The organism is Enterovibrio norvegicus FF-33, from assembly GCF_000286835.2.
Lineage (GTDB): Bacteria > Pseudomonadota > Gammaproteobacteria > Enterobacterales > Vibrionaceae > Enterovibrio > Enterovibrio norvegicus_A.
On the sequence record NZ_AJYD02000003.1, the window covers coordinates 1,255 to 58,925 of the forward strand.

46 protein-coding genes, 2 tRNA genes and 3 pseudogenes (1 of these 51 running past the window's edge) are annotated in these 57,671 nt (G+C 47.7%); 28 read left to right on the forward strand and 23 right to left on the reverse strand.

Annotated features, from left to right (window positions below; all coding sequences use genetic code 11):
• Nucleotides 1-669 precede the first annotated feature (669 nt).
• A tRNA-Leu gene (locus A1OO_RS00485) sits at nt 670-754 on the reverse strand.
• 182 nt (nt 755-936) lie between these two features.
• Here A1OO_RS00485 and A1OO_RS00490 point away from each other — a divergent pair.
• Nucleotides 937-1,413 carry an RDD family protein gene (locus tag A1OO_RS00490; protein ID WP_016958935.1) on the forward strand — a complete coding sequence of 159 codons (477 nt, stop codon included), beginning with the start codon at nt 937-939 and terminating at the stop codon, nt 1,411-1,413.
• 81 nt (nt 1,414-1,494) lie between these two features.
• Here the strand turns inward: A1OO_RS00490 and lptG are convergent, their stop codons facing one another.
• On the reverse strand, nt 1,495-2,568 hold the full coding sequence (gene lptG, locus A1OO_RS00495) for an LPS export ABC transporter permease LptG (protein WP_016958936.1): 1,074 nt from the start codon (nt 2,566-2,568) through the stop codon (nt 1,495-1,497).
• The gene (gene lptF, locus A1OO_RS00500) at nt 2,568-3,668 is read right to left on the reverse strand and encodes an LPS export ABC transporter permease LptF (protein ID WP_017005125.1); all 1,101 of its coding nucleotides are present in this window, start codon (nt 3,666-3,668) and stop codon (nt 2,568-2,570) included. The genes lptG and lptF overlap by 1 nt, the downstream gene beginning before the upstream one ends.
• A gap of 193 nt (nt 3,669-3,861) precedes the next feature.
• On the opposite strand from lptF, the gene pepA reads away from it, so the two are divergent.
• The 5 genes from pepA to A1OO_RS22905 all read left to right on the forward strand — a co-directional run bounded on the left by pepA (nt 3,862) and on the right by A1OO_RS22905 (nt 10,683).
• A complete protein-coding gene (gene pepA / locus A1OO_RS00505; protein ID WP_017005126.1) occupies nt 3,862-5,370 on the forward strand; it encodes a leucyl aminopeptidase in 1,509 nt (502 codons plus the stop codon).
• Nucleotides 5,371-5,513: 143 nt separating this feature from the next.
• Nucleotides 5,514-5,963, forward strand: coding sequence for a DNA polymerase III subunit chi (locus A1OO_RS00510; protein ID WP_017005127.1), 450 nt, complete (start codon nt 5,514-5,516; stop codon nt 5,961-5,963).
• A 27-nt stretch (nt 5,964-5,990) separates the two neighbouring features.
• A complete protein-coding gene (locus tag A1OO_RS00515) occupies nt 5,991-8,876 on the forward strand; it encodes a valine--tRNA ligase (protein ID WP_017005128.1) in 2,886 nt (961 codons plus the stop codon).
• 302 nt (nt 8,877-9,178) lie between these two features.
• On the forward strand, nt 9,179-9,583 hold the full coding sequence (locus tag A1OO_RS00520) for a DUF2061 domain-containing protein (protein ID WP_016958941.1): 405 nt from the start codon (nt 9,179-9,181) through the stop codon (nt 9,581-9,583).
• Nucleotides 9,584-9,774: 191 nt separating this feature from the next.
• Complete coding sequence (locus A1OO_RS22905) at nt 9,775-10,683, forward strand: bifunctional helix-turn-helix transcriptional regulator/GNAT family N-acetyltransferase (RefSeq protein ID WP_016958942.1); 909 nt, start codon at nt 9,775-9,777, stop codon at nt 10,681-10,683.
• 89 nt (nt 10,684-10,772) lie between these two features.
• On the opposite strand, the gene rraB is transcribed toward A1OO_RS22905, so the two are convergent.
• Entirely contained in the window at nt 10,773-11,183 is a 411-nt protein-coding gene (rraB, locus tag A1OO_RS00530) for a ribonuclease E inhibitor RraB (protein WP_016958943.1), read from the reverse strand.
• A gap of 572 nt (nt 11,184-11,755) precedes the next feature.
• Between rraB and arcA the strand changes: the two genes are divergently transcribed.
• The 5 genes from arcA (at nt 11,756) to A1OO_RS00555 (ending at nt 16,599) form a co-directional block, all read left to right on the forward strand.
• A complete protein-coding gene (gene arcA / locus A1OO_RS00535) occupies nt 11,756-12,976 on the forward strand; it encodes an arginine deiminase (protein WP_016958944.1) in 1,221 nt (406 codons plus the stop codon).
• A gap of 225 nt (nt 12,977-13,201) precedes the next feature.
• Nucleotides 13,202-14,206, forward strand: a complete 1,005-nt coding sequence (gene argF / locus A1OO_RS00540; RefSeq protein ID WP_017005129.1) for an ornithine carbamoyltransferase — start codon at nt 13,202-13,204, stop codon at nt 14,204-14,206.
• A gap of 372 nt (nt 14,207-14,578) precedes the next feature.
• Entirely contained in the window at nt 14,579-15,508 is a 930-nt protein-coding gene (gene pyrB, locus A1OO_RS00545) for an aspartate carbamoyltransferase (RefSeq protein ID WP_016958946.1), read from the forward strand.
• A 16-nt stretch (nt 15,509-15,524) separates the two neighbouring features.
• Complete coding sequence (pyrI, locus tag A1OO_RS00550) at nt 15,525-15,992, forward strand: aspartate carbamoyltransferase regulatory subunit (protein ID WP_016958947.1); 468 nt, start codon at nt 15,525-15,527, stop codon at nt 15,990-15,992.
• A 217-nt stretch (nt 15,993-16,209) separates the two neighbouring features.
• Nucleotides 16,210-16,599 (forward strand): RidA family protein, encoded by a 390-nt coding sequence (locus A1OO_RS00555; protein ID WP_016958948.1) that lies wholly within the window; start codon nt 16,210-16,212, stop codon nt 16,597-16,599.
• Nucleotides 16,600-16,686: 87 nt separating this feature from the next.
• On the opposite strand, the gene idi is transcribed toward A1OO_RS00555, so the two are convergent.
• The 8 genes from idi to nudF form a co-directional block, all read right to left on the reverse strand.
• Nucleotides 16,687-17,223: an isopentenyl-diphosphate Delta-isomerase gene (gene idi / locus A1OO_RS00560; protein WP_016958949.1), complete on the reverse strand. Its 537-nt coding sequence runs from the start codon at nt 17,221-17,223 to the stop codon at nt 16,687-16,689.
• Between the two features lie 105 nt (nt 17,224-17,328).
• Entirely contained in the window at nt 17,329-18,057 is a 729-nt protein-coding gene (locus tag A1OO_RS00565; protein ID WP_016958950.1) for a 1-acylglycerol-3-phosphate O-acyltransferase, read from the reverse strand.
• Between the two features lie 219 nt (nt 18,058-18,276).
• Nucleotides 18,277-20,556 carry a DNA topoisomerase IV subunit A gene (parC, locus tag A1OO_RS00570; protein WP_017005130.1) on the reverse strand — a complete coding sequence of 760 codons (2,280 nt, stop codon included), beginning with the start codon at nt 20,554-20,556 and terminating at the stop codon, nt 18,277-18,279.
• Nucleotides 20,557-20,582: 26 nt separating this feature from the next.
• Entirely contained in the window at nt 20,583-22,475 is a 1,893-nt protein-coding gene (parE, locus tag A1OO_RS00575; RefSeq protein WP_016958952.1) for a DNA topoisomerase IV subunit B, read from the reverse strand.
• 96 nt (nt 22,476-22,571) lie between these two features.
• On the reverse strand, nt 22,572-23,150 hold the full coding sequence (yqiA, locus tag A1OO_RS00580) for an esterase YqiA (protein WP_017005131.1): 579 nt from the start codon (nt 23,148-23,150) through the stop codon (nt 22,572-22,574).
• Nucleotides 23,151-23,153: 3 nt separating this feature from the next.
• Nucleotides 23,154-23,999: a 3',5'-cyclic-AMP phosphodiesterase gene (cpdA, locus tag A1OO_RS00585; RefSeq protein WP_017005132.1), complete on the reverse strand. Its 846-nt coding sequence runs from the start codon at nt 23,997-23,999 to the stop codon at nt 23,154-23,156.
• Between the two features lie 30 nt (nt 24,000-24,029).
• Nucleotides 24,030-24,458: a DUF1249 family protein gene (locus tag A1OO_RS00590; RefSeq protein WP_026024092.1), complete on the reverse strand. Its 429-nt coding sequence runs from the start codon at nt 24,456-24,458 to the stop codon at nt 24,030-24,032.
• Nucleotides 24,459-24,493: 35 nt separating this feature from the next.
• On the reverse strand, nt 24,494-25,126 hold the full coding sequence (nudF, locus tag A1OO_RS00595) for an ADP-ribose diphosphatase (protein WP_016958956.1): 633 nt from the start codon (nt 25,124-25,126) through the stop codon (nt 24,494-24,496).
• Nucleotides 25,127-25,368: 242 nt separating this feature from the next.
• Between nudF and tolC the strand changes: the two genes are divergently transcribed.
• Nucleotides 25,369-26,694 (forward strand): outer membrane channel protein TolC, encoded by a 1,326-nt coding sequence (gene tolC / locus A1OO_RS00600; protein WP_016958957.1) that lies wholly within the window; start codon nt 25,369-25,371, stop codon nt 26,692-26,694.
• Nucleotides 26,695-26,803: 109 nt separating this feature from the next.
• Here tolC and hldE read toward each other — a convergent pair whose 3' ends face one another.
• Nucleotides 26,804-28,234 (reverse strand): bifunctional D-glycero-beta-D-manno-heptose-7-phosphate kinase/D-glycero-beta-D-manno-heptose 1-phosphate adenylyltransferase HldE, encoded by a 1,431-nt coding sequence (hldE, locus tag A1OO_RS00605; protein WP_017005134.1) that lies wholly within the window; start codon nt 28,232-28,234, stop codon nt 26,804-26,806.
• A 175-nt stretch (nt 28,235-28,409) separates the two neighbouring features.
• Here hldE and lpxL point away from each other — a divergent pair, with 175 nt between their 5' ends.
• The gene (gene lpxL / locus A1OO_RS00610; protein WP_017005135.1) at nt 28,410-29,339 is read left to right on the forward strand and encodes an LpxL/LpxP family Kdo(2)-lipid IV(A) lauroyl/palmitoleoyl acyltransferase; all 930 of its coding nucleotides are present in this window, start codon (nt 28,410-28,412) and stop codon (nt 29,337-29,339) included.
• Between the two features lie 33 nt (nt 29,340-29,372).
• Here lpxL and glnE read toward each other — a convergent pair whose 3' ends face one another.
• Together glnE and A1OO_RS00620 are read right to left on the reverse strand one after the other, a co-directional pair.
• Complete coding sequence (glnE, locus tag A1OO_RS00615) at nt 29,373-32,228, reverse strand: bifunctional [glutamate--ammonia ligase]-adenylyl-L-tyrosine phosphorylase/[glutamate--ammonia-ligase] adenylyltransferase (protein WP_017005136.1); 2,856 nt, start codon at nt 32,226-32,228, stop codon at nt 29,373-29,375.
• Between the two features lie 156 nt (nt 32,229-32,384).
• Nucleotides 32,385-33,983 carry a methyl-accepting chemotaxis protein gene (locus tag A1OO_RS00620; RefSeq protein ID WP_017005137.1) on the reverse strand — a complete coding sequence of 533 codons (1,599 nt, stop codon included), beginning with the start codon at nt 33,981-33,983 and terminating at the stop codon, nt 32,385-32,387.
• 112 nt (nt 33,984-34,095) lie between these two features.
• Between A1OO_RS00620 and A1OO_RS00625 the strand changes: the two genes are divergently transcribed.
• Complete coding sequence (locus tag A1OO_RS00625) at nt 34,096-34,905, forward strand: ion transporter (RefSeq protein WP_016958962.1); 810 nt, start codon at nt 34,096-34,098, stop codon at nt 34,903-34,905.
• 50 nt (nt 34,906-34,955) lie between these two features.
• On the opposite strand, the gene A1OO_RS00630 is transcribed toward A1OO_RS00625, so the two are convergent.
• Nucleotides 34,956-36,482 carry an inorganic triphosphatase gene (locus A1OO_RS00630; protein WP_017005138.1) on the reverse strand — a complete coding sequence of 509 codons (1,527 nt, stop codon included), beginning with the start codon at nt 36,480-36,482 and terminating at the stop codon, nt 34,956-34,958.
• A 179-nt stretch (nt 36,483-36,661) separates the two neighbouring features.
• On the opposite strand from A1OO_RS00630, the gene A1OO_RS00635 reads away from it, so the two are divergent.
• From A1OO_RS00635 to A1OO_RS00645, 3 genes are all read left to right on the forward strand, one after another.
• Nucleotides 36,662-37,342, forward strand: a complete 681-nt coding sequence (locus A1OO_RS00635) for a TIGR00153 family protein (RefSeq protein ID WP_016958964.1) — start codon at nt 36,662-36,664, stop codon at nt 37,340-37,342.
• Between the two features lie 35 nt (nt 37,343-37,377).
• Nucleotides 37,378-38,643, forward strand: a complete 1,266-nt coding sequence (locus tag A1OO_RS00640; RefSeq protein ID WP_016958965.1) for an inorganic phosphate transporter — start codon at nt 37,378-37,380, stop codon at nt 38,641-38,643.
• Nucleotides 38,644-38,873: 230 nt separating this feature from the next.
• On the forward strand, nt 38,874-39,488 hold the full coding sequence (locus A1OO_RS00645) for a TIGR04211 family SH3 domain-containing protein (protein WP_016958966.1): 615 nt from the start codon (nt 38,874-38,876) through the stop codon (nt 39,486-39,488).
• A 137-nt stretch (nt 39,489-39,625) separates the two neighbouring features.
• Here A1OO_RS00645 and A1OO_RS00650 read toward each other — a convergent pair whose 3' ends face one another.
• Nucleotides 39,626-41,929, reverse strand: coding sequence for an AAA family ATPase (locus tag A1OO_RS00650; RefSeq protein ID WP_017005139.1), 2,304 nt, complete (start codon nt 41,927-41,929; stop codon nt 39,626-39,628).
• A 216-nt stretch (nt 41,930-42,145) separates the two neighbouring features.
• On the opposite strand from A1OO_RS00650, the gene A1OO_RS00655 reads away from it, so the two are divergent.
• Entirely contained in the window at nt 42,146-43,387 is a 1,242-nt protein-coding gene (locus A1OO_RS00655; RefSeq protein ID WP_017005140.1) for a multifunctional CCA addition/repair protein, read from the forward strand.
• A gap of 139 nt (nt 43,388-43,526) precedes the next feature.
• On the opposite strand, the gene A1OO_RS00660 is transcribed toward A1OO_RS00655, so the two are convergent.
• From A1OO_RS00660 to folB, 3 genes are read right to left on the reverse strand one after another with little or no spacing between them, the layout of a single operon-like run.
• Nucleotides 43,527-44,330 (reverse strand): undecaprenyl-diphosphate phosphatase, encoded by an 804-nt coding sequence (locus A1OO_RS00660; RefSeq protein ID WP_017005141.1) that lies wholly within the window; start codon nt 44,328-44,330, stop codon nt 43,527-43,529.
• Nucleotides 44,331-44,370: 40 nt separating this feature from the next.
• Nucleotides 44,371-44,856 carry a 2-amino-4-hydroxy-6-hydroxymethyldihydropteridine diphosphokinase gene (folK, locus tag A1OO_RS00665; protein WP_017005142.1) on the reverse strand — a complete coding sequence of 162 codons (486 nt, stop codon included), beginning with the start codon at nt 44,854-44,856 and terminating at the stop codon, nt 44,371-44,373.
• Nucleotides 44,853-45,206 (reverse strand): dihydroneopterin aldolase, encoded by a 354-nt coding sequence (folB, locus tag A1OO_RS00670; RefSeq protein ID WP_017005143.1) that lies wholly within the window; start codon nt 45,204-45,206, stop codon nt 44,853-44,855. Before folB ends, folK begins: the two co-directional genes overlap by 4 nt.
• A 186-nt stretch (nt 45,207-45,392) precedes the next feature.
• Between folB and plsY the strand changes: the two genes are divergently transcribed.
• Nucleotides 45,393-46,025 carry a glycerol-3-phosphate 1-O-acyltransferase PlsY gene (gene plsY / locus A1OO_RS00675; protein WP_026024095.1) on the forward strand — a complete coding sequence of 211 codons (633 nt, stop codon included), beginning with the start codon at nt 45,393-45,395 and terminating at the stop codon, nt 46,023-46,025.
• 122 nt (nt 46,026-46,147) lie between these two features.
• Here the strand turns inward: plsY and tsaD are convergent, their stop codons facing one another.
• Complete coding sequence (gene tsaD, locus A1OO_RS00680) at nt 46,148-47,167, reverse strand: tRNA (adenosine(37)-N6)-threonylcarbamoyltransferase complex transferase subunit TsaD (protein ID WP_017005144.1); 1,020 nt, start codon at nt 47,165-47,167, stop codon at nt 46,148-46,150.
• A gap of 197 nt (nt 47,168-47,364) precedes the next feature.
• Between tsaD and rpsU the strand changes: the two genes are divergently transcribed.
• The 8 genes and pseudogenes from rpsU (at nt 47,365) to A1OO_RS00725 (ending at nt 55,797) form a co-directional block, all read left to right on the forward strand.
• Nucleotides 47,365-47,580, forward strand: a complete 216-nt coding sequence (gene rpsU, locus A1OO_RS00685) for a 30S ribosomal protein S21 (RefSeq protein WP_002537656.1) — start codon at nt 47,365-47,367, stop codon at nt 47,578-47,580.
• Nucleotides 47,581-47,604: 24 nt separating this feature from the next.
• Nucleotides 47,605-48,048 carry a GatB/YqeY domain-containing protein gene (locus A1OO_RS00690; protein ID WP_017005145.1) on the forward strand — a complete coding sequence of 148 codons (444 nt, stop codon included), beginning with the start codon at nt 47,605-47,607 and terminating at the stop codon, nt 48,046-48,048.
• A gap of 153 nt (nt 48,049-48,201) precedes the next feature.
• Nucleotides 48,202-49,956, forward strand: a complete 1,755-nt coding sequence (dnaG, locus tag A1OO_RS00695; RefSeq protein ID WP_016958975.1) for a DNA primase — start codon at nt 48,202-48,204, stop codon at nt 49,954-49,956.
• 81 nt (nt 49,957-50,037) lie between these two features.
• Nucleotides 50,038-51,879 (forward strand): annotated as a pseudogene (rpoD, locus tag A1OO_RS00700) (RNA polymerase sigma factor RpoD); the annotation flags it as partial.
• A 154-nt stretch (nt 51,880-52,033) separates the two neighbouring features.
• Nucleotides 52,034-52,109, forward strand: a tRNA-Ile gene (locus A1OO_RS00705).
• Nucleotides 52,110-52,530: 421 nt separating this feature from the next.
• Nucleotides 52,531-52,980: a helix-turn-helix domain-containing protein gene (locus tag A1OO_RS23910; protein ID WP_017005147.1), complete on the forward strand. Its 450-nt coding sequence runs from the start codon at nt 52,531-52,533 to the stop codon at nt 52,978-52,980.
• A 717-nt stretch (nt 52,981-53,697) separates the two neighbouring features.
• The gene (locus A1OO_RS00720; RefSeq protein ID WP_017005148.1) at nt 53,698-54,624 is read left to right on the forward strand and encodes a hypothetical protein; all 927 of its coding nucleotides are present in this window, start codon (nt 53,698-53,700) and stop codon (nt 54,622-54,624) included.
• A gap of 498 nt (nt 54,625-55,122) precedes the next feature.
• The gene (locus A1OO_RS00725; RefSeq protein WP_017005150.1) at nt 55,123-55,797 is read left to right on the forward strand and encodes a deoxycytidylate deaminase; all 675 of its coding nucleotides are present in this window, start codon (nt 55,123-55,125) and stop codon (nt 55,795-55,797) included.
• Between the two features lie 146 nt (nt 55,798-55,943).
• Here the strand turns inward: A1OO_RS00725 and A1OO_RS23930 are convergent.
• Together A1OO_RS23930 and A1OO_RS23935 are read right to left on the reverse strand one after the other, a co-directional pair.
• A pseudogene (locus tag A1OO_RS23930) lies at nt 55,944-56,042 on the reverse strand (helix-turn-helix domain-containing protein); the annotation flags it as partial.
• Between the two features lie 33 nt (nt 56,043-56,075).
• The gene (locus A1OO_RS23935) at nt 56,076-56,330 is read right to left on the reverse strand and encodes a recombinase family protein (protein WP_277814527.1); all 255 of its coding nucleotides are present in this window, start codon (nt 56,328-56,330) and stop codon (nt 56,076-56,078) included.
• An 896-nt stretch (nt 56,331-57,226) separates the two neighbouring features.
• Here A1OO_RS23935 and A1OO_RS00735 point away from each other — a divergent pair.
• Nucleotides 57,227-57,671 (forward strand): annotated as a pseudogene (locus A1OO_RS00735) (tyrosine-type recombinase/integrase) (it continues 153 nt past the right edge of the window).

Consider the following 57,671-nt stretch of genomic DNA (forward strand, 5'->3'; position numbering starts at 1 on the left):
CAGCGGCTTAACTCGCCGTGTTCCGTGTCGATGGGCCGCATTATAGAGACTTCGAACTGCTTGGCAATAGCTAATTTCAAAAAACTTAATAAAACAGGCCTAACCGTTTAAATTTGCATCATAACGGTCAAAACTGACTATTTATTACTCTATTTTCAGTTGTTTTTCATCAAGTTTTCTTTCTTGAAGCACAATAGAACCCCTTTGCTTCTTTGATATATCGTAATTGCCTGTCTTCAATATCACCTCGCACCCAGTTTTGAACGTTTGGTTCATGTAGATGTAGATGTAGATGTAGATGTAGATGTAGATGTAGATGTCATGTCATACAGCGTAATGAGGGAATCAAGAGTAACAATGAGAACGACCACCAAATACTGTTGTTTCTCTATATATACCCAAACAACCTCAAGATGCTTGTTCAGCGAGAGTTTGTAGGCTGTCAGGCACGGCGTTGGTTTGGAAACATAGTCGCTCTACGTTGAAAATTAGTAACAAAGCATGGCGGCCAACAAAACTCGCCCTTTGGGAGCCTCTCATCTTGAGGTTGCTTGGGTATAGAGGGATTAATAGAAAGTAGAAGATGACGGTGAAACAAAGGAGGGAGAAAATTTGGAAATGCTAGAACGAAAAAAGCCTTAGTCTTTCGACTAAGGCTTTCTCGGAATTTGGTGCCCGAGGTCGGACTTGAACCGACACTCCTTTCGGAAACGGATTTTGAATCCGTCGTGTATACCAATTTCACCACTCGGGCAAGTGCGGCCAATTATACGCATGCCGAACAACGACGCAAGTACATAAATAGAAAAAAATGTTCAACCGTTTCTTTTTTCGCCATCCTGGTAAATAAACATGCAATTTGACCCATTTTTCTCCATTCACCCTTATCGATAAGGCTGTTAAACTGCACGCATTACTCATTATTAGGACAGCAACATGTCTCAATCCTCTGTTCAGTTCAGTGTGCCTAAAGGCGCGAGCTTCTTTCGTCGTATGGGCGCATGGCTTTATGACCTTCTCGTACTCGTCGCCGTTGAAATGCTTGCTATCGGCCTGGTTGTTGGTGGTTTCGCCATTGCGATGCAATTTGGGCTTTCAATAGAAGGTTACGTGGACGTGGGAGATTACCTGACTCGCAACCCTATGATCAGTCCTTTCTTTACTCTCTATGTATTTGCAATTGCTGCGGGATTTTATGGCTACTTTTGGTCTAAAGCAGGTCAGACCGTTGGAATGAAAGCATGGAAGCTTAAACTTGTGAGTGAATTTGGTGGAAACCTCACCTTCACTCAGGCGCTAATACGAATGGCGACTGCTTGTTTGGGTGCGGGTAATCTATTCACCTTATTTGATCGAAACAATCGTGCATTTCAAGATCACTTCTCAAACAGCCAAATGCTCAAGATCGACTAAGTTTCATCATATCGTTTGATATAAGAAGAGGGAGCCCATGGGCTCCCTCTTCTTATATCAAATAAATTTATCGCCTAGCATCTATAACTTTCTATTGAGTAAGTAAAGTGTCACACCGACAAACGCTAAACTGGGGGCAACGGCACCAAAGAAGGGCGGTAAGTTATAGACTAAGGTTAACGGCCCAAACACTTCATTTGATATATAGAAGGAAAAACCAAAAATAACACCGGATAGCACGCGTGCGCCCATGGTCACCGTACGTAGTGGGCCGAAAACAAAGCTCAGCGCCAACAGCATCATTACACCGATAGACAGCGGCTGCAGTACCTTTCGCCACAGAGCAAGTTCATAGCGAGTCGCATCCTGTTTCGATGCCTTCAAGTATTCGACGTAACTGTATACACCACTGAGTGATAACTCTTCTGGTTTCACCGTTACGATGGAAAGCTTCTCAGGTGTCAGCGTCGTTTTCCAGGCTAACTGATCTTCTTTGGTTTCACTGATTTTAATCGGGCCTTCAAAGTGAGTGACGGTGACATTGTTTAGCATCCAACTATCTTTATCCAGATAAGCCCCGCTATCCGCAAACACCATGCTTTTGAGTACTTGGTTGTCGTCAAACTTCCAAATATTCACGCCAGTCAGTGACTCTTTCTGATCGGTTCGTGCAATATAAATAAAATCACTGCCGTCTTTCGCCCAAACACCACTGCGAACAGACATGACGTTACCGCCTGATTTCGCGAACGTTCTCAGTTCACGTGCCGCTTTTTGGGCATCGGGTGCGCCCCACTGCCCTAATGCCAGCACCACCAGCATCAATGGCATTGCCGTTTTTAACACAGAAAGGCCAATATCTAGTTTGGAAAAACCCGAGGCCTGCATTACCACCAGTTCCGAACTTGATGCCAATGAGCCAAGGCCAATCAATGCACCCAGTAATACCGCCATCGGGAAAAACATCTCAATATCGCGCGGCATGCTCAACATGACATATTGCACAGCCGTCATCATGGTGAAAACACCATCACCCACTGAGCGTAGCTGTTCAACAAACTTGATAATGGCCGAAAGCCCCACCAAGGTTGCCAAACACAACGACGTTGTCGCAATAATCGTGCGCCCAATGTAAAGGTCGAGGATCTTAAACATTAGCCGGTCCTCCTCAATCGATATCTCAACTTACGCATGGGTAATGTGTCCCAGCTAATCAGCCCAATAGCCACCAACAATGCCAGTAAGTTGATACTCCAAAGACCGATTTCAGGCCGCAGGTTTCCTTCTTCTATTGCCGATTTAGCCGCGCTTATTGCAAGGAAGTAAGTCAGATATATCAATACCGCAGGGAAAAGTTTTGCAAAGCGCCCCTGTCGAGGGTTCACCGCAGAGAGCGGCACAACGATCATTGTCATTAACGGGATACACAATACGAGAGCGATACGCCATTGCAACTCAGCCTTTGCTTGTGGCGACGACTCATTTAACAGAGCAGGCGTCGGCATGGCATCCCAATCACGTTGTTTCTGGCGAACTTCGCGCTGGCCAATCAACACCTGATAATTGTCATAGTCGGTAATGGTGTAATCCAGTCGAGTTGGTAAACCTTCATACCGGACACCGGTATTTAAATCCAATACCTGACGTCCATCTGGTAGCTCAGAAACAAAACCCTTTTCGGCAACAATCACGTTTGGACGCATCGTATCGCGAGGCACAGGCTGGGCAATAAAGACGTTATGCAGATTCTGTCCGCTTTCCGTGATTTCATTAACAAAGACCACTGCCTGACCATCTGGTGTGGTTTGGATTTGCCCTTGCACGAGAAGCTCAAGACCAGAATCAGATTCCAGGCTTTCCATCACCTTAATTTCTTTGTCATTCGCCCAAGGCGTCAGCCACAGTGCATTAAATGCCGCAACAGCCCCTGTCAACAACGCCAAATACAATGCCGCGTGGATCAGGAACTTGTTCCCAATCCCCGTCGCATTCATCACGGTAATCTCACTTTCAGCATAAAGACGGCCAAAAGTGATCAAAATCCCGATATAAAGGCTAAGTGGCAACATCAACATTGCCATCGATGGCATGTAAAGACCGGCCAGTGTTAACACATCACTACCCGGAATTGAGCCATCTGTAGCGTTTGCCAGCACACGTATGAACTTCTGACTAAAAAAGACCAGAAAAAGCACAAACAACACAGCGAGTTGCGTTTTCACTGTCTCTCGGATCAAATACCGAACAATAATCACGGTGTTTTACCTTTAGAAAACTTGTTTTTTTACTCGAATCGCTATAGTTTTTGGGTAAATGAGTTATTTTTTAATCTTTCGGCCAAGTGTTGACCTGCTTAATTCAATTTACCTCGAACACGAAATCGAGTGCCAATAAAGCGGGCATTATCCAACATTTAGCCTCACTTGTCTTTAGGATGTAGGAGTACGCATGGAGTTCAGTGTAAAAAGCGGGAGTCCCGAGAAGCAACGTAGCGCGTGTATCGTAGTTGGTGTGTTTGAACCACGCCGTTTGTCTCCGGTGGCAGAACAACTCGATAAAATCAGCGATGGGTACATTAGTAGCCTTTTGCGCCGCGGAGATCTCGAAGGAAAGCCTGGCCAGATGCTGCTACTGCATCACGTTCCTAATGTACTTTCTGAGCGAGTGTTGTTGGTTGGTTGCGGTAAAGAGCGTGAACTCGGTGAGCGTCAATATAAAGAAATTATCAAGAACACCATCAACACGCTTAACGAAACTGGCTCAATGGAAGCGGTCTGCTTCCTGACCGAATTGCACGTAAAAGGTCGCGACACGTACTGGAAAGTTCGTCAAGCAGTAGAAAGCACCAAAGACAGCCTCTACACCTTCAATCAATTCAAGAGTGTGAAACCGGAAACCCGTCGTCCACTTCGTAAATTGGTATTCAATGTACCTACCCGTCGCGAGCTAAACCTAGGTGAGCGCGCGATTACCCATGGTCTCGCTGTTGCGTCTGGCGTTAAAGCGTGTAAAGACCTTGGCAACATGCCACCAAACGTAGCAAACCCTGCATACCTTGCCTCTCAAGCGCGCCGTTTGGCAGATGACTTCGATAAAGTCAGCACCAAGATCATCGGCGAACAAGAGATGAAAGAGCTAGGCATGACATCTTACTTAGCCGTTGGCCAAGGCTCACGTAACGAATCGATGATGTCAATCATGGAGTACAAAGGCCATCCAGACCCTGATGCCAAACCAATTATCTTGGTTGGTAAAGGTTTGACCTTTGACGCTGGCGGTATTTCTCTGAAGCCACCAGCCAGCATGGACGAAATGAAGTACGACATGTGTGGTGCAGCATCGGTATTTGGCGCAATGAAGTCGCTAGCAAAACTTGAGCTACCAATCAATGTTATTGGTGTCTTAGCAGGTTGTGAAAACATGCCAGATGGCAATGCTTACCGCCCTGGCGACATTGTGACAACCATGTCAGGTCAAACCGTTGAAGTATTGAATACCGATGCTGAAGGCCGTTTGGTGTTATGTGATGCGCTGACATATGTAGAACGTTACGAACCAGAATGTGTGGTTGACGTCGCTACGTTGACCGGTGCTTGTATTGTTGCACTAAGTCATCACATCAGTGGCTTGTTATCCAATCACAATCCGCTGGCGCATGAAATTGTCAACGCCTCAGAGCAAGCCGGTGACCGTGCATGGCGTCTGCCAATGACCGAAGAGTATCAAGAACAGCTGAAGAGCCCATTTGCCGATATGGCCAACATTGGTTCACCGGGTGGTGGCACTATCGTTGCTGGTTGTTTCCTCTCACGCTTTGCAAAGAAATATAACTGGGCGCACCTTGATGTTGCTGGTACATCTTTTAAAGGTGGAGCCAACAAAGGGGCGACAGGTCGCCCTGTCCCATTGCTTGTTCAGTTCTTACTGAACCGCTCTGGCCTGGAGACGGTGGAGTAAAACTTCACAACATCGACAAGGAGGCTAAACAGCCTCCTTTTTTTCGTTTGTCATGTCATTAGCCAAAGAAAAAGCGATGGATTTTCAGGCAAGCTAACCGCAAACTTAACCGCATTAATTCGCCGTTTAATAGAGAAACTCACATGGCATTGGCAACCTTCTATTTATTGGATGACACCCATACAGATCCCCAGCGCTGTATGGTAGAAAAAGCCGGCCAACTTTCAGCGCTTTTTAGTCAACAAGGTATGAAGGTTTACATTTCGGCGAACGATAAATCTCAAGCGGAAAGCGTCGACGAATACCTTTGGCAACAGTCACCGGATAACTTTGTCGCACACAATCTTGTGGGGGAAGGGCCGAGAGGCGGCGCGCAAGTTGAAATAGGCTGGGCAGGAGTCCGACATACCGGGCACAGAAATGTGCTGATAAATCTGTCCGAAGAAGCAGCAATTTTTGCGCCTTCCTTTGCACAAGTGGTAGACTTCGTGCCTTGCGATGAAACTCTCAAGCAACAAGCGCGAGAGCGCTACAAAATTTACAGAATGGCTGGGCGTCAAATGCGAACCCTCGCCATTGATGACATGTCCTAAATCTCACACTGATCCGTCAAGAGCGCTATGGAAAAGACATACAACCCAACATCAATTGAAAAGGCGCTGTACCAGCGCTGGGAAGAGGCTGGTTATTTTAAGCCTCACGGTGATACATCAAAAGATGCATACAGCATCATGATCCCACCACCCAATGTCACCGGCAGCCTGCACATGGGTCACGCGTTCCAAGATACCATCATGGACACCTTGATCCGTTGCGAGCGTATGAAAGGCAAAAACACCCTTTGGCAGGTAGGTACCGATCACGCAGGTATCGCCACGCAAATGGTTGTTGAGCGCAAGATCGCGGCAGAAGAAGGCAAGACTAAGCACGATTACGGTCGTGATGCCTTCATCGATAAGATCTGGGAATGGAAGAACGAATCTGGTGGCACCATCACCAAACAGCTTCGTCGCCTTGGCGCATCTGTCGATTGGGATCGTGAACGTTTCACCATGGATGACGGTTTATCAAATGCCGTTCAAGAAGTGTTCGTCCGTCTTTTCCAAGAAGATCTGATCTATCGCGGCAAGCGACTGGTTAACTGGGATCCAAAACTGCACACCGCCATTTCAGACCTAGAAGTCGAAAACAAAGACGTCAAAGGCTACATGTGGCATTTCCGTTACCCATTAGCGGATGGCGTGAAAACGGCTGATGGCAAAGACTACATTGTTGTCGCAACCACTCGTCCAGAAACCATGCTGGGTGATACGGGTGTTGCCGTTAACCCTGAAGATCCGCGTTACAAAGATCTGATCGGCAAAGAAATCATGCTTCCGATTGTTGGCCGTCGCATCCCAATCTTAGGCGATGAGCACGCAGACATGGAGAAAGGCACAGGCTGTGTGAAAATCACCCCTGCGCATGACTTCAATGACTATGAAGTCGGCAAACGCCACCAGCTGCCAATGATAAACATTTTGACCTTCAATGCTGACATCCGTGACAGCGCTGAAGTGTTTAGCACCAACGGCGAATCAAGCGACGCTTACAGCAGTGAGCTGCCAGAAGCATACCGTGGCATGGAGCGCTTCGCCGCGCGTAAAGCCATCGTTGCTGAACTTGATAGCCTTGGCCTGCTAGAAGAAATTAAAGACCACGACCTTACCGTGCCTTACGGTGACCGTGGTGGTGTGGTTATCGAACCAATGCTGACCGACCAATGGTACGTACGCGCAGCAACACTGGCGCAGCCAGCGGTTGAAGCCGTCGAGAATGGCGACATTCAATTCGTGCCTAAGCAATACGAAAACATGTACTTCTCTTGGATGCGTGACATTCAAGATTGGTGTATCTCTCGCCAGCTTTGGTGGGGACACCGCATTCCTGCATGGTATGACAACGACGGTAACGTCTATGTTGGCCGCAACGAAGAAGAAGTGCGTGAGCAAAATAACCTTGCACCCGTGGTTGTGCTTCGCCAAGACGACGATGTGCTTGATACCTGGTTCTCATCTGCATTGTGGACATTTGGTACACAAGGTTGGCCTGAGCAAACGCCTGATCTAAAAACCTTCCACCCGTCTGACGTGTTGGTAACAGGTTTCGACATCATCTTTTTCTGGGTTGCTCGCATGATCATGATGACCATGCACTTCTGTAAAGACGAAGATGGCAAAGCGCAAGTGCCATTCAAAACCGTTTATGTCACCGGTCTTATCCGTGATGAAAACGGCGATAAGATGTCGAAATCAAAGGGTAACGTCCTTGACCCAATCGACATGATTGACGGTATCGGCCTTGAAGAGTTAGTTGAAAAGCGTTGTGGCAACATGATGCAGCCTCAACTTGCTGCCAAGATTGAAAAGAACACACGCAAAGCCTTTGAAGGTGGCATTGAACCTTACGGTACAGATGCACTGCGTTTCACCCTAGCAGCCATGGCATCAACAGGCCGTGACATCAACTGGGACATGAAGCGCCTTGAAGGTTACCGTAACTTCTGTAACAAGCTATGGAACGCAAGCCGTTACGTGCTGATGAATGCAGAAGACCAAGATTGCGGAACCTCTTTGTCTAAAGAGCAGCGCGCTGCGATGGAATTCTCACTGGCAGACAAATGGATTGAGTCTCAATTCCAACTGGCAGCGAAAGATTTCAACGCACACATCGAGAACTTCCGTCTGGATATGGCAGCCAACACGCTGTACGAATTCATCTGGAACCAATTCTGTGACTGGTACCTAGAACTGACCAAACCTGTTCTTTGGAAAGGCACAGAAGCGCAACAGCAAGCGACGCGCTTCACACTGATCACTGTGCTTGAGAAGACATTACGTCTTGCTCACCCAGTACTGCCATATATCACCGAGTCTATTTGGCAGAGCGTTAAGCCATTGGTTGAAGGTATTGATGCAGCTAACTTTGATGAAACCATTATGCTGCAAGCATTGCCGCAGTATGATGAAGCACAGTTTGATGCAGATGCCTTGGCAGACATTGAGTGGGTGAAAGCCTTCATCACCTCAATTCGTAACCTGCGTGCAGAATATGATATAGCGCCAAGCAAACCGTTGGATGTCATGCTGAAAGCCGCCGATGATAAAGACATCGCGCGCGTGGAAGCAAGCAAACAAGTACTGATGTCTCTCGCTAAGCTTGAAGACATTCGTGTACTGACATCAGGTGAAGAAACCCCAGCATGTGCGACAGCACTTGTGGGTAAATCTACCCTAATGATCCCAATGGCAGGCCTCATCGATAAAGATGAAGAGCTAGCGCGTCTAGATAAAGAAATTGCCAAGACACAAGGCGAAATCAAACGTATCTCTGGCAAGCTGAGCAATCAAGGTTTCGTGGCTAAAGCGCCAGAAGCGGTTGTTGAAGCAGAGCGTGCGAAACTAGACGGTTACCACGAAACACTGGTGAAACTGGAAGAACAGAAAGCGATCATCGCTGCACTGTAATTCAACGCTTCAAACGGTTTAACCAATAAAAGGCTGACGAGTAATCGTCAGCCTTTTTTGCATTTCAAGATTCGAGATTCGGTAAACAATTCTCACCCAATCAACGTCCATATCCCGTATAGCAGCAGATAAAGATAACCCTGCTCTAGTGGTTTGTTTCTTTGATTGATTTTCGCCTCGGTTCTTTACACATCGCCAATCAATAGGTTTAACCTATCAAAATAATTCACAGAAAAGCCATTTACAAATGAGAATTATTTGCAATAATGGATCTGTACCCATGAGGGATCTGAGGACCTATTATGAAAAAGACCATGAGCTTTGCTGTCATTCACTTTACTGTTGCGTTTACTGTCGCTTATATCCTGACAGGCGATATTCTGATTGGTAGCTTGATTGCGATGATCGAGCCCATGGTCAATACGGTTGCTTTTTACTTCCATGAAAAAGCTTGGGACAGCAAGCGCTTAAAGCGCACCATGAAAAATAACCCTGGCCGTAAAACAGCAAGCTTTGCGGTGATTCATTTCAGTGTCGCGTTTGGTGTGGTGTACGTGCTAACAGGCGATATCTTGATTGGTAGCGTGATGGCGATGATCGAGCCTTGTATCAATACCATGGCGTATTACCTTCACGAGCGTGTTTGGCAGAAAAAAGAAGCGTTTCGTATGATGCAATGTCGCCACAATCACTCTGTCACCGCATAACACCTCATCAAAAATAACAGGGCAGCTGAGGCTGCTCTCTTTGTCACTGATACCCCCTAACGTCTCTTCCCTCTTCAGTTTGTTGAATCAACGCAGTCATTTTTATTTTGGTTAAAAATACTAATGCCTTACTCTGTATGACGTAAGGCATTTGCGATTCATCGCGAGACACCGACGTTAATGGAGACACTATGCACTCAGGTCCTGTGGAAATTCGATCTTTAGTCCGACAGCTGCTCAGACATCGTGGGCTATTAGATAATATTTATGGCACCGCAGGCCTGACGACAGTGCAATGTCATGTTCTGATCGAGCTTGAGCAAGGTGCATTAAGCGCAGAAGAATTAGCAACACGACTCAACATTGACGTGATCAACGCTAACCGCACCCTCGCTATCTTGATTAATAATGACACCGTGGCCTATCAAGTCGATGCCAGAAATGCACAACCGCGTTATCTGCTAAGCGACTTTGGACACGATCGGCTCAACCAGCACCATGTCGGCATCAATCAAGAAATCGCCTTGTACCTTGAGCAGCTAGATCTCGATGAAATCGAAAATCTCTCCCGCTCATTGCATCGCTACAACCGAGCAATGGAACAGAGCGAGCATCAAAAGGGCTTCACCTTACGCCCACTAGAGCCTGCTGATAACGCAGCCATCGCCGCAGTTATTCGTAAAGTATCGACAGAATATGGGCTAACAGAAGATAAGGGTTACAGCGTGGCCGACCCAGCGCTCGATTCGCTCAGTGAATGCTACCAAGCAGATAATGCCGCATATTGGGTCGTTGAACATAAAGGGAAGATCTTGGGTGGCGGCGGCATTGCACCATTGGAGGGAGAGGCATCGCTGTGTGAACTACAGAAAATGTATTTTCGTCCCGAGCTGCGAGGCAAAGGTTTTGCCCGTCGTATTGCCGCAATGGCGATGAAATTCGCCCGTGAAAAAGGCTATACCGGTTGCTATCTCGAAACCACAGCCTGTTTAAAAGAAGCGATTCATCTTTATGAATCTCTTGGTTTTAAACACCTAGATAAACCCTTGGGGAAAACCGGGCACGGTGACTGTGAAGTTGTGATGCTGAAAACCTTTTAGGTTGGTAGTGATAATCTCCAATCACGGATCAGCGCGCACAAAAAAGCCGGACGAATCCGGCTTTTTCCGTTTTGTAAGAGAGAACGCGATTATTTCGCGTCTTCCTCTTCTTCCAAGTCACCTTCTTCTTCTTCGTCGTCTTCTTCATCAGACTCAAAGTAAGTGCCCCAGCCGTCGTAATCGATCTTATGTTTTTCAGCCAATGCCGCTAGTTTCTCAACCTGCTCATCGATGCGTTCTGCATCAAGGGCTGATTCCATCACAGCATCAAAGCAAATAACCGTCGAGCCATCATCTAGTTCAAGTTCTTCTGCATCTAGCACTTCAAAACCTAGTTTGAACGCCTCAACCGCTGCACCTTCCAGCTCAGCAAAACTGTCAGCTGACAGGTGATGCTCGATGGTATAAAGCGCATCTGGATCGCTACCATCATCTAGCAGCGCAGCAATGATTTCGCGGGTTTCCGCTTTTTGTTCTTCAATAATGTCAGCGTAAGACATTGGATAACTCCAGACTGAAATAATAACCGAAGCACTATCGCATGGATTGGCTTGCTTTGCCACGTCCAATTGATAGCGCATGAAGACGCAGTATGACTGCGTTTATCGCTAAAAATCTCGCATTGAATGCATGTTAATTAAAAGTAAAATTGACCTTAACCAACAAGGTTGTCATTATTTGAGAACAGGGAAATAACAACACAAGATGCTACACATACTTAGGTTTTGCCTCATCTTGCGCCAAGAAAACCCTAAATTATGGAATAGTGTGCATTTATATCGCATAGATAAGCACAAATGAGCGCATGCACTGGCAGGTCAAGCACGAGATACCGCTGACTCGGCAAGCCGAAGTGCTGCTGTTGAGATAAATGGATTTACGACACGTTTTCAGGCGTCTTTGCTAGCAAACGCCCCTGTTACAGAATTCTGTCGCTTAATCTCCATGTTTTCCCGCCATTCCGGACAAAATGATCGCGTTTAAATCCACTATTCTGACTCCAGATCAGTGGCTTCGATTCGCATATTTTGCCAACTGGCGGAGCTAATAATAATTCAAGAGAGAAACGATCATGAGTCAGTTATATGTGGGTTCTGAAGTCGGACAATTGAAACGTGTGCTGCTGCATAGACCAGAGCGAGCCCTCAACCACCTCACTCCTTCAAATTACAAAGATCTGCTGTTTGATGATGTTTTGGCCGTCGAACGTGCCGGGGAAGAGCATGATCAGTTTGCACAAACATTACGAGATCAAAACGTAGAAGTCTTACTGCTGCACGATCTGCTGGCAGAGACCTTAGCCATACCAGAGGCTAAAACTTGGCTTCTCGATGTGCAGGTTGGTGAATACCGCTTGGGCTACCAATTTGCAGGGGACGTACGCACGTACCTTAACGAGTTAAGCCATGAAGAGTTAGCACACATTCTTCTCGGTGGTTTGAGCTATATCGACTTCCCTCTTCAGTCGTCCTCTATGATGCAGGCAATGCATGAGCGCACTGATTTCATTATCGACCCATTGCCGAACCACCTGTTTACCCGTGACACGTCTTGCTGGATATACGGTGGTGTATCGCTCAACCCAATGGCGAAACCTGCTCGTCAGCGCGAAACCAATCATCTCCGTGCCATTTACCGTTGGCACCCGATATTTGCGGGCAGTGACTTCCTCACTTACCTAGGGGCAGAGCAGCGCGACTACGACAACGCCATGGTTGAAGGTGGTGATGTGCTTGTAATCGGTAATGGGGCAGTGTTAGTCGGCATGTCTGAGCGCACCACACCACAAGGTGTTGAGGCGTTGGCAAAAAGCCTATTTGAACAAGGTCAGGCCAAAGAAGTTATCGCCATTAACTTACCTAAACATCGTTCTTGCATGCACTTAGACACTGTCATGACCCACATGGATATTGATACCTTCTCAGTCTATCCGCAGGTCATGCGCAAAGATCTGCAATCTTGGCGATTAACCAACAAAGGCAATGGAGACGTCGACGTGAAAGAAGCCGATTACTTCCTTCATGCCATTGAGAAAGCACTTGATATCCCGCAACTCAATATCATCACCACGGGTGGTGACAGTTTTGAAGCCGAGCGTGAGCAATGGAATGACGCGAATAATGTCCTCACCGTACGCCCTGGCGTCGTTGTTGGTTACGAAGGCAACGTGTATACCAACGAAAAATACGACAAAGCAGGGATTACCGTGCTGCCTATTCCCGGCGATCAGCTTGGACGCGGACGCGGTGGCGCGCGCTGCATGAGCTGCCCTATCGAACGCGAAGGGCTATAACTCCCGGCTTATTCCACACTCCTGAATCGATCAAGGCCGCTGTAAAGTGGCCGCTTTTTTATTCCCTACGCCTCTCTATTTTAATGAATACCGATCCATTACATATAATTATTTATTCACTGGGGTTGCATTCCTACTCACGTTTAAGTGAAAATCGTGATTATTATCATAGTGGACCATGATTCTGCTATTCAGTTGTACACGGGATTTTGAAGGGAACTCATTATGGCTTTTAATCTTCGTCACCGGAATTTTCTCAAGCTGTTGGATTTCACGCCTCGCGAGATTGAACACCTGCTTTCTTTGTCTGCCGAGCTTAAAAAAGCCAAATATAATGGCTACGAACAGCCACGTTTGAAAGGCAAGAATATTGCCCTGATCTTTGAAAAGGCCTCCACCCGTACACGCTGTGCATTCGAAGTGGCCGCGTTCGATCAAGGCGCACAAGTCTCGTACCTTGGCCCATCAGGTTCGCAGATTGGCCATAAAGAATCGATGAAAGACACGGCACGCGTGCTGGGTAGAATGTACGACGGCATTCAGTACCGCGGTTTTGGACAAGAGATTGTTGAAGAACTCGGTAAATATGCAGGTGTGCCTGTTTGGAATGGCCTGACGGATGAGTTCCATCCAACACAAATCCTCGCTGATTTTCTCACCATGCAAGAGCATGGTCGTGGCAAACAATTGCATGAAATCAAATTTGCCTATCTGGGCGATGCGCGCAATAACATGGGTAACTCGCTCATGGTGGGCGCAGCAAAAATGGGCATGGATATTCGTTTGGTTGCGCCGAAACAATTTTGGCCAGAAGCCAGCCTCGTTGAACAATGCAAAGCCATTGCAAAAACAACTGGCGCGCAAATCACCTTGACCGAAAACGTTGAAGAAGGCGTGAAAGGGTGTGATTTTCTCTACACCGATGTTTGGGTGTCGATGGGCGAATCAAAAGAAACATGGGATGAACGTGTCGCGCTGATGACGCCATACCAAGTCAACATGAACGTCATCAACGCCACGGGCAATCCGCATGTGAAGTTTATGCATTGCCTGCCCGCTTTCCACAACGATGAAACCACCATCGGCGCAGAAATCGCTGAAAAATACGACATGAATGGTCTCGAAGTCACTGAAGATGTGTTTGAGTCCGACTATTCCATCGTGTTTGATGAAGCAGAAAACCGCATGCACACCATTAAAGCAGTGTTAGTGGCCACGCTGGGCAACTAACCGTTTCCCCCTGATTACCGCTGTGTGATACAGCGGTTTGTTATCTTGTCAGACACGCGCCGCTGCGCTCCCCTTTGCCCTCATGACTTTCTCAGGTTTATTCTACGAGTCTTGCGCCCTCACAAAATGGGCGTATAATTCCTCGCAATTTGTCAGAAAAATGAATCGAAATGCCACACTTAGCGACACAATCAACGGCTAAACAGTGCCCTAAAGTGGCAATGGCATCCTATTTCGTTTTTCATGTATTGATAAAAAAAGCCTCCTGATCGGGAGGCTTTTTTTTGACCAAAATGTACCACCGATAGCCATCATGAATTGGGTTTACACCAAGCTCAGACGTGATGAGCAACCACAGAGGGAAGAAAAGACATGGCGACCTCGCTGTACAACAAACACATTATCTCCATCCCGGAGTTGTCCCGCGAAGAATTGGAATTGATTGTCGATACGGCCGGCAAACTGAAAGCTGAGCCAAACCCGACCTTGCTGAAAAATAAAGTTGTCGCCAGTTGCTTCTTTGAAGCTTCCACACGCACGCGCCTATCGTTTGAAACGGCTGTTCAGCGTCTTGGCGGGACTGTAATAGGTTTTCCTGATGCAGGGAATACGTCATCAGGCAAAAAAGGGGAAACCCTGTCTGATTCCGTGCAGGTCATTTCTTCTTATGTTGATGCTTTCGTTATGCGTCACCCTAAAGAAGGCGCTGCACGTCTGGCATCAGAGTTTTCTAAAGGCGTGCCAGTGATTAATGGCGGAGATGGCGCAAACCAACACCCGACTCAGACACTGCTCGATCTGTTCAGCATTTTCGAAACCCAAGGTCGTTTGGATAACCTGAGCATTGCCATGGTTGGAGACCTGAAATACGGTCGTACCGTCCATTCTCTGACGCAGGCACTCTCTAAGTTCGACAACAATCGCTTCTACTTCATTGCACCAGATGCTCTGGCGATGCCCGATTATCTTCTAGAAGAATTAGACGAAACAGGGATCCCTTACAGCTTGCACAGCAGTATCGAAGATGTGGTGCCAGAGCTCGATATTCTTTATATGACTCGTGTTCAAAAAGAGCGTTTTGACGAATCTGAATATGCGCACATTAAAGCGGCATTTATTCTCGACACACCCGCACTTGAGCATGCTCGTGAGAACCTGAAAGTGCTTCACCCGCTTCCACGCGTGGATGAAATTACTGTCGCTGTTGATAAAACGCCTTATGCGTATTACTTCCAGCAGGCAGAAAATGGCGTCTATGCACGTCAGGCGCTATTAGCACTGGTTATGAACGAAGAGATTTAAGGCAGGAGCAAAGGTCATGGTAAAACAAAATAAACTGCAGGTTGAAGCCATCAAGAACGGAACGGTTATCGACCACATTCCTGCCAACGTCGGCTTTAAAGTGATGAAACTGTTCAAGCTGCACAAGAGCAACGAACGCGTCACTGTCGGCCTGAATCTGCCTTCATCTGCATTGGGTGCAAAAGACATTATCAAGATTGAAAATATCTTTGTCAGCGAAGAGCAAGCGCAGCAATTGGCACTGTACGCACCTAACGCTACTGTGAATCAAATTGAGAACTATGAAGTGGTGGCTAAGCTTCCACTCACGCTACCTCTGGATATTCTTGGCGTGTTCAGTTGCCCAAATACGAACTGTATTACACACGATGAAAGCGCAGTAGAAACTAGCTTTAACGTCATTAACAAAGCCGATGACATCCATCTGAAGTGCAAATATTGCGAGAAAGTATTCTCACGCGAAATCATGACCGAGAATCACTGATAACGACTCGCCATCAGCATTAAAGCACGAAATAAACTGACTCGACTGCGCCATGAGTCAGGCCGACGGAAATCGTCGGCTTTTTCTTGCGCTTGATGCGAACAAGAAACGACAACACACCTAAAATGTGATTTAGCAGGTTTACCTAATCGCTGCCAAGATGCAGACTAGGCGCCTACCCTGTTTCCGTACCCAATGTTTAATTAAGGATAGGTAAATGACTAAAGTGCTTCACACTGAACACGCGCCAGCAGCGATCGGTCCATACATTCAAGGTGTTGATCTTGGCAACATGGTACTGACCTCAGGCCAGATCCCAGTTAACCCAGTCACCGGTGAAGTATCTCCCGATATTGCTGTTCAGGCACGTCAGTCACTGGAAAATGTGAAAGCGGTTGTTGAGTCATCAGGCCTGAAAGTAGGCGATATCGTAAAAATGACTGTGTTCGTTAAAGATCTTAACGATTTCGGTACAGTGAACGATGTCTACGGTAAGTTCTTTGATGAGCACAATGTAGAACACTACCCAGCGCGTTCTTGCGTGGAAGTGGCTCGCCTGCCAAAAGATGTCGGTATCGAAATCGAAGCCATTGCGGTACGTAAGTAATTATTACGCCCGAAATTGACAGCGATAGAACGAAAAAAGCGGCGTGAATACGCCGCTTTTTATTTGTCTGTCACACCGTGTCTACGCTTACGCTGTTAGCTGCTTTTCAACATGGTCGACAACCTGAGAGAACCATGCCGTAAATCGCTCAGGCGTATCACGCATCGCACCAAGCATTTCGGCCTCTGGCCACCAATGCCAATCCATCACTTCATCAGGATTAGGCACAAGCGCCACGTCATCCGCTTTGCATACAATAATTTGGTCCAGCTCATGCTCAGTCAAATGGTTATCAAGTTCCGCGCGATAGCAAAATGTTACACCCATTTGAAACGCTAGCGGCGCAACAATCCCCAATTCTTCATTCAGGCGACGTGCAGCGGCAGCATCAAAAGATTCACCCTGCATGGGATGGGAGCAACACGTGTTAGTCCATAAACCGCCACTGTGATATTTGCTCTGAGCACGTTGCTGCAGCAAATACTCGCGCCCTTGCAACGTGTCGCGATAGATCATCACAGAAAAAGCCAAGTGCAGCAGACCCTGCTGATGCGCTGCCATTTTGTCAGCGAGCCCAATCGGCTCGCCGCTTTCCGTTACTAGAACAACCCAATCTTTCCGCATATCTGTTCTACTACTCTCAAAAACACCTGCAGTTATAAACACAAAAGGATACGCATCTGCGTATCCTTTTGTTCAACTTGTTTAGCCTTGAGCTTAAATGAAAGTTTATGACTTCTTGTTCAACTCGGCCACTTCTGCGTCAAGTTGCGCCAATTTTTCAGCCATCACATCATGGCAACGAGAAGCCAGTTCACGCACCTGCTCTTTGGTTAAGCCTTCAGTAGAGATAGGATCCATCACCTCCACAATCACGTGGCCGTTATCACCGCGCGATACGCTAAGATCACGGGTTGAGCTACACACGATAGGAACAATCGGCACACCAGCACCAATGGCTGCGTGAAACGCACCCGTTTTGAATGGCAGAAGTCCACGACCACGAGATCGTGTTCCTTCAGGGAACAACCAAACAGAAACATTATTCTCTTTGATTTTATCTACGACCTGACCAATCGTGCCCATCGCTTTACTGCGATTGTTACGATCAATCAAAATATTGCCGGTTAACCAATAAATGAGACCAAAAATAGGAATGTAGGTAAGGCTTTTCTTACCAACCGTCACCGCACCAGGGCGCACAGCGTTAGAAACCGTCACCAAATCCCAAGTATTCTGGTGATTGGCAATATACACACAAGTTCCTACGTCTTTTGAAGCCTCAGTCTGACGCAAGTCCAGTTTAATACCAAAAATGCTTGAAAGCCTGCCGAACCAGCGACCAATCGTATAAACATTCTTTGGATTTCTTGGACTTAGCAGGCAGTAACCACAACCGAAAACAAAGATGACAATCGCAAACAAGGCAATAGCCAACAGTCGTAGTATAAAGTACATTTTTCTCTCCTAATGCCTGACACCCGCAATCGGGGTAAGGAAAACGTCCCTGTGAGTAATACCCAACTCGCGTTGGCATTACAGCGTACAGGTGTGCGCTAAAACTCAATGGCGACTAGTATACGTATCCAACGACAAAATTCACCCATCGATCGGTCAATCATCGCCAAGCTGATAAAAAAACCCTCCTTCCGGAGGGTTTCGATTTTGATTTCGTGACTACGCTTCCGGTGTTTCTGATGGCTCAGCATCATTCGGTGATGCAATCTCTATCGTGGTAACGCGTTGTAATCCACGAGGCAGCATTGCTCCACGTCGTCCACGCTCTCCGCGGAAGTTATCAATGTCAGAAGGCTTGAGCGAAAGCTTACGCTTGCCGGCATGCAGAGTCACGGTAGCACCACTTGGTACCACGAATAACTGAGCAAGCAACTCTTCACGCGCTTTGGCGCGTGCAGCAGGGATATTAATGATCTTATTCCCTTTGCCTTTGCCCAACTGCGGCAACTCTTTCACCGGGAAGACCAACATACGGCCTTCGTTAGTGATAGCAATAATGTCGTCGTGATCGAGATCGCCCACTTTTTGAGGAGGCATTACTTCCGCAGCCTGGGGCAAACTGAGCAATGCTTTACCACTGCGGTTCTTCGACAGCAGATCATCATGCTTACACACAAAACCATAACCTGCGTCTGATGCCATCAGCACCACATTCTCGTTCTCGCCCATCAGTACATGACGGATTGTCGTGCCTGCAGTAACATTCAGGCGACCGGTAATAGGCTCACCTTGGCTACGTGCAGACGGCAAGCTGTGCGATTCAAGCGCATAGCTTCGACCATCCGTACCAATGAATACGACAGGTTGACTGCTCTTACCGCGTGCGGCAGCAAGGAAGCTATCACCAGATTTATAACTCAATGTGGTTGCATCTACATCATGCCCTTTGGCATGACGGATCCAACCTTTGTCTGACAGCACAACAGTGATCGGCTCGCTTGGGATCAGATCACGCTCTGTCATGGCTTTTGCTTCTTCGCGCTCAACCAATGGCGAGCGACGATCATCACCGTACTTTTCAGCATCGGCCATGATCTCTTTTTTCATCAGCGTGTTCATACGACGCTCAGAACCCAATAACTTCTCTAAGTGATCACGTTCTTTATTCAGCTCGTCTTGCTCACCGCGGATCTTAATCTCTTCCAGTTTGGCTAACTGGCGAAGTTTGATTTCAAGAATGGCTTCCGCTTGCGTCTCGCTAAGCTCAAAGCGCTGCATCAGCACATTTTTAGGCTTATCTTCGGTGCGGATGATCTCAATGACTTCATCAATGTTGAGATACGCTGCCAACAAACCATCAAGGATATGCAGGCGAGCCAATACTTTGTCTAAACGGAATTGCAGGCGACGGCGAACCGTCTCACGACGGAACACAAGCCATTCAGTCAGAATATGCAGCAGGCCTTTCACCTGTGGACGACCATCAAGGCCGATCATATTCATGTTCGCACGGTAGCTGCGCTCAAGGTCGGTAGAAGCAAACAGGTGATTCATCAGCTGATCGCAATCAACACGATTCGAACGTGGCACGATCACAATGCGAGTTGGGTTCTCGTGATCAGATTCATCACGAAGATCTTCCACCATTGGCAGTTTCTTCGCGCGCATTTGGTTGGCAATTTGCTCAAGCAACTTGGCACCAGACACCTGATGAGGCAATGCCGAAATGACGATGTCGCCATTTTCTTTATGCCAAACAGCACGCATTCTGACCGAACCTTTACCACTGCGATAAAGCTTTTTCAGCTCCACATTCGGGGTAATGATTTCAGCTTCAGTTGGATAGTCTGGCCCTTTAACATGTTCCAGAATGCCATCCAGATCGAGCTGAGGCGTATCAATCAATGCCACCAGCGCATTCGCCACTTCACGGGCATTGTGTGGGGGAATGTCTGTCGCCATACCCACCGCAATGCCCGTCACACCATTCAACAGAATGTGTGGCAAGCGCGCAGGCATGGTTTTTGGCTCTTTCATGGTGCCATCGAAGTTCGGCTGCCAATCAACAGTGCCTTGGCTGATTTCGCTCAACAACACTTCAGAGAATCGAGACAAGCGCGATTCTGTGTAACGCATTGCTGCAAAGGATTTTGGATCATCCGGCGCACCCCAGTTGCCCTGACCATCCACCAAGGGATAACGGTAGGAGAACGGTTGAGCCATCAATACCATGGCCTCATAACACGCTGAATCGCCGTGTGGGTGGTACTTACCTAACACGTCACCCACAGTACGGGCGGATTTTTTATATTTTGCTGTAGCCGACAGGCCCAGTTCCGACATTGCATAGATAATGCGGCGCTGTACTGGCTTTAGACCGTCACCGATAAACGGGAGTGCGCGGTCCATGATGACGTACATCGAGTAGTTGAGGTATGCATCCTCAGTGAACTTCCTAAGAGGAAGCTGCTCGACACCATCATAAGTGATATCAGTCATTGAAAACGTCCGATCTTAAAATCAAATTAAATGTCTGCCAACTCGGCCATATCGCCTTTTTCTTGCAGCCAATGGCGGCGATCTTCAGCGCGTTTCTTGCCTAGCAGCATATCCATCATGCGATCCGTTTCTTCTTGATCGTCTATGGTGAGCTGCACCAAACGACGAGTATTAGGATCCATGGTGGTTTCGCGAAGCTGCAATGGGTTCATCTCACCCAGACCTTTGAATCGCTGAACATCAATTTTTGCGCGCTTTTTACTTAAGCTTTCTAAAATGCCCTTTTTCTCTGCATCATCGAGGGCATAGAACACTTCTTTACCACAGTCGATACGATACAAAGGCGGCATCGCCACGTAAACGTGTCCGGCTTTTACTAGCGCATGGAAATGTTTAACAAACAACGCACACAGCAAAGTCGCAATGTGAAGACCATCCGAGTCCGCATCCGCGAGGATACACACTTTGCCGTAACGCAGGCTGGTCAGATCTTCGCTGTCAGGATCAATACCCAACGCCACTGAAATATCGTGAACTTCTTGTGATGCCAACACTTGGTCAGCAGACACTTCCCACGTATTTAGGATCTTACCGCGCAATGGCATGATCGCCTGAAATTCACGATCGCGGGCTTGTTTCGCTGAACCACCTGCCGAGTCACCCTCGACAAGGAAAAGTTCTGTACGTGCCAAATCTTGCATCGAGCAATCGGTCAGCTTACCCGGCAATGCAGGGCCAGAAGCCACCTTCTTACGCACGACTTTCTTGGCTGCGCGCATACGTTTGTGTGCGTTCGCAATACAAACTTCGGCTAACTGCTCTGCCAGTTGAGGGCGCTCATTGAGCCAAAGGCTGAATGAATCTTTCACCACACCAGAAACAAACGCGGCACATTGGCGCGACGACAAACGTTCTTTGGTTTGGCCAGCAAACTGCGGGTCCTGCATCTTCACCGAAAGCACATAGGCACAGCGCTCCCAGATATCGTCAGCCGTCAGCTTCACGCCACGAGGGAGCAAGTTACGGAATTCACAGAACTCACGCATCGCATCCAACAAACCTTGGCGCAGACCATTAACGTGCGTACCGCCTTGCGCTGTTGGGATAAGGTTTACATAGCTTTCAGTTACTAGCTCGCCGCCCTCAGGCAGCCAAATCACAGCCCAATCGGCCGCTTCATGCGGGGCACTAAAATCGCCAGTAAAGGGTTCTGCTGGTAACAGCTCATACCCTTTCACACCCTCAGTGAGATAGTCTTTTAGACCCGTTTCGTAACACCATCGAATGGTTTCATTGGTGTTTTTATCGGTAAAGACAATCTCTAGACCTGGGCACAAAACGGCCTTGGCTTTGAGGTTACTTTTAAGGCGAGAAACAGAAAATTTCGGGGAGTCAAAGTAAGAGGTATCCGGCCAGAAATGGACGCGAGTACCTTTGGCGCGACGGCCACAGGTACCGGTTACGGTGAGCTCTTGAACTTTATCGCCATTTTCAAATGCAATTTCATACACTTGACCATCACGTTTAACAGAGACTTCGACACGCTTTGACAGCGCATTCACCACGGATATACCTACGCCGTGCAAACCACCACTGAATTGGTAGTTATTATTCGAGAACTTACCACCAGCGTGCAATTTGCACATGATCAGCTCGACGCCTGACACCCCTTCTTCAGGGTGGATATCAACAGGCATACCTCGACCGTCATCCGTCACCTCAAGGGATTGATCCGCATGGAGAATGACTTCCACCTTCCGAGCATGTCCCGCCAACGCCTCATCGACGCTGTTGTCGATGACTTCTTGACCGAGATGATTGGGGCGAGTCGTGTCTGTATACATACCGGGACGACGACGTACCGGTTCAAGACCATTGAGAACTTCAATGGATCCAGCGTTATAAACTTGATCTGTCATAGATGATTGGTTTCTAAATTTTGTCACATGGTCTGTGAAGGTTCGCTAGCTTGCCAAATAATGACACAGCTGACGCGATCATTCTGTGAGTTACAGTCACAGTCCTAAGAATTGAATAATCTCAGCGGGATATCTATCAAAGCCGACGAAAGCGTGATCGCCGCCCGCTTCAACAGTTTGCTTACATCCCTGATACTTGGAGACGGCTTGCCTGTAATCAAGCACCTCATCACCTTCTTGCTGTAACAGCCACATTGAATCGGGATGTGTAATGGATTCTGTCTCAAGCGCTTTAAGCTCATCCATATGATGAGGTTGCAGCAGGTATTGCTCCCCGGTATACGGGTTTTGTTGCGGGCCAAGATAATCTGCCAGCAACGCATAAGGCTTCACGGCTGGATTCACTAAGGCGGCGCGAAAGCCATATTTGTCATTGAGCCAGGTTGATAGATAACCACCAAGAGAACTACCGACCAAACCGATACAATAGTCACCTTTATATTGCTCAACAAGCTGCTCTAGCTGAGCGGCAGCGTCGGCAGGGTAACAGGCAAGACGGGGAACTTCCAGCTTTATGTCTGGGCGGTTAGTCTCACACCACGCTTTCATTTGCTGCGCTTTTACTGACAACGGCGAGCTATTAAAGCCATGGATATAAAGCAGTAATGAAGACATGATTCAGTAACCTGACGAATTCATATCAGGCTGGAAGTCAGAGCCTTTTAAGCGACCAATCTTCGACGTAATCGTGCCATCTTGATGCAAAGAAATCTCACGCCAGCCCGGGTTGGTTGAATCGAGCGCAAAATCATCAGAATCAGGCAAAAACTGAATACACGTCGACGGTGCAGCCATGACGCGACAACCTTTGAACTGAGTGTCTAAATCCTGATGGATATGACCACACACCACGCCTTTGACGTTATTGTACTTTTCGACCAGTGCCCAAAAATCATTTTGGTTGTGAAGCTGATGCTGATCCAGCCATGCACTGCCCGCTGGTAATGGGTGATGGTGAAGTAACACCAAGGTATGACGAGACGGATTCACCGCTAGGGCTTGCTCTAGAAGTATCAATTGCTCAGTCGACAAGCGTCCATGGGGGACACCTTTAACCTGACTGTCCAACATCACGAGCTGCCAGTCTTCTCCCACTAGCACCTTATCGCAACGTACCAGAGTAGATTGTGTCAGCGCTTTTTGCATTTCCGGCTGATAATCATGGTTGCCTGGTAGCCAATAGCAAGGTTGCGACCAATCCGCGATACCTTCTACGAAACGTAGATACGATTGCTCAGTATGGTCTTGTGACAAATCGCCCGTTGCAATAATCGCATCAAATTCAATATTTTGAGATCGAATTTCCGCCACAACGGCCTTATAGCTCGCAGCGGTATTCACCCCCAGCAAACAGCCATAAGGATCTGCGAAAAGGTGGGTATCTGTAATTTGCAACAACCGGACGGTCTGGCTGTTTTGGCTAGTAAGATGGCAAATCCGCAACGTCTTGAAAATCCTGATCATAAATACGCGTTGTCATGTTAACGCGTCAAACTAATAAATAATGTTTTGTTTTGTCATTCCGTTTCGCAAGCAATGCGCCAGCCAGTCGGCAAGGAAAGCATTAATCTGGTGCTTTTCGTCCCGCTGATGCATTCGTGGATTCGGGTAATCATAACGCGGCTGAATCCGAGAAATCTGCTGACTCGTACACACTTCAGCGACACGTGCATCATGATACATACGAACCGTGAGCCGAGGTCTCAAATAATGAGGAATATCCCCGCGCTGCCAAATATCGAGCAAGGTGGTATAACGAGTTGATTCAACAATGTCTAGTTGAAATTCATTGCCTTGAATGTCATAGACACAGAACTCTCCGACATCATCCTGATGTGGCATCAGTCTGAGCAGTTTTGCGTAATTGGTTTCATACATTCGCATCAAGGCACTTAAATCGACCTGATACCCTCGTCTTAACATATCACTACCTGCTTACGGTCAGACGAGTGTGTCACTCAATCTGCTCGCCACCTCTTGAGATTTAATGCCAACCACTGCAATGCAATGATTGATGCTGCGTTTTCAATCTTACCGTCTTCCATCCACTGCATCGCCGTTGTGCGCGGTACAAGATGAACCAATATATCTTCCCCTTCTTCAGGCAAGCCATGTATGCCTTCTGCATCACTGGCGTCAACAATACCCAAGAACAGGTGAATACGTTCAGAGCAACCACCAGAACTCGATAAGTAACTGGTCATCGGCAACAACTCTTTAACTGCAAGCCCAGCTTCCTCTTCGGCTTCACGTACAGCAACCGCTTCTGGCGTTTCATCTTTGTCGATAATGCCCGCGACAATTTCTAACTGCCAAGGGGATGGACTCGCTGCCATCGCGCCGATACGAATTTGCTCAACCAATACGACCTTGTCACTCACAGGATCGTACGGGAGCATCGCTACCGCGTGTCCACGTTCAAACAGTTCACGTTCAATGGTTTCACTCCAGCCACCCGCAAACAGGCGATGACGAAAACGATATTTAACCATCTTAAAGTAACCATTATAGACAACGTCAGTGTTATCAATATGAACGTCATTAACGCCAAACTGGTTAGGTTGAATTTGCTGTGGCACGTTTTGTCCCATATAGCCTCCGAGCTAGGCGTAAATGATAAGTCTCACAAATATGTGCCCGCAATCATAAACCTTCACTTTTTTGGTATGGATTGCAGAAATATTTGAATAGCGTCAAGGTTTAGATGTTTTTACAACCAATTTTTCTTAATAAACCCTCATATTGTCAGTTCCAAGTCAGCAAGCATGGTTTACACTAGGCCGAATGCCCTTTGGCAATTTATAAAACGAACAAACGTTCAGGGATTACCTTTATGAAAAAATTGCTCCCCTATTTCATCGGGGTTGCGCTAAGTTCCACGGCCCCCTTGGTCAGCGCAGATGATTTAATTCAAGTATATGAGCAAGCGAAACAAAGCGATCCGCAACTGCTGCAATCAGCAGCGACACGCGACGCTGCCTTTGCCGCCATTGATACGACCCGCGGAACGCTATTACCACAAATTAATCTATCCGCTGGCTACAACTTGATTCGTAACAGTGAAGAGAGCAGCACTGGTCCTTTTGATACCAACACACTAACCGCCGGTGTGGATTTGAGCCAAGAACTGTTCGATCAGAACAGCTGGATCAATTTGGATATTGCGGAAATCACTGCACGCCAAGCCGATGCTGTGTATGCCGTGCAACAACAAGGTCTTATCCTTCGCGTTTCAGAAGCTTACTTTAATGTGCTGCGCGCTATCGATGATTTGATTTTTGTTCAGGCAGAAAAAGCCGCCGTCGGTCGTCAACTAGAGCAAACAAAACAACGTTTTGAAGTTGGGCTATCAGCAATCACTGACGTACATGACGCGCAGGCTCAGTATGACTCGGTATTGGCACAAGAAATTCTGTCTGAGAACACGGTAAGCAACAGCTACGAAGAATTGCGTGAAATCACAGGGCAGCGTCATGAATCGCTGAATATCCTGAACACCAAATCTTTCTCAGCAACTCGCCCAGACCAAACGCCAGAGGCATTGGTCAAGCAGGCAGAAGAAACCAACCTAAGCCTATTGGCACAGCGCATTTCTCGAGACGCTTCGAAAGAACGCATCAGCTTGGCTGAATCTGGTCACATGCCATCACTGACGTTTGATTTGGGTTATGGCTATACCGATCAGGACAACAAAACAGTCCCTACTCGTGATGCAAGCAATAACCAACTGTCTGGTGGTATTAACTTTGCGATGCCGTTGTACTCCGGTGGCTCGATCAGCGCGGGTGTAAAAGAAGCACAATATAACTATGTTGCCGCTTCTGAGCAGCTTGAAGGCACTTACCGTTCAACAGTAAAAGATGTTCGCGCGTTTTATAACAATATCAACGCCAGCATTGGTGCACTGCGTGCGTACGAGCAAACCGTGATTTCTCAGAAATCTGCGTTGGAAGCAACAGAAGCAGGTTTTGAAGTTGGTACGCGTACGATCGTTGACGTACTGGATGCGACACGTCGTCTTTATGACGCGAACCGCAACCTGTCAGATGCACGTTATGACTACATCGTGAGTGTTCTCCAACTGCGTCAAGCAGTGGGTACACTGACCGAGAACGATCTGGTTGAGATCAACAATGGTCTTATCCCACCGAAAAAATAATTTCGCTGAGTAACCAAATCTAAGCATCAAAAAAGGCACCGCAATGCGGTGCCTTTTCTTTCGCTTGAACATTGAATGATGAATACCCAATGTTGAAGATAAAATGCGATCAGTTATGACCACTTAAAATCGAATTGATAATTTCTGTGGTTGAGCAACCATCTTCGAAGTTCAGCACCAGCACTTCACCACCAGCCGCAATCACTTCTTCACCGCCTGCAATCTCATCAGGTTTGTAGTCGCCGCCTTTTACCAGCAAGCTTGGTAATACTTCACTGATCAATCGCTGTGGCGTTTCTTCGCCAAACGGTACAACCCAATCTACCGCACTCAAGCCCGCCAATACCGCCATACGGCGATCCGTTGGGTTAACCGGACGACCCGGGCCTTTGAGGCCGCGAACAGACTCATCGGTGTTTACCGCCACAATCAGGCGATCGCCTAATTTCGCCGCTTCGTTCAAGTAAGCCACATGACCCGCATGCAAGATGTCAAAACAACCATTGGTCATCACGACTTTCTCACCGCGCGCTTTCGCCACTTGAACTGCCGTAATCAGTTGATTCTCTGTCACCACGCCATAGCCAGATTGGTGGCTACCGTGTACCGCTTCTGTCAGCTCAATCGTCGACAGTGTCGATGTACCCAGTTTACCAACAACGACGCCTGCCGCAGCATTCGCCAGCGCACATGCATCAGCCAGTGATTTCCCAGCAGCCAGCGACGACGCCAACACAGAAATCACGGTATCGCCCGCGCCTGTCACGTCATACACTTCTTTCGCCAGTGTTGGCAGGCTCAAAGGTTCATGACCTTCTTGCAACAACATCATGCCGTGCTCGCTACGAGTCACAAGCAGCGCATCGAACTCGAACTGACGGATAAGCGCTAAGCCTTTCTCGATGATGTCGCCTTCCGATAGGCATGCGCCCACAACCGTTTCAAACTCGCTCATGTTTGGCGTTAGCAGTGTCGCCCCGCGGTAACGCTCAAAGTCAGCCCCTTTTGGATCCACCAGCGTAGGAATGCCCGCCTTACGTGCCAATTGGATCATCGGCTGTACATTTTGCAATGCGCCTTTGGCGTAGTCAGACAGGATCATCGCTTTGGTTTGAGGCAATGCTGCTTCAATGCGATCTAAAATCGGCTGCACATCCACATTGTGGAAGCTCTCTTCAAAATCTAAACGGATAAGCTGCTGGTTGCGGCTCATCACACGCAGTTTCGTAATGGTCGGATATTCAGCCAGACCAACGAAATGACAATCCACTTTCAGAGAGCTCAGGGTGTCGTTCAGCACCTGCGCTTGTTCATCCTGACCGACAAGGCCGATCAGTCTTGCTTTGCCGCCGAGCGCTGCAATGTTCATTGCCACGTTCGCAGCGCCGCCTGGACGTTCTTCGGTTTGGTTGATTTTCACCACAGGCACAGGTGCTTCTGGTGAAATACGTCCAGTCGGACCGTACCAGTAACGGTCAAGCATTACATCACCAACAACCAGAACGTCGGCTTGCTGATAGTCAGGCAAAGTGAGTTTCATTGTTTTCTCCACGGACAAAGGAACGTCGGCGATAGTACCATAAAGCCTACAAAGCAACAGCCGATTAGGCCCCTCTGCGCGCTCTCTAACACACTGAAACATGCATCTTGGTCAGAGTTAAGGTTACAATGCGTTTCTTCTGTTTATCGATTGAGTCAGGAAACACGTAATCACCATGGGTCAAACCTCAGACGCTCCGACATTTCAATGGTCTTATCTCCATCCAAAGTATCTGCATACCTGGATTGGCGTTGGCTTGATGTTTCTCATCAGCTGGCTGCCTTATCGCGTTCAGCGGTTTTTAGGCCAAAATATTGGCCTGCTGGTGATGAAGCTATTTAAAAGTCGTCGAAAAATTGCCGACCGTAATCTGCAGCTTTGCTTCCCTGAAATGACAGGGGGTGAGCGTCACGCCTTGCTAAAAGAGAATTTTCAGCACATGGGTTTGGCGCTTTTTGAAACCTGCATGGCATGGTTTTGGCCTGACTGGCGCATTAAGAAACACATGACGTACGTCGGGTTTGAGCAACTTGAAGAGATTCAGGCCAGTCAGCAAGGTGTGCTAATCATCGCCGTCCACTCCTTTAACCTTGAGTTGGGCGCACGTTCATTTGGCACACATACGTCGGGCTATGGCGTATATCGCCCGAATGCAAATCCCGTGTATGACTGGTTTCAATATCGTGGTCGCACCAGAGACAATGGCGCGATTGATCGTCGCGATGTTAAACGTATGGTTAAAGTGCTGCGTAAAGGCGCACTGCTTTGGTATGCGCCTGACCACGATTATGGTCGCCACCGCTATACATGGGCGCCATTATTTGCGGTAGAGAAAGCATGTACCACCACGGGCACACATTTGCTGGCTGCTGCAGGAAAAGCCAAGGTGATGACGTTTACTATTACGCGAGATCGCGAAGGTACCGGCTACACCCTGACGCTAGATCCGCCAATGGATGCGTTCCCTTACGATGACGAAAAAGCAGCGGCAATTTACACCAACAAGTTTATTGAACGCTCGATCATGCGCGCGCCAGAACAATACATGTGGTTGCATCGCCGCTTTAAGAGCCGACCTGACGGTGAGCCTTCACTCTACGATTGAGAATATTAGGTCCTAGACTCTAGGACCTGCTTTCTAACCCTTCGGTTCCATCAACTGCGACCACGCCTCACGTACCACTTCACGCTCGTGAGCAAAGCTGTCATTGGCCACTTCTACAGACGCATCGAGTAAATTCAAACGGTGGATTTCATCCCGCATCACAATATACGCATCACGCAGAGCAAGAGCCTTTGCCGTATCTAAAATTCCCGCTTGCGCCATGTCTTCGAGAATACGCACATTATCACTCCAACGCGTTAGCGCAGGCTCGTCATGACTGTGAGCAAGCACCAAAAATTGGGTCATAAATTCGATGTCGGTAATACCACCGGGATCTTGTTTGATATGAAATTTCCCGCTTTCTTTGCTGCCAAGATGCTCACGCATTTTTACCCGCATGTCAGCCACGTCTTTTCTCAGCGACGCCACATCACGCGCTTGGGTTAGCACTTGTTTGCGTACTTTGCCAAAGCCTTGTCCTAGCGCCACATCACCATAAATCAATCGTGTGCGAACCAGTGCTTGATGCTCCCACGTCCATGCTTCTTTGTTCTGATAGTCTTGGAAGGATTCAAGCGTCGTCACCAACATACCCGATACACCAGAAGGGCGAAGGCGGGTATCGATTTCATACAAAACACCAGATGTGGTGCGTGTTGAAAACAAATGGACAATACGCTGCGCAAGGCGCAGATAAAACTGCCGCCCATCGATTTCTTTTGGTCCATCGGTATACACATTGTCAGGGCAGTCATGCAAGAACACCACGTCCAGATCCGAGCCATAACCGAGCTCTATACCCCCCACTTTGCCATACCCTACCACCGCGAAACCACGGCCATCTCGCTCAAGTAAATGCTTCGGCTGTCCATATTTTTCAGCCATTTGATACCACGCCTGATTCACCACGGCCTCCACAATGGCTTCCGCTAAATACGTCAGGTGATCGCTGACTTTCATCACAGGCAATACGTCCGCGATGTCTGCCGCTGCAATGCGCAATAATTGAGTTTGCTTGTACTGGCGGATCATCTCCATCTGCTGCTCCATATCCTCTTCAGGGATACGCGCCAAGAAATCGAACAATTCATTACGATACTGATCAAGCGGCGTCGGGTTATAGAGATGCTGAAGATCCAGCAATTCATCAAGCAGAATGGGGTACGAGGCTAACTGCTCTGCGACCATTCGGCTGGCACTGCACAAGCGAACCAACTGCGTAATAGCACCATGATGCTCATCCAACAGCTCAAGATAAGTAGTACGCGTGGCAATGCTAACCAGAAGCTTCAGCACACGTTCTAACACTGCCAAACTGTTCTCACGGCAGACAATGTTACTCAATACCACGGGCATCAGGCGGTTTAATACTTCGCGACCGCGCGGGCCCAAGGTACGCTTTGCTAATTCTTCTTTAAAGCGCAGTAATGCTTGTGCTTTTTCCACCGGGTTCGCCGCAGACATATCGTTCAAGATCTTCTCGACCAGATCGGGATCACGTGCCGCATCCCAGATCTCACCAAAATCGGCGTCGATCTTCGTCTCACCATTGTCTTCTTCATCACCAATCAGATCGTCAAAAACCGTATGTACCCCGAGCATATGCGCGCTGATCGCTGCGGTGAGATCATCCCAACTGTTTTCACCCATCGCAATTGCAAGGCGAATTTGATCCAGCGGATTATCCGGTAAGGTCTGCGTTTGTTTGTCGTCTATCGCCTGCAAAAGGTTTTCAACACGACGCAGATAGCGATAAGACGCCTCTAACGTGTCCACTTCAGCTTCAGGCAATAAACCAAGCTCACGAATGGCATAAAGGGTAAAGAACAGGCCACGGCGACGAAGAATAGGATCTCGACCACCGCGTATTAGTTGGAAAGATTGGGCAATGAATTCGATTTCACGAATACCGCCCGCGCCGAGCTTGATGTTATTGGTGAGGCCACGACGGCGAACTTCACTGCGGATCATTGCCTTCATGCGGCGTAAAGATTGGATCGCACTGAAATCGATATAACGACGGAACACAAACGGGCGCAGCATTTGGCGAAGCGTCTGATAACAATCAAACTGCTCTTTGCCCATCACGCGGGCTTTGATCATCGCGTAACGTTCCCATTCGCGTCCCTGCTCTTGATAGTAATCTTCAAGTGCAGCAAAGCTCATCACCAACGGGCCACTGTCACCAAAGGGGCGCAACCGCATATCGACGCGATAGCAAAAGCCATCGAACGTTTGCTGGTCGAGCGCTTTGATCAGACGCTGACCAAGACGCGTAAAGAATTGAGCGTTAGCAATGCTGCGACGTGCACCTTGCGTTTCACCGTTTTCTGGATACGTGAAAACCAAATCAATATCAGATGAAAAGTTCAGCTCACCGCCACCGAGTTTGCCCATCCCCAGCACCAGCATAGGTTGGGGATTTCCTTCTGCGTCACAAGGCGTACCCCATTCAGTGCAACAATGACGATACAGCCAACCGTAAGCCTCCATGATCAGCGCCTCCGCCAACTTAGACAGATGGGAAAGGCTGTCGTCTAGCGTCATGGTGTCATTGAAATCATGCCATGCCAGCCATGTCATTTCCTGTCGTCGGAAACGGCGTAACTCACGCATCAAGCCGTTTTCGTCTTGCTGGCTATCGAGCTTCTCTTTCAATCGCTTTCGATACTGTGGCGCGCGCAGACCTGACGGCAGATTTTCCTCAAGCCAAGGCAGTAAAGTGTCATCGTGCAAAATGGACTCTGCAATGAAATCACTCAATGCCAAAGTGCGAGTCAGCGTTTCGCGCTGCACACCTTGCCAAGACGCAAGATTGTCTGACTGCTGTTCAGCCAGCGCTTCTAACCTGCGAGCTGCGCAAGTTTCCAGTTCCATGGGCAATGACATCAGTTCCTTTCCTATCGCTAATTGTGGTTGCGAATCGTGACGGCGAATAAGTATCGCTAAATGCAGCCGTCAATTATTTTTATTAATCGCTCGCCTTTAAAATATCACAAAAAAAGCCCGCACAAAGGTGCGGGCTTCTTGATTCGCGTGTAGAAACTACACCGCAAACTCCTTGATTTTCAAATCCAGCGCTTCGGCATTGTTTTGAATATCACCGGAGGTTTCTGCCAACTCAGTCACCACAGTCACCGAGGCTTCCACCAACTCTCTTACATTATTGAGATTAAGGTTCATTTCATCCGTGACCGAGGATTGTTGCTCCGCAGCCGTCGCGATGTGGAAATTCATGTCATTGATCTGAGCAATTTGATCCACAATCAAATTCAGCTCTTCACCCGCCTTGCTGACTGACGCGACACTCTCCACCGCTTCGACCACACTTTGCTCCATCAAACCAACAGCTTGTCGTGCTGACGATTGCAGCTGCGTGATCATATCTTGAATTTCTACCGTCGCTTTTTGCGTACTTTGCGCCAAGTTGCGCACTTCATCAGCGACGACAGCAAAACCGCGCCCTTGCTCGCCTGCTCGCGCCGCCTCAATGGCCGCATTCAGAGCCAGCAGATTCGTTTGTTCAGAGATCCCTTGAATGGTGACCACCACAGAGCTTATCTTCTCAACGCGCTCTTCTACCTGATTCACCACATTGGCAGACTCACGGATATCATCAGACAGCTTATTGATCGTGCCAATGGTATTGCTGACATAGCGCTGACCACTGACGGCCTGTTCACGCGAACTTTCGGTGGCCTGTGACGCAGCGCGAGCATGACCCGCAACGTCTTGTACCGTAGATGTCATTTCGCTCATCGCCGATGCCAACTGATCAATTTCACCAAATTGCTCTTTGGCTGACTCACGGGTTTCATCCATGCTAATCGTCATCACCTCTGCCATTGAAGACAGATCTTCTGATGAAGTGCGCTGTGTTTTAATCACGCTGACCAATTGAAGACGTGTTTTTTCAAGTTCACGCGCCAGCTCGCCAAACTCGTCACCACAATCCATATTGACAGGCTGACTCAAGTTCTTACGCGCCATTTCACGCATGCAATCAATCAAGTAATTGATTTGACGTAACATCAGACGTGACCCACCGAGCAATATCACCATAAACGCGACAATCATGCCCGCTGTCTGCCAAGCGACCTGAACCAGATATGCTTGATAGTATTGATCAGCCGCAGAGTCAGCTTGTGACGCCACAGCCACCCAGTCAGTTCCCGTCACAGGGACGACAAAGCCGTGACGCGCTTGATCGGTAAGATGATATTTGAACTCACCTTGTGTATTGCGCATTTGTTCAGCAAGCTGGCGGCCATTTTCCAATGGTAAATTTAACCCTTGGTATGAAGAGATAGAGGGGTGAGCCAACACATCTCCACTAGCACTGTTGGCAAAAAAGACGTATTCATTGCTATTGCTGGTCAGATTTTCACTTTTTGCCACACGCTCTAGTAAAGCGGCACCCTCTGGCAGCGCCAGCAGCGTTTTTGCCAATTCAGCACTTCGCAACGCTTGGCTATGGCTTTGCGCTTCCGTGATTTCGGTGACCGACGCGCGAAACGCATTGGCATCCCAAAGTTGCTTTGCAAGCAACAAAGCGGTACTAAATACCATTAGTATCACAAGCTTGGGGACGAGTTTGATGTTGCTAACAGCCTTTTCCCAAGGCTTGAATATCATCTGAGACATTCTTGGTGACTCCTTTATCATTGCTTCGCAAAGTTGCGAGACACTAGCGTTGACGCAAAGCGGGTAGACATTCGCCATATTTTTAACGGCAGCAAAGGCAGTTCATGAAGTGATGACAGAGACAAAAACACAAAACTTAGATCTGAATCCAATGAGTTTGTTGAGCTTACTGCTCTCTTTCGTCTCATTATGTGTCGTCAGCACTCTGGTGCTACTGCCTAAAAGTGATCCTCTTTATACCTTATTGCTCGGTGTCGACACGCTGATCTGTATGATTTTTCTGCTTCAACTCTCAATACATTTTCTTAAAAGTGATAATAAACTCACTTATTTGAAAACCCATTGGATAGATATCCTCGCCAGCATTCCTGTTGTGGAAGCCCTGCGCTTCGCGCGTGTGTTTCAGATTTTCAGAGTGATCCGACTGCTCAAGGCGAGCGAACCCTTAGTTTTCTACATGCGAAAAAACCGCAATGAAACGGCCATGGCCAGTATTCTGCTACTGCTGACCGTGCTTATTTCTGCTGGCTCTGCCGCGATTTTTGCTTTCGAAAGTACAGACAATAACGCCAATATTGACAGTTTGACCGACGCTATTTGGTGGATGTTCGTAACGATATCGACCGTTGGGTATGGCGACCACTACCCCGTCACCGCCGCAGGTCGAGCGGTTGCCGTGGTGGTGATTGTCTGTGGGGTCGGTATTTTCGGCGCAGTAACCGGTCTGGTGGCGTCTTATATCACCAAGCCGGAGAAGAAAGAGCAGGAACAAGCAATACGCCAAAGCGTGGTGCTTGAAACCTTATTAACACAACAACAGCAAATGTTAACGCGCTTGGCCGATATGGAAGCGCGACTCAACATGCTAGCGCCAGCAACTCCCGAGCAAGAAAACATCGCGGATAAACCGACAAAAAAATAGCGCCATCAGGCGCTATTTTTATTTTTGAATGGGTGCTCGAGTAACCAAGGTTACTGATCCCAATAAGGATCGAGGGCTAATCCGATTTGGCGAGATTGCATCATGGCATGAAGCAGTGATTCTTCTTTACGACGAAGCCATTTTTCGATCTGCGCTTTATCGTCCTCACTAAAATCTTCGTCTTCAGCAAGTTTACGAACCGGCTCAAGCAGTAAAATATCGTCAATGCCTTGCAGTAAATCCAGCCAAGGTAATCGGAAGGTTTCACGGTCTTCAGCATCATACAAAGCAGCCACACAGCAGCCAGACAGCAAGTTACGAGTCAAGCGAGGCTGTTGGTCTAAATAGCCAAACCTATCGAGTTCATTTTCAAGCGAAAACACACTCAGCAACTCATCACTTGATACTGCTAGCGAACGATTGGCGAAACTGCGAATAGGCTCTTCGAGCTTTTCGCGCGCTTTATCATCCAAGAACGGCTGCCAGCCTCGCGTCAAAATCCAACGACTAAGGTCAAGCAAGAGATTGCAGTATCGCGAAGAGTGAAGTAATTCCAGTACTTCTGCACGCTCAGGCAGTGCGTCGTAGCATTCTCCAAGCTTCGACAGCAACGGTTTTTGCACATTCAGCTTTCTCAGGAAATAGCCTTTGTCATCAACCAGACGCTCAATCGCACGCGCTTCGTTGATCCAATCAAGCTCACCTTCCAGCCATTGCAATTCTTGACGCAACAAGGCACTGGCGCGACGAGGGATCAAACCGCCGTATAACACCAAGACTTGGCGGATAAGCGCCACAGCACTGCACATTTCAAAAATGGCATCTTGCTCAGGTCGCTCAACGTAAATCTGCTCGTGATAATGCCAATGCTCCAGCGCATGCTCTAGCGCCGTGACAAAAGCTTGTTCTGTCGACTCGGTGCTTTTCACATCAACGATCGACAGTGATTTAACGACATCGCCTTGATAGCCGGTTGCGAGACGGTATCCACGCGCAGCCTTGCTCAAGTTTCCTAGACGTAACCCACCGTTTTCGGCTAACTCACGTGCCAAGACAAACAAGGCATCAGTCTGACCGGATTTCAGTTCAATCTCGACTTCACAGATCGGATCATAACCGCCATCTTTGGTGGTCACTTCGCCGCTATCGAACGCCAGTTCAACCTGACTACTGTCGGGCATGGCAAGTAACCATTGTTGGCGTTCGAAGTCCGTCGAGAATAAAGGAAATAAATTGGCGCTGAGGGCGTCGACGTCTAATCCGTCGGGCCAAGCATCGGCAGAAATTAGAGAGAGGTCAGGAACGGGCGATTCAAGTTCCGCATTGTATTCTGGTCGTTGGTGCAACCCCGCGACAACGCGGCCAGCAGTTTTTAGGGTTTGGACAAATACATCATCGTATCGTCGCACCCTCAAACCAATATCATGCTTGCGCAGCAAGAAATCCGGCGTGTCGTAGTAGATATTGCCAAGGTTGCGCTGATGTTGCTGCAATACCTTTAAATCAGTAATTTTGTCGCGAATTTGTCGTGAAAAATCGGGAGAGACAAAAAACTTTAACTCAATCTCAGTTTCCATAAAGGTACCTATAACCAATAGCAGAACAAGGATATGAGTAATTAGGCACTCGAGCAAGGGACTTTCATTGATCTGAAACGGTATCAATAGGAATGTGATTACGCTAACATTCGCGGCTTGTACACCATCGTGTAAAATTTAGTCTGCATCCAATTCAGACTTGATAGGTAGATACGGCTATGCCAGTAAATACAATCATGGGGCTATTCGCAAAGAGCCCTCTAAAACCTTTGCAACGTCACGTGAGCCGCGTCAATGACTGCTGTTCATTATTGGTTCCCTTTTTCGCAGCTTGCGAGCAAGGTGACTGGGTACGTGCAGAGGCTTTGCGCCACGAAATTTCGACGCTAGAAAAAGAAGCGGATGTCTTGAAGCGCGAAATTCGTCTTAAACTACCTCGTGGTCTTTTCCTCCCCGTAGACCGCACAGATATGCTTGATCTGCTGACTCAGCAAGACAAGCTAGCCAACCTCGCAAAAGATATTGCAGGTCGTGTAATCGGCCGACAACTTCAGGTTCCCTCCCTTCTTTACCCAGACTTTGTTGCGTATGTGCAGCGTTGTCTCGACGCCGCCGATCAGGCGCGCCGCGTTATTAGTGAACTGGATGAATTACTCGAAACTGGCTTTAAAGGACGTGAAGTAACGCTAGTGGAAGAGATGATCAACGAATTGGATGCCATCGAAGATGACACCGATACGATGCAAATTCATCTGCGTCAGCAACTGATGTCAGTCGAGGGTGAATACAACCCCGTTGATGTGATGTTCCTGTACAAGATCCTTGAATGGGTCGGCGAAATCGCCGATCAGGCACAACGTGTTGGCTCGCGCCTTGAGCTTATGCTTTCTCGTTCGTAGTGCAACGTTCACCGAACAAATAACAAGGTAAAACAATGGAAATCCTAGCGAATTACGGCACCATCATTATTTTGGTGGCCGCGGCTTTTGGTTTCATGATGGCGATTGGTATTGGTGCAAATGATGTCGCTAATGCCATGGGAACATCTGTTGGCTCGAAAGCGCTAACCGTTAAACAAGCAATCATCATTGCAATGATCTTCGAATTTGCAGGTGCATACCTCGCAGGTGGCGAAGTGACCGACACCATACGCAAAGGCGTCATAGACACCTCCTTGTACGCCAGTCAGCCTGAGGTACTTGTCTACGGCATGATGTCAGCATTGCTGGCAGCGGGTACTTGGCTGTTGCTTGCATCCTTTATGGGCTGGCCGGTATCAACCACGCACTCCATCATTGGCGCCATTATTGGTTTCGCCTGTGTCTCTGTTGGCGCACACGCCGTAGACTGGAGCTCAGTGCAAGGTATTGTGGGCAGTTGGCTTGTGACCCCGCTGATATCAGGTATTTTTGCTTACGTCATTTTCCTCAGTGCGCAGCGCCTGATTTTTGATACCGACCAACCGCTTATCAATGCCAAACGTTTTGTACCTGTTTACATGTTTATGACGGCAATGATCATCGCGATGGTTACCATCAAAAAAGGCCTCAAACATGTCGGTCTTCACCTAACAACAGGTGAAGCAGTGATGGTATCAATTGCGCTATCTGCATTGATCATGGCATTTGGTTATGTCTACATCAGCCGTAAATACAAGAACGACGACGTGGGTGCCAATGGTTACCAAGGCGTTGAACGCGTATTTAGCTTGCTGATGGTAGTGACGGCCTGTGCGATGGCATTTGCGCATGGTTCAAATGACGTTGCCAATGCGATTGGTCCTCTGTCTGCTATCGTTTCAACGGTTGAGAACATGGGTCAAATCTCAGAAACAACCCAAATTGCATGGTGGATTTTGCCACTGGGCGGTGTGGGTATCGTTGTTGGTTTGGCGACACTGGGCCACAAGGTCATGGCAACCGTGGGAACAGGCATTACCGAACTGACTCCAAGTCGTGGTTTCGCCGCGCAACTAGCAACCGCTTCAACCGTGGTCCTGGCATCAGGAACGGGTCTGCCAATCTCGACCACACAAACCCTAGTTGGTGCTGTGTTGGGTGTTGGTTTTGCGCGCGGTATTGGCGCATTGAACTTGGGCGTAGTGAGAAACATTGTTGCGTCTTGGGTCGTGACTTTGCCAGCAGGCGCACTGCTCGCCGTTATTTTCTTCTATATCATGGAAGCAATATTCGGTTTGTAAGCACCCTAAGAAAGGCATTTCCGTCACGTTTTTGTGCAGCGATGTCAGTCTTCGGTCAAAAAAGGGAGGTTATGCCTCCCTTTTGTTGTACCTAGACCCGAAAATTTTTTAGTATCTGATACCAATCGGATTAAATCTCTGCTCGATGATTGCGTCAGCAAGGGTGAGCAAAGCATTAATCCGGCAGGTACAAAACAAACGACACTCACGAACAACCAAAGGAATACTCCGTGAAGCAACTTTTCTCTGCCCTGGCTATGCTGATGATGCTAGTGGTCCCTGCGGCAAACGCTCAGGACAACTTCATCTCTGACGAGCTTTTTACTTACATGCATTCTGGCCCGGGCTCACAATATCGCATCGTGGGTAGCGTAGATGCAGGTACAAAGATTACAGTTGTGGACCGTAACCGGAATGCGGGTTACAGCCAAGTGATTGATGACCGTGGCCGTAAAGGCTGGGTAGAAACCAAGTACGTCACCAACCAAGCGGGTTTAAAAACACGTTTACCTGCGCTGGAAAAAGAACTTTCCCAAGTAAAAGCAGCATTGGAAAGCGCACAAGGCGATACGGAAGCCAAAACCAAAGGTTTGATCACATCACTGGATCAGCGTAACGCTCAAGTGAAAGAGCTCGAGCAACACACCAGCGAACTGAATCAGAACTTGATCGACGCACAAACAGAAATTCGTGAACTGCGTGCGCGTATCGATACGCAAAAAGACGACTTGCTGATGCGCTACTTCACTTATGGTGGCATTGTCGCTGGCGGTGGTCTGCTGTTCGGTTTGGTGTTACCACACCTTATTCCACGTCGTAAAAAGCGTAATAACGGTTGGGCGTAATCTCCTAAGCGATAGGCATGACGACAAAAAGCCGCATTTAATAATGCGGCTTTTTTGGGTTTTCGGTGTCCCGTCCTATCCTAGAACCTGTTTATCCTAAGGCGAGCTCTTCCTTGGCTCTCAGGCACGTTTTCCATTTACCACGTCGTCAACGCAGGAATCGCAATCAAGGCATTCTCAAACTGCACAACAACCTGCTGTGGCTCTATACCACGAAGCAGCACGCCATCAGCGACCAGTTCACCTTCACGCGTTTCTTTGTTATTCACTTTGATCCAACGTGATTTAGCATTCGATGCGTAGATATGAGTTTGAAAGTCCATTTTGGGAAGGCGATTTAGCATGTCAGCAGAAAGATCGGCGATAGCCACCACATCAATATCATTCTGAATCCGCTGTAACTTCGCTTCCAATGTACGGGATTTATCGCTGCTCAAGGCCGTTTCTACTTTCAACGCCAATTCTGGCGAGAGCACCGATAAATCAAGATCATCCAGCGTGAGCTGATCTTTGTCGGCTTTAGACAGGTTAGATTTTTCAGTTTGTCTGCGTTCCGGTTTTGTGGTTGGCGCACTCGCTGGCACTGCTCTTGGTTCAACATACTCTGGCTCAGCAAAAACAGGCTCAGGGAGGGACTGTAGCGCCACATCGAACACATCAGACTCTGGCAATACCACAATGTCACCATCCGCAATCAGAGCTTGTTCAGACGGCGTTGCATTCACGCTGTTCACCAAAATTGGCCCCGGCATCTCAAGTACCCTATCCAACACCATAAAGGTCAGTGGCCCTGGAATGCCGTCGGCATCCAAGTCATTGCTACGCTGAAACTCACGCACTTTGCTTCGCTGCGCCAAACCAAATTGATTCGAAATAGGATCCGTGCTGCCGAGCACCAAATTCAAGCGCTGCTCAAGCCAGCGAACGCGTTCGCCACGTTGGCTTGAGGTAATCGCAGAGGGGTTCCCCAGAGGTGGACGCCATAAAATAAGTGCCTCACCGTTCCACATTTGTTTAAGAAACGCCTCACTGACCAAAACTCGGCGGTCACCTGCAAGTAACTCATATTGCTTGTTGCCCTTGCTAAAGAGCACGGCAAACCATGTACTCCCCTCAGGCCCATTCATGGCAAGAACCGCAGGACGGTCGATCGTCAGCAGTTGATCAAACGGTAATTTACTCTTGTAACAAGCAAGTTCACCACGCACTTGTTTTGAACAACTCGCCGCCAATACATCAGCATCAAAGCCCCACAGCTTGTAAAGCGCTTGCATGGCAGAACCAGCACTCAGGCTTTCGTCCACCAGCGCCGAGAATGTCATGGTTTCAGGCTGTGTTGAGCCAGTGTTCGCTGGCGGTTCAACCACACGGTTCGTTACCGTTGCGGGCGCAGGTTGTGATTCGATCACCGTAACAGCCTCAACCACAGGCTCTGCCACAATGACAGCAGCAGGCGGAAGGCTTGTAGCCGTACTCGCCGCCACAGGCGGTGACACATCACCCGCGCCGCCACTCAGGCCAATACGAATAGCGATAGCGAGTAGCGCCGCTCCACCAATTGCCCCTGCGTAATACGGCCAGTAGCGACTCACTGAACGTTGCGTATTGTGGCCAAAGGCTGGCTTACTGGCGTCTTGCCAATCGAGAACATCACGGCAGGCTTGTGACGCAATGTCTTTGTTTACACGTTGTTTGGATTCTCTAAAAGCCAGCTTCAAAGACTGATCACAGACCACATTAATCAAACGCGGCACACCGCCAGTTTCTTTGGCGATCAGCTTCACGGCCGATACTTCAAACAAAGGCTCGAGCCCACCAGCACAACTGATACGGTGAGTAATGTATTGATGCACTTCATCTGGCGTTAGCGGCATAAGGTGATAACGCGCGGTAATACGTTGCGCGAGCTGACGCAGGTTAGGCTGACGCAGCATTTGTTGCAGTTCAGGCTGCCCGATCAAAATCACTTTGAGCAGTTTGCGGTAAGAGGTTTCGATGTTAGTGAGTAGACGAAGCTGTTCAAGTACATCCGGCATCAGATGCTGCGCTTCATCCACCAGCAAAATGGTTTGAATACCTTTGGACTCATTGTTAAACAACTTGTCGGCAATGGCATCATACAAGCGCTTAAAACTGTCGTCTTCGCGGTATTCCAGCCCGAGTTCATCACACAGTGATTGCAGCAGTTCAAGCACCGACACGCTGGGGTTGAGAATGGTCGCCACTTGCGTTTTCTCAGGCAAGCGCTCGAGCATCGCTTTCATGGTGGTGGTTTTTCCGGTGCCTACTTCTCCGGTCAATAACGCCAACCCACCCCCGTCTTCGATACCAGAAAGGACATGACTCAACGCTTCTTTATGGCGTTCACTCAAGAAGTAGAATTTAGGGTTTGGCACGATCGCAAACGGTGATTCGGTAAGCCGGAAAAAATCTTGATACATGAAAGTTCTCTGTGTCCTCAATCGCGTTTGATTGGCACGTCACGGTATCGTGCTGCCCCAACCATGTAAAGGCTATCACTCGGTGTGACAGGTGAATCGAGGGCGGGTTCGCAGCTTTTACACACTAATACGACATACCACGCCCGCAGAGACCTGCATCTTGAGGTTGTTTGGGTATATCATAATGACATTATTGCTTAAATTTCGGATATTCATGTGAAAACCTACCTCGTTGGCGGTGCCGTAAGAGACAAGCTGTTAGGGCTTAATGTCGCAGACAAAGACTGGGTGGTTGTTGGGGCTGACATCAACACCATGCTGGATGCAGGCTATCAGCAAGTGGGCGCAGACTTTCCTGTCTTCTTGCACCCTAAATCTCATGAAGAACATGCCCTCGCCCGTACCGAACGTAAATCCGGTTCGGGTTACACAGGCTTTGTGTGCGATTTCGCCCCGAATGTCACACTGGAAGAAGATTTGGCGCGTCGCGACCTCACCATCAATGCCATTGCGCAAGCGAAAGACGGCACGCTAATTGACCCTTATGACGGACAAGGTGATCTCGCGGATCGCGTCTTGCGTCATGTCTCCCCCGCTTTTGTCGAAGACCCGCTTCGAGTGTTGCGAGTGGCGCGTTTTGCGGCGCGATTCCATCATCTCGGTTTTGCGGTAGCGGACGAGACGATGGCACTCATGAACACCATGGTTAAAAGCGGTGAGCTGAGCGCCCTGACGCCAGAACGCGTATGGAAAGAATGGGAGAAATCCTTGTTCACCGCTCATCCTGAAGTATTTTTGCGTGTACTTCGCGACTGCGGTGCGCTTGCCGTGGTGCTGCCAGAAATCGATGCGTTGTTTGGCATCCCCCAACCTGAACAGTGGCACCCAGAAATTGATACGGGCATTCATACCTTAATGGTCGCTGAGCAAGCAGCACAGCTGACCGCAGACCCCGTGATCCGTTTTGCGGCGCAGGTGCACGACCTAGGGAAAGCGCTCACACCCAAAGAAGAATGGCCAAGCCACAAACTCCACACCAAGCTTGGATTAAAACCCGTCAAAGCGCTGTGTGAGCGTATACGCGTACCGAATACCTATCGTGATGCGGGTTTATTGGTCTGCGCTGAACACACCAACGTGCATAACGCGGGCGAGCTAAAAGCCGCGACCTTCATTAAGATATTTGACCGAAACGATTGCTGGCGAAAGCCCGAAAAAGTGCCGCAACTTGCCATCGGCAGCCAAGCCGATCATCAAGGACGAACGGGGTTTGAAGATCGCCCCTATCCGCAAGCTACCTTGTTGCTAGGCACGTTTGAGGCGGCATTAAGCGTGGAAGTGAAACACATCGTAGCGGCAGGATTTCAAGGGCCGTTAATTCGCGAGGAATTGACGCGCCAACGTATTGAAGCGGTGAAAGGGTTTCTTGCCGAGGCAAGGCCGGAGAAGCCGGAGTAATAATCAAGGTCCTAGGGTCCTAAAGAAAACATTGCCCCGAAATAAGAGACTAAAAAAGCGGCTTCTGATAACAGAGCCGCTTTTTTCTTTTCTAGGATCTAGGATCTAGGACCTAGGTCCTAGGTCCTGATCTTAACCCTTAGCGCGTCGCAAGAAACGCCATCAAACCTAGCCCCAGCGCAATGCGGTAAATCACAAACGGCTTCATGCCCATGGTGGTCACCAGTTTCAAGAACCAATGAATACAAATGTAAGCGCTGACAAACGACACCGCCACACCCACCATGATAGGTGCCCACATAACCGGCACATCACTTTTCACTAGCCCTAAACCAAGGTAGCTACCCGCCAACACAATGATCGGGATAGACATCAGAAACGAGAAACGCGCCGCCGCTTCACGGGTATAACCCAAGTAAAGCGCCATGGTCATGGTTGCACCAGAACGAGACGTACCCGGGATCATTGCTAGCGCTTGCGATAGGCCAATCAACAATGCAGATTTAGGCGTGGTTTTGTACTCATCAATTTCGCACTTGGCGTTGTTGTCCACCCACCACAGTAGCAAGCCGAAAACGATACACGTCACCGCAATCACCCACGCCGAACGCAGATAAATTTCGATGATGTCTTTCATTAACAAACCGAAGATACAGGCAGGGATCGTCGCCAGCGCAATCATCCACGCAAGCGTTGCATCAGATGAACGCTCACCTTTGAAAATTGAGCGGAAAAATGCACCGAGCAATTGCGTCACTTCCTTGCGGAAATACCCCACAACAGCCAGTAACGTACCAACGTGAACCGCAACATCAAAGGCTAAGCCTTGATCCTGCCAGCCAAGAATTTCAGAAGGGAGAATAAGGTGCGCAGAGCTCGACACGGGAAGAAATTCTGTCAGGCCCTGAATTAAAGCCAGCGCAAAGGCTTCAAACATGCTCATAGTGGTTAGTCACTTATTATTGGTTATCAAAAGAAATGAATTACAACGAAAAATCGGTTACCGGCCAAAGAGGTTGTTCATCACTGAACGCGTCCCAGGCTTGTTGGTAAGTTTGCGTGTCACCGGGAATGACCTGATCCGGGCAAAGCTCTGCCAATGGCCAAAGGGTAAACGCAAATTTGTAAACATCCTTCCTTGGCAACACAGGTCCAGAAGGCTGAGATAGCTCGCCGTAAGTCAGCAAATCAATATCAAGCGTACGGTCACGGAACTTAATTGCATCGCGTTCACGTCCCCAGCGAGATTCGATTTCACGCAGCGCAGCCATGATGTCTTCGAGGCTTAAATCGGTATGAAGTTCAACCACAAGGTTGTAAAAGTTCGGGCCTTCGAAGCCAACAGGAACGGCTTCGAAAATGCGAGAGCTGCGACAGTTTGGGTCAAGAGTCTTGAGCGCCGCCATGCCTTCCGCAATATGGTGCTCACGTTCAATGTTCGACCCAACACTTACCAGAACCTGAATCACCGCACGCCTCGCTCAATCACAACGCCGACGGTACGCGCTTGTGGCACCGCGCCAGGCTTGCTCACTTTCACCCGCACCCAAGGCACGGAGAATTGCGTTTGAATAAGAGTCGCAATTTCTTCAGCCACACGCTCAACCAGCAGAAAACGACCGTTTTCGACCAAATCAAGAATCGCGCCGCTAACAGAAGAGTAATCTAGGGCAAAAGCAACATCATCACTGCTAGCAGCAGGTTTGTTGTCATGCGCCATTTCAATATCAAACACCAGTTTTTGTTTGATTTGCTGTTCCCAGTCGTACACACCAATGGTGGTAATGACTTCCAGCTGCTCAATAAATACTAAATCCATGTTCACTCAAAAAATTCAGAGGTCGGATACCTATTATGCGCAAAAGCACGTAACATCGGTCAACCAGCGCCTAACTCGCGGTGCTGCACATACACAAAATCTCTAAATAATTGGATACTTTGTGTCTGTTGCGCGAACTATAGCAAGTTCTCGCCGCCCTAGCGAATGTTCAACGTGGATGAAAAAATGACCGCACTCGGAATGCTAATGATTGTTGCTGCCTACCTACTGGGGTCGATATCCAGTGCAGTGTTGATCTGTCGGCTTTACGGTCTGCCAGACCCACGAGAGCAAGGTTCAGGCAACCCCGGCGCCACCAATGTATTCCGCTTAGGTGGGCGTTTCGCTGCCGCCTTGGTCCTGCTGTGCGACATGCTCAAAGGCACCATTCCCGTCTGGATCAGTTACCTTATCGGCATCAACCCTTTCATGCTTGGCTTGATTGGTATCGCCGCCTGTCTTGGGCATATCTACCCCATCTTCTTCCACTTTCGCGGTGGCAAAGGCGTTGCAACCGCCTTAGGTGCAATCGCACCTATTGGTTTAGACCTCACAGGGATGATGCTTGGCACATGGTTGGCCACATTATTACTGACCGGATACTCATCCGTTGGCGCACTCATCGCATCTTTGTTCGCGCCGTTGTTCACTTGGATGGTCAAACCGCAATTCACCATGCCTGTCGCCATGCTGTCGTGTCTCATTATTTTCCGTCATCAGGAAAACATTAAGCGACTATTGAACGGCACAGAGCAAAAAGTGTGGAATAAGAAGAAAAAATCGAAAGAAGAAGAGCAACAAGAAGAACAAGAGGGGTAGAGCAGATCTTAAGTTCTAGGTTCTAGGTTCGAGAAGACAATATCCCGAACGTTAGGTATAAAAAAGCGGCGCTGTTAAACAGTCGCCGCTTTTTTTGGTTTTGCTCTTCCTAGAACCCGCTCTTAAACCTCAACCGACTTAAGCTGATCAATCGGCCAACGCGGGAAGGCTTTCACGCCCAAATCGTTGTGCTCGCCGTTTTTCAGACGCTGCATACCCGCATAAGCAATCATGGCACCGTTGTCAGTGCAAAACTCAGTTCGTGGGTAATACACCTCACCGCCGATAGAATCTGCCAACGCTTCCAACTTCACACGCAGATGACGGTTAGCACTCACACCGCCCGCAATCACAATGCGCTTCATACCGCTCAGTTTCAACGCACGCTTGCACTTGATCACCAAGGTATCGACCACTGCATCTTCAAATGCACGTGCGATATCCGCGCGAGTCTGATCGTCATTATCATTCGCAGAAATCGTATTGGCCGCGAACGTTTTCAAGCCAGAGAAGCTCATGTCCAAACCCGGTACGTTTGTCATCGGACGCGGGAAGGTAAAACGGCTACTGTCGCCCTTTTCTGCCAGCTTAGAAAGCAACGGTCCGCCTGGGTAATCAAGGCCCATTAGCTTAGCGGTTTTATCAAACGCTTCACCCGCAGCATCATCAATCGATTCGCCAAGGATTTTGTACTCACCAATGGCTTTTACTTCCACCAATAAGGTATGCCCGCCAGAAACCAACAGTGCGACAAACGGAAACGGAGGAGGGTTATCTTCCAGCATTGGCGCCAGTAAGTGCCCTTCCATATGGTGAACTGCCACAGCCGGCAAATCCCACGCATACGCAAGACTACGACCAATGGTAGCACCAACCAGCAACGCGCCCACCAAGCCAGGGCCCGCCGTGTATGCCACGCCATCCAGATCTTGAGGCGTTAACCCCGCCTCTTCTAGCGTCGCTTTGATCAGTGGAATCGTCTTCTTCACATGATCACGAGAAGCAAGCTCAGGCACCACGCCGCCGTAGTCAGCGTGCACTTCTACTTGGCTATATAACTGATGTGCCAGAAGCCCTTTTTCATCATCATAAATCGCAACGCCAGTCTCATCGCACGATGTCTCGATGCCTAGAATTCGCATAACACCTCAGCTCACTTCGTTTATATTCAATCTGTCTTCTCAAAAACAGGCCGCAATATTACATGGGCGCGATCAAATTCACCAGTTATGCTTTACAAGCACCCGCAGATCGGATTAGAATTCCGCACCATTTTTAAACAAAGCTGGTCATTTTTTGTCTCCAGCGATTAACGAACAACCCCTGAGGTGAAAGGCACATGCCAGTAGTTAAAGTACGTGAAAACGAACCATTCGACGTAGCACTGCGTCGCTTCAAGCGCTCTTGTGAAAAAGCAGGTATTCTTTCTGAAGTTCGCCGTCGTGAGCACTTCGAAAAGCCAACTACCGTTCGCAAACGCGCTAAGGCTGCCGCTGTTAAGCGTCACCTGAAGAAGCTGGCTCGCGAGAACGCTCGCCGCGTTCGCCTGTACTAATTACGATTAATACAGGATTGTGATATGGAATTGATTACTCGCATTAAGAGTGAGCAAATAGTAGCGATGAAGGCGAAAGATAAACTTCGCCTTGGCACTATTCGTTTGATGATATCTGCAATTAGACAACAAGAAATCGACGGTCAGAAAACACTGACTGACGACGAAGTGTTGGCAGTCATCGTCAAGATGGTTAAGCAACGTCGTGACTCCGTATCGCAATATCAGTCAGCAGGTCGTGATGACCTTGCTGATGTGGAATTGGCTGAAATCTCCGTCTTAGAAGAATTCATGCCACAACCACTCAGCGACGACGAAGTGGATGCAATGGTAAAAGATGCCATTGCAGCCTCTGGTGCGAGCTCCATGCAAGACATGGGCAAGATCATGGCCATCCTGAAACCTCAAGTTCAGGGCCGCGCTGACATGGGTAAAATCAGCCAATTGGTTAAATCCAATCTGGCATAAGGTTTTTACCTAACCTGCAAACAAGCCGTGCTATCCAATTTTGGAGTGCGCGGCTTGTTCGTATCTTCTCGTTAGTAAATACTGTTCCTGTTTTCTGACTAGAACATACTGAATTCACTCACGTTCCCGTATTCAAAAAACGCACATAGGTTTATGGCAGGAAAAATCCCACGCTCATTTATTGACGATCTACTTGCCCGACTAGACATTGTCGAGCTCATAGACGCGCGGGTAAAATTAAAAAAGCAGGGTAAAAACTACGGTGCCTGCTGCCCTTTCCATAACGAAAAAACCCCCTCATTCACGGTGAGTCAGGAAAAACAGTTCTACCACTGCTTCGGTTGTGGCGTACACGGCAATGCCATTGATTTTGTGATGGAATTTGACCGTCTTGAATTTGTTGAAGCGATTGAAGAACTGGCCTCACAGCTTGGTTTAGATGTCCCCCGTGAACAGAGTGATGGTGGCGCCCCAAAAGGCCCTTATGCGCGTAGCGATCAAAAACGCGACCTGTACCAGATGATGGGGCAAATCGCCCAATTTTATCAGGGTGGGCTGCGTAGCGAAGCGGGACAAACAGCTATCGATTACCTTAAAGGCCGCGGCCTATCGGGGGAAATCGTACAAAAATTTGGCATTGGCTATGTCGCCGACGAGTGGGATCAAGTTCGCACACGCTTTGGCAAAGACAATGCGAGTCAGCAAGCGCTGGTATCAACGGGCATGTTGATCGAAAACGATAATGGACGCCGCTATGACCGCTTTCGCGGTCGAGTCATGTTCCCCATTCGTGATCGACGTGGCCGAGTGATCGGCTTTGGTGGTCGAGTATTAGGCGACGGTACGCCCAAATACCTCAACTCCCCAGAAACGCCCATTTTCCATAAAGGGCGAGAGTTATACGGTCTTTACGAAGTGCTACAAGCGCATCGCGAACCGAAACAACTTCTGGTGGTCGAAGGGTATATGGACGTGGTGGCGTTGGCACAATTTGATGTCGACTATGCTGTTGCCTCACTCGGTACAGCCACCACCGCAGAACACATGCAAACCCTGTATCGACAAACATCGAACGTGGTTTGTTGTTATGATGGTGACCGCGCCGGACGCGATGCTGCATGGCGCGCCATGGAGCAAGCATTACCGCACTTAGTTGATGGTCGTCAGTTGAAGTTCATGTTTTTGCCCGACGGCGAAGACCCGGATTCCATGGTTAGACAGGAAGGCAAAGAAGGTTTTGAACAACGCATGGCGAAAGCCATGTCGCTATCAGAATTCTTGTTCTCCACCCTAATGGAACAAGTGGACAGCAGCAGTCAGGAAGGCAAAGCCAAACTGACCACGTTAGCCGTACCACTGATCGACAAAGTTCCGGGAGGCACATTGCGCCTCTACTTACGGAATACACTAGGGCAAAGGCTCGGTCTTCCTGATGAACAGCAGCTTGAAAAACTGCTCAGCAAACAAGGGCAAGCGCAAACACGCAAGCCACTACCAGAAATGAAACGCACGCCGATGCGTGAAGTCATTACACTGTTATTACAGAATCCTGGGTTTGTTGAATCTGTGCCACCACTTGATGGCGTGGAAGCGCTGGGGATACCCGGCATAAATTTATTCACGACGATGCTTGAACTTTGCCGTCATCGTCCCAATATTACGACAGGACAGCTGCTCGAACATTGGCGCGGCTCAGATCAAGAAGCGTTGTTGGCCAAACTGGCCAGTTGGGAACTTCCCATTAATGAAGACAATGCATTAGATGTATTTTTAGACTCACTGGACAGAATATTGGCTCAGTGTGTCGCGCAACAAATAGATAAATTACAGGCTCGAGACAGAAGCATCGGCTTATCAGCTGAAGAGAGACGGGAACTATGGCAGTTACTTCAAAGCCGTCCCGACTAGTAAGTAGTCAGAACCATTGTAATTTGCTAGAATTGGCGGTTTGCGTTTCCGCATACTAAATTCTTCACTCAGACCCGAAGTTGGATATCGTCTATGGATCAAAATCCGCAGTCACAGCTAAAGTTGCTTGTCGCAAAAGGTAAGGAGCAAGGCTATCTAACCTATGCAGAAGTAAACGACCACCTACCAGAAGACATTGTCGATTCCGATCAGATTGAAGATATTATTCAGATGATCAACGACATGGGTATTCAGGTAGTGGAAACTGCTCCTGATGCCGATGAGCTAATGATGACTGAAACTGTAGCTGACGAAGATGCCGTCGAAGCCGCAGCAGCAGCATTATCTAGCGTTGAATCTGAAATCGGCCGTACGACAGACCCTGTCCGCATGTATATGCGTGAAATGGGTACGGTAGAACTGCTTACCCGCGAAGGCGAAATCGACATCGCCAAACGCATCGAAGATGGTATCAACCAAGTACAGGTTTCGGTTGCCGAATATCCTGGCTCGATTGCATACCTGCTAGACCAATTCGATAAAGTTGAAGCTGAAGAGCTTCGTCTCACAGACATCATTTCTGGCTTTGTAGACCCAAGCCAAGACGACATCGCACCGACAGCAACACACATCGGTTCAGAGCTGACAAAAGAGCAGCTTGAAGATGAAGATAAAAATGACGACGATGACGACGAAGAAGAAGAAGACACTGGCATTGATCCAGAGCTAGCGCGCGAGAAGTTCAATGAACTGCGCATTGCTTATGACACAATGCAAGTTGCTATCAACAAAAACGGACGTTTCCACAAAGACACGGCAGAATCAGTTGCAGAGCTGTCTGAAGTGTTCAAGCAGTTCCGCTTGATCCCGAAACAGTTCGATCGCCTGGTTAAAGAAATGCGCGGCACAATGGATCGCGTACGTACACAAGAGCGCCTTGTTATGCGCCTGTGTGTTGACCAAGCTAAAATGCCTAAGAAAACCTTCGTACAGCTATTTAGCGGCAACGAATCTTCTGACAACTGGCTGGATGCAGCACTCGCGTCAGAAAAACCGTTCGTTGATCGCCTTAAGCAATACGAAGAAGATCTGCGTCGCAGTGTTCAAAAGCTGAAAATCATCGAAGATGAAACCGGCCTGAACGTAGAGCGTATCAAAGACATCAGCCGTCGCATGTCAATCGGTGAAGCGAAAGCACGCCGTGCGAAAAAAGAGATGGTTGAAGCGAACTTACGTCTGGTTATTTCGATTGCTAAGAAATACACCAACCGTGGCCTGCAATTCTTGGATCTAATCCAAGAAGGTAACATCGGCCTAATGAAAGCGGTAGATAAGTTCGAATACCGTCGTGGTTACAAGTTCTCGACGTACGCAACATGGTGGATCCGTCAGGCAATCACACGTTCAATTGCTGATCAGGCGCGTACTATTCGTATCCCTGTTCACATGATTGAAACCATCAACAAACTGAACCGTATCTCACGTCAGATGCTTCAGGAGATGGGTCGTGAGCCACTGCCAGAAGAACTGGCAGAGCGCATGCAAATGCCAGAAGACAAGATCCGCAAAGTGCTGAAGATCGCCAAAGAGCCAATCTCCATGGAAACACCAATCGGTGATGATGAAGATTCGCATCTGGGTGACTTTATCGAGGATACTACCCTCGAGCTGCCAATGGATTCAGCGACAATGAACAACCTACGCATGGCAACCAGCGAAGTACTTGCTGGCCTAACGCCACGTGAAGCGAAAGTTCTGCGTATGCGTTTCGGTATCGACATGAATACCGATCACACGCTGGAAGAAGTCGGCAAACAGTTTGACGTAACGCGTGAGCGTATCCGTCAGATTGAAGCGAAAGCACTGCGTAAACTGCGTCACCCAAGCCGCTCAGAAGTTCTGCGCAGCTTCTTGGATGAATAATCCACGCGGTTAAAAACAGTAAAAATGAGAAGGCGAGCACAGCTCGCCTTTTTCATATCCAAGATTTGGTTTAAGTGGCTAAAATCCATACTGATTAGGGTATGGTTGCGTCTAGACACCTCGCTCCCCTTCCCCTATAATCATTCGCCTACATGGCCCCTTAGCTCAGTGGTTAGAGCACTCGACTCATAATCGATTGGTCCCCAGTTCAAGTCTGGGAGGGGCCACCATATTCCAGAAGGTTAGCAGGCGTAGTGTCTACTAACCTTTTTTTGTGCCTACTGATTTTTAGTCAAACACTTAGTCAAACAAGGAATGGCTATCCTTGCCATCAAACGCTAAGGATAAGTAGTGCGTGCCCATTCCGCGATAAGATCCGCAACTACATCACTGTGCATTGGTCTAAACCTTTCTTTGTTCGACTGATAGTAATGCACTGCTTCACCCTGAAAATGACCGTTATAGTCACCTCCGGCCCTATCTAGCCCCCTCCCTACACGCTTTCCAATATAGGGACCATAGTAATAAGTCAGGATTTCTCTGTAGCTACTGTCTTTAGTTAGCATTGCTTTTCTCCTCTAATAGGCCTCATAGCTACACTATCACTAGGTTCACATTTCCAAACTTTGCCACTTTCTAAGGAGTCATCAAATGGACTGGATGATTGGACGGCACTATACGTTTTGCAGACCTGGCGGTGGCGTTGAATATGAGGGCAAGGTGCTAAACACGTCTGAGCTGGCCATAGAGATTTCCAACCACAACTCCAAGATAACGATTCCCTGGGCTATCTTTTCTGAACTCGTCGCGATTGAGGCTGGTACGCCTAAGCAAAAAACTCAAACTCCTCCAACAAAAGAAACTGAGACTGTAACTGAAGCCTATAGCTTGCCCTTGCTACTGACAGAACAAGAAGTCGCAAAGCTCATCGGTATGAGCCGCTCGTTTCTGCGGCAATCTCGTATGGAGGGTCAGCGACAAAACAGAACAGATGCCCCTCCATTCATCAGAATTGGTAGAGCTATTCGATATCGATCTGAAGATGTAAGGAAATGGATAGACGAACATAAAAGACTGGATAGTACCTACGACCAGGATTAGTCGTATATAGAGAAGTCAGAACATACATCAGGTTTTACAATTTGCTCTAACTCACTTTTGCCCCATTCCTTCTTAGAGTTTTCACCCTATACAAAAAGCTGCCCTCCTATTCGCATTAGGTAATATTATCCAATATTGTCATTTGAAAAATTAAACTGTATAAGCCTTAGTTTATATACCTCACATGTAAACCATGTGACTCACAGGTTTCTAGGCTCTCGTTTATTTACTTGAAAGATCTGGAGTTTGTGCGGATAAAATACTCAAGCAGGCACATGGTTCACCATGGTAAAATAGAAATATATATTTAATGATGAAGGGTCTTTTAGCTCATTCAGTAAAAAAAATTAACACCCCTACCTTAAATACAAGATATAATAGAAATAGACAGTCGTCAGTCTTAACGCGTTTCTTCTTCAAACTCCATTCTCCCATCTATTAATCAGAATCACTTCTGAGTGATTTCGCACATCTTAAGCTTTAGAAACAACAATAAGGAGGTGAAAAATGTAGCTTTTTGCATAGGCGTATTGCGGCCTTTAACCGCAAAAAATCGACTTTACAGGTATAAACGTACAGGTTAAAGGTTTTAATTAATCTGTCATTTAAAAAGTGCTTAAACCAAAGGACGCAAAACAGCAGGTTTGCGCTCCTTCGTCGCTAATTTTAGCCGGTTAGGCAAGCGTCAGCACTCTTTTTAGTTCATCAGGAGCGAGTATGGTTAGGAAGTTAGAATCAGAAATTAGAGACTATATCAATGCGTCTAGGCGGCAGTTTCAAATCATGGGGAATAAAGCAAACTGGAACAAACTGTGTTCAGCGCTTGATCTTGTAGGTGATACTGAGTTAGCAATAGAAGCATACCCCAATTTATGTTCAACACAGAGTGATGGAGCAAGTTATCTTGTCGTTTATGGGATTTTACAAACCTTGTTATTGCAGCAAGATGCCGCAAAACATATTGCCGACGCATTAGGTCTTAAAAACATAAAGCGTCCTAAGCAATTAGACGAAATTCGAATTATACGAAATAGTGCGGCAGGGCACCCTACATCTCAAAAAGAAAATGGAGCGTATAAATCTTGTTTTATATCTTGCTTCTCTTTGAGTCCTGTCAGCTTCCAAATGGTGACGTCATTCTCTAACTCATCTGAACCTAAGTTTACAACCGTTAGCATCCCCTCGTTGTTAGAAATTCAGGGGAAATATATTGCTGAACTATTAGAGCAAGTTGTAGATGAACTTAAAAATCAAGAAATGGAGCATAGATTAATGCACAAAGAAAATAAACTTGAAGACTCATTCCCTCAAACATTGAGTTATCACTTAGGAAAAATTTACGAGGCTACATACACGAGACAATCATTTGCATTGGGTAAAGTTAATTTGTCTACGGTGTCTCAGGTATTAGAAAGCTTTAAAAATGCTCTTGAAGCACGTTCTGAGTGGGGTGTTTATGATTCCGTTAACTTCCACTATGAGCAGTTAGAGTATCCTCTTCAACAGCTTGAACTCTACTTTGAAGGTGAATCAACATTCAATGAAAAAGACGCTTATATATTTGCGAGCTTTGTCGAGAAACAGTTCGATGAACTTATAGAAATTGCCAAAGATATCGACAAAGAATACGAATCAGAGTGCTAAAAAATAAGAATAAAGTGTCGCGCAACCGACACTTTATTTGGTTGTTGAACAAGCCCGTCGCTGCCTTATTAAGTAAATTGCTCGGATGAGCACAGTGTAGATGCAGGCCCGTCACTGATTGACACAAGCACCACCATAGTTTTAGTTATCCGAATTTAGCGGTTTAGTACACCAACTCTAAGCTGTTTTTGTCCACTTTTGAGTTAGCCACGATGGCACGCTGAAAAGTGCCAAAATTCGTGTTAGGTCGATCTGCTCTGGTACGCATTCCCCCCTTAATTGTTAGTGTTTTACCAATTCACATGCTGTTGGTGTGCGGTTGCCCTAAAATTCATCCGATTTTAGAATATTTTAATGAATATGACCTGTTTTACTTATGAGTTCTCAATTTAAATTCACTTTTCTTGTAAGCAATTTGTTTCTTATGGCATATTACATGAAATTCTATTTTAAATACCCCACGAGGTAGTTATGAAGCGATGTCCTGAATGTGATTCAATGAATGTTGGCAAAGAAAAGTGGCATGATGCAGTAACAAGTGCTTTCCAAATAGGTGGTGATGCAGCTCTAGGAAATACGGGGGATCTTATATGCAACGACTGTGGTTTTACCTCTAGTCCAAGTTGTTTTAAAAAAGAAGATTCCCAATCGCCTATAATAAACGAAGAGCAAGAAAAGAAAATAAAATGGCGAAAGAGAATGATAGAACTTGCTGAGCATGTTTCAACTTGGTCTCTCGATAAATCCCAAGTCGGTGCTGTTTTGGTTTCTAAAAAAGGGGGGGATATTACACTAGGCTATAATGGATTTCCGTTCGGTGTAAAAGATGATGAAAGGCTAAATAAAAAGCATGAAAAGTTAAATATTATTGTTCATGCAGAGGTTAATGCGATTGTCGCTGCCGGCTCTAGGGCTGCTAATGCTGATCTTTATGTTTTTGGTAAGTCTATTTGTGCTCGTTGTGCTGGCCCAATTATTCAATCAGGAATAAAGAGGGTTTTTGCAATAGAGCCTAAAGCAGAAGGGACTTACGAGAAATCAAGTGACGCAGGCGCTATTGACTGGGAAGAGATGGGTAGGATTTCTGATGGTATGTTTAAAGAGGCTGGAGTAGAAGTTGTTTACTACAGCATTAATGACGGTAAATATACTTTTTCTGATGATTTAGCGTAACTTACTTAATACGACTAAAAATACAACCTCCCAGCTAGCGCAAGTTTAAAGGTCGCGCTAGCTCTCGACAATTTAATCTAGCATTACCTCTAGTTATTCATGGTTTTCTAATTTAGTAAATTCACTGGCACGTTAATGTCCAAAATTTAGCTAGCCAATATCCTACACACCTGCGATCGGCTATAGCCGGTCGCTTCTGCAATTTCTCTTAGGCTAAGGCCTTTATCTCTGTAGAGTTTCACTTTCTTGTGCCGTTCGGTATCGGGCTGCTTGCCTTTTTACTTGCCGTTGGCTTTGGCGGTTTCTATGCCCTGGTGTTGGCGTTCTCTTCGGGTTTCGTAGTCCTTTCTGGCCATGGCGGCCATCAGCTCGATCAGCATATTGTTGATGGCATCGAGCACAGCTTTGATGATGGGGGCGTTGTTGTCGAGCGCCTGCCAGCTGGTTGATACGTCCATGCTGACAATGCGTATGCCTTTTTCCTCAATCATGCGCTTGAGCTGTTTCCAGTCGTGGTCGTTAAGGCGGGTCAGGCGGTCGAGTGCTCGTTAATCAGGTTGGCACTCGGGTAACCTTATAACAAAAGCTAACTCAAAAGATGGTATGAAGAACAGGGGCAACCTTGTTTCAATGAATGCTAAATGCGCAGTTCTGCGCACTTTAAAACTGCGCATTCCTCTACCCTACTTATCCGTCGATTACCGATAAAAGACATACACATAGAATGTTTACCCTCTTCCCTAGTGCGGTTTTTTCAAGGTAGCAGTACGCACTTTTCTGCGCACTGCGCAATTCATAGAACTCGCCAGGTTACCCAAGGCTCTTGTGAGGTGGAATAAGGGTGGCTTTGTAGACTGTTTAGAAGGAAGTTTGTCTCTCTTTTGCTGTTTTGAACATCCGGCTTTTCCAAAGTCTAGGAGATCTCTTTCACCATTCACCAAAAATAACTTAAATATATGATAATAATGAATTATAAGTGGTGGGTGAAAGAGATGGTGAAAAGGTCATTCACCACCAATCCTATTCACCAAGTGGTGAAAGAGACGCTAATGGTGAAAGAGTTTTCTCTCATTCACCACCCTCTTTCACCACGCTGCAACCCTTGCCACATAAGGCTTTGGTCCAAATTTGGTGAAAGGGTGAAAGAGTTTTAGCAACTTTCAGGATTTGCTGAATTGGCATTGAGTCAATCTACCCCAACTTAGCACTGAGAAAGCCAGACCTTTTCACAGGCAACTTTTACACATTTTTGAGTTAGCCACGATGACTAACTCAAAATTGCCCCTTTATCGGCTAGACCATTCACTCTGCTATTTCTATCTCCGATAGTTTGGTGAAACTATCAATTGCATGTGTATGCAAAATCGATGTGTTCGTTTTCAAGCTAAAATTAATTAGACCATTCGTAAAGTCACATTGGAGTGAAGGTATGTGGACGAAGAAAGGTCATTTAACAGGACAGAAAAAACCATTCAAGCTAGAGGACATTTGGCGGATTCGCACCAGACTCGAAATTGAAGGTAACATCATGGAATTGGCCCTGCTCAATCTCGCCATTGACTGTAAGTTACGTTCATGTGACCTACTTAGAATGAAAGTTAGAGATATTTCTTGTAGCGGTGTTATTCAAGAACGTGTCCGTTATAGTCAAAGTAAAACAGGTAGAGAGGTTCAGTTTGAGATCACATCTCGTACTGCGCAGTCATTGGCTCAATGGATAATGAAGAGCCAAATATCCGCATCAGATTACTTGTTCCCTAGCCCTCGCAAGCAGGGTAAGCCCATGAGTTATAGTCGTTACGCAACCATCATTCGCCGTTGGGCCACTGAACTCGGTTACGACCCATACCTTTACGGCACACATTCAATGCGTC

Bases quoted from the DNA above. Each gene is read 5' to 3' on its own strand.
- A1OO_RS00650 (WP_017005139.1), bottom strand. From the start codon at position 41,929: ATGTATCAAGATTTTTTCCGGCTTACCGAATCACCGTTTGCGATCGTG.
- plsY (WP_026024095.1), top strand. From the start codon at position 45,393: ATGACCGCACTCGGAATGCTAATGATTGTTGCTGCCTACCTACTGGGG.
- rraB (WP_016958943.1), bottom strand. From the start codon at position 11,183: ATGTCTTACGCTGACATTATTGAAGAACAAAAAGCGGAAACCCGCGAA.
- lpxL (WP_017005135.1), top strand. From the start codon at position 28,410: ATGGGTCAAACCTCAGACGCTCCGACATTTCAATGGTCTTATCTCCAT.
- yqiA (WP_017005131.1), bottom strand. From the start codon at position 23,150: ATGTCTTCATTACTGCTTTATATCCATGGCTTTAATAGCTCGCCGTTG.
- A1OO_RS00490 (WP_016958935.1), top strand. From the start codon at position 937: ATGTCTCAATCCTCTGTTCAGTTCAGTGTGCCTAAAGGCGCGAGCTTC.
- folB (WP_017005143.1), bottom strand. From the start codon at position 45,206: ATGGATTTAGTATTTATTGAGCAGCTGGAAGTCATTACCACCATTGGT.
- A1OO_RS00625 (WP_016958962.1), top strand. From the start codon at position 34,096: ATGACAGAGACAAAAACACAAAACTTAGATCTGAATCCAATGAGTTTG.
- A1OO_RS00640 (WP_016958965.1), top strand. From the start codon at position 37,378: ATGGAAATCCTAGCGAATTACGGCACCATCATTATTTTGGTGGCCGCG.
- parE (WP_016958952.1), bottom strand. From the start codon at position 22,475: ATGACAGATCAAGTTTATAACGCTGGATCCATTGAAGTTCTCAATGGT.
- dnaG (WP_016958975.1), top strand. From the start codon at position 48,202: ATGGCAGGAAAAATCCCACGCTCATTTATTGACGATCTACTTGCCCGA.
- cpdA (WP_017005132.1), bottom strand. From the start codon at position 23,999: ATGATCAGGATTTTCAAGACGTTGCGGATTTGCCATCTTACTAGCCAA.
- A1OO_RS22905 (WP_016958942.1), top strand. From the start codon at position 9,775: ATGCACTCAGGTCCTGTGGAAATTCGATCTTTAGTCCGACAGCTGCTC.
- arcA (WP_016958944.1), top strand. From the start codon at position 11,756: ATGAGTCAGTTATATGTGGGTTCTGAAGTCGGACAATTGAAACGTGTG.
- A1OO_RS00590 (WP_026024092.1), bottom strand. From the start codon at position 24,458: ATGTTAAGACGAGGGTATCAGGTCGATTTAAGTGCCTTGATGCGAATG.
- A1OO_RS00620 (WP_017005137.1), bottom strand. From the start codon at position 33,983: ATGTCTCAGATGATATTCAAGCCTTGGGAAAAGGCTGTTAGCAACATC.
- pepA (WP_017005126.1), top strand. From the start codon at position 3,862: ATGGAGTTCAGTGTAAAAAGCGGGAGTCCCGAGAAGCAACGTAGCGCG.
- idi (WP_016958949.1), bottom strand. From the start codon at position 17,223: ATGCGGAAAGATTGGGTTGTTCTAGTAACGGAAAGCGGCGAGCCGATT.
- A1OO_RS00630 (WP_017005138.1), bottom strand. From the start codon at position 36,482: ATGGAAACTGAGATTGAGTTAAAGTTTTTTGTCTCTCCCGATTTTTCA.
- pyrB (WP_016958946.1), top strand. From the start codon at position 14,579: ATGGCGACCTCGCTGTACAACAAACACATTATCTCCATCCCGGAGTTG.
- tsaD (WP_017005144.1), bottom strand. From the start codon at position 47,167: ATGCGAATTCTAGGCATCGAGACATCGTGCGATGAGACTGGCGTTGCG.
- lptG (WP_016958936.1), bottom strand. From the start codon at position 2,568: ATGTTTAAGATCCTCGACCTTTACATTGGGCGCACGATTATTGCGACA.
- A1OO_RS00565 (WP_016958950.1), bottom strand. From the start codon at position 18,057: ATGTACTTTATACTACGACTGTTGGCTATTGCCTTGTTTGCGATTGTC.
- A1OO_RS23910 (WP_017005147.1), top strand. From the start codon at position 52,531: ATGGACTGGATGATTGGACGGCACTATACGTTTTGCAGACCTGGCGGT.
- rpsU (WP_002537656.1), top strand. From the start codon at position 47,365: ATGCCAGTAGTTAAAGTACGTGAAAACGAACCATTCGACGTAGCACTG.
- A1OO_RS00690 (WP_017005145.1), top strand. From the start codon at position 47,605: ATGGAATTGATTACTCGCATTAAGAGTGAGCAAATAGTAGCGATGAAG.
- parC (WP_017005130.1), bottom strand. From the start codon at position 20,556: ATGACTGATATCACTTATGATGGTGTCGAGCAGCTTCCTCTTAGGAAG.
- argF (WP_017005129.1), top strand. From the start codon at position 13,202: ATGGCTTTTAATCTTCGTCACCGGAATTTTCTCAAGCTGTTGGATTTC.
- hldE (WP_017005134.1), bottom strand. From the start codon at position 28,234: ATGAAACTCACTTTGCCTGACTATCAGCAAGCCGACGTTCTGGTTGTT.
- tolC (WP_016958957.1), top strand. From the start codon at position 25,369: ATGAAAAAATTGCTCCCCTATTTCATCGGGGTTGCGCTAAGTTCCACG.
- A1OO_RS00725 (WP_017005150.1), top strand. From the start codon at position 55,123: ATGAATGTTGGCAAAGAAAAGTGGCATGATGCAGTAACAAGTGCTTTC.
- A1OO_RS00720 (WP_017005148.1), top strand. From the start codon at position 53,698: ATGGTTAGGAAGTTAGAATCAGAAATTAGAGACTATATCAATGCGTCT.
- A1OO_RS00660 (WP_017005141.1), bottom strand. From the start codon at position 44,330: ATGAGCATGTTTGAAGCCTTTGCGCTGGCTTTAATTCAGGGCCTGACA.
- glnE (WP_017005136.1), bottom strand. From the start codon at position 32,228: ATGTCATTGCCCATGGAACTGGAAACTTGCGCAGCTCGCAGGTTAGAA.
- nudF (WP_016958956.1), bottom strand. From the start codon at position 25,126: ATGGGACAAAACGTGCCACAGCAAATTCAACCTAACCAGTTTGGCGTT.
- A1OO_RS00520 (WP_016958941.1), top strand. From the start codon at position 9,179: ATGAAAAAGACCATGAGCTTTGCTGTCATTCACTTTACTGTTGCGTTT.
- A1OO_RS00510 (WP_017005127.1), top strand. From the start codon at position 5,514: ATGGCATTGGCAACCTTCTATTTATTGGATGACACCCATACAGATCCC.
- pyrI (WP_016958947.1), top strand. From the start codon at position 15,525: ATGGTAAAACAAAATAAACTGCAGGTTGAAGCCATCAAGAACGGAACG.
- A1OO_RS00635 (WP_016958964.1), top strand. From the start codon at position 36,662: ATGCCAGTAAATACAATCATGGGGCTATTCGCAAAGAGCCCTCTAAAA.
- A1OO_RS00515 (WP_017005128.1), top strand. From the start codon at position 5,991: ATGGAAAAGACATACAACCCAACATCAATTGAAAAGGCGCTGTACCAG.
- A1OO_RS00555 (WP_016958948.1), top strand. From the start codon at position 16,210: ATGACTAAAGTGCTTCACACTGAACACGCGCCAGCAGCGATCGGTCCA.